Below are 55679 nucleotides of genomic sequence, written 5' to 3'. Positions count from 1 at the left end.
CCAATGAATCGCGCCTGCACGTCACGGCCAACCCGCCCGAGCGCGACACGCGCACCCTAGACCTGTTCGAGGACCAGCAATGAGCGAAAACACAAAGATCGAGTGGACCGATCACAGCTGGAATCCTTGGGAAGGCTGCCAAAAAGTTGGCCCCGGCTGTGACCACTGCTATGCGGAGACCCGCAATGCCCGCTTTGGCGGTGGCCAGGCCCAGAACTGGGGCCCCGGCGCGCCGCGCCGGCGTACCTCCGCCGCCAACTGGCGCAAGCCGTTCCGGTGGAATCTCGCACACGCCGCCTTCGCCGCCGTTCACGGCCGCCGGCAGCGCGTCTTCTGCGCGAGCCTGGCCGATGTGTTCGACAACGAGGTGCCGCTCGAATGGTTCATCGACATGCTGGATGTGTGGCGCCAGACGCCGAACCTCGACAAGCTCGTGCTGACCAAGCGCATTGGCAACGCCATGAAACGGCTGAGCGACGCGTTCAATGCACTGCTGCTGCGCGAGGACTGCGCGGAGAATCCCTTGGTCCCGTGGCTGGCCACTTGGATCGCAGGGAACGCACCGGCGGATGTCTGGTTGGGAGCCACGATCGTCAGTCAGGCCGAGGCGGAGCGCGATATTCCGAAACTGCTGCGAGCCCCCGTAAAGACCCGCTTCCTGTCCATGGAGCCGCTGCTCGGCCACGTCGACGTGTTCTCGACGGTCACAGGCGAGCTTCTCCACACGTCCGGCAACGATTACAACCCTGGATCGATCGACTGGATCATTGCGGGCGGTGAGAGCGGAAGCGACGCGCGCCCGATGCACCCTGCTTGGTCTCGCAGCTTGCGGGACCAGTGCGCAGCGGCAGGCGTGCCCTTTCTCTTCAAGCAATGGGGTGAGTGGCACACCGCTTCCGTGCTCACGACCACCGGAGAACCAGTATTCCGGACGTTCGAAACGTTCGAGCAGTGGGTAAACAAGGCCAGCACCTGGGTCGGCGGCGGGATTTGCCTCGACAAGCACGGTCAGCAGTTGCTGAAGGGGGAGGATTTCATGCGAGCGCGTGACGAAGGCCATTTCCCAGTCACCGTTATGCATCGCGTGGGCAAGAAGGCGGCAGGCCGGCAGCTGGATGGCGTTCTGCATGACGCTTTCCCGGTAACCTCCCTGGACGTGGCCGAGGCGTGCCAGCGCGCCCTGGCTCGTGGAACGGTCTGATGCAACAGCGGATCGCACCCGTCGTGCGGTCGTGCGCACTCTACCCTTCAATGGGCTTCTCACACTCGATAGCAATGCATCACCAAGACAACGAAGACCGAGAGTATCCGGAACCAGAAACTGTCCTCGCCATCCGGGGCGCGATAGCCACCGGCCGGATGGGCGGGCCGATGGACGAGCCCGGCCACTGGCTCAACGAGTTCTGGCAGATCGGCGCGGCCCTGCGCGACCACGCAGAGATGCTCCAGGATTTCCAGGTCACAACCCGAAGAGGCCTGCTGAGCACCACAGCCGACTACCTGGCGGCCAGCGATCCAGCCTCCGAACACGCTGACCGTGCCCAGGCCGCGGGCAGGCATAATTCGGGCATTTTTCAGCACCGGATCTCGCCATGCCCAGCGGCCTCCTTCAATGCGCCCACTGCGACGGCGCGCCCACTTACGTCGCCGGCCGGCTCCAAGCCGTCATCGTCTGCGAGGAATGCGGGATCTCAACCCCGCCGGTCGAGAACGACCCCAAGGATAGGGACGCCGCCTTTCCGCGACTCAGCGCCATCTGGAACAGCCGCGTCGACCTCCGCCCGGCCGACACGGAGGCCATCTCCATGGTGGCCCGGCGTGCCCTGACCTCCTCGGACATACCCTATTTCCTCAGCCTGCTCGCCTCCACAACCGGCGACTGGGAGACCAATGGTCCCAAGTTCGCTGCGATGGCTGCAGCCCTTGCCCAGCCCGGCTACGAGTTCAAGCACGTCGGCCCGCCGGAAACTGTTCTCTCGCAAGCCGCCCGCTACCAGAAGCTGTTGCAGCGCGCGAGGATCATTCATATTGACGGCGCTCCGATGGTGCGCTTTGAGCACGTGCCGGCATTGGCTGCAGAAGTCGCCGAGGAAGCCTTGGCGGATCAGGATTGGCCGCTCCTCGACAAGGAAGAGTTCATTGGGAAGGCCATCGACAGCCTGCCGGATCACTGCCAGCCTTGACTTTGCCCAGCGGCGGGCAAGCTGAAGGCATGTTCACTTCCACGAGGCGTTTGATGACCCGCCCACTTATCGCCGCCGTTGTTCTCGCACTTGCATCCTTCACGGCAAGCGCACGGGACACCGGCCAACCCTGCCCTCACGTCCTGCCTACGGGCCAACCCACTACCCAGTCGGTCGATCGCACACAGCTGCTGTGCTACCGCGCCTACGCCGTTCTCTACTCGAGCCAGACACGCACGGCGCTCTGGTCTGCCGAGCGCCTCACACGGGAGGCCGTCGACGCCGCGCGCAAGCTGCCACGCGACAGCGACTTCTACGAAGAGGACCGACTGCCCGAAGCCGACCGCGCCAGGCTGGCAGACTACCGACGCGGATCCGGCTTCGATCGGGGGCACCTCGCCCCGAGCGGTGACTTCCCTGACAAGGCAGCCCAAGCCGAGAGCTTCAGCCTCGCTAACGTCATCCCCCAGCACAGCGTGTCGAACCGCCGCACCTGGAGCCATATCGAGACGTCAACGCGCAGGCTGGCCCGCCAATACGGCACCATCCAGGTGGTGACCGGCCCCGCATTCGTCGGCGCTCCGAGGACGCTTGGCCGCGTGCGGATTCCCGACTTCATCTGGAAGGCGATTTACGTGCCAGGCGTTGGCGCTGCAGTCTACATCGTCCGCAACGACGCGACACCCGCGTACAGCGTCATTAGCGACGCAGAGTTGCGGCACTTCTCAGGGATCGACCCGTTTCCCGCACTCCCCAAGACCATGGACGGCACGGCGATGGAACTGCCGCCGCCCACGCCGCACCCTGACGAGAAGCCGGCGCGCCGCGTGGCGTTCGCATGGCTTGCATCGGGCGAAGCCGTCGCGGACTCGCCCGCGACGGAGCCTCTCCACTAAGCCATCCGGGACGCAAGTGCAATCCTGTCGCTGGCCCTCGCCTAAGCACGTTAGCCAGCCATCGCGACCGCGGAAGGAACATGTTCCTTCAGAAAAAACGAAAGGCACGCCAAAAGACGTGCCTTTCGCAAGCGAACACCCGTTTCTGAAGCTGATCGCTACTGATTAACCGCTTCCCGGAACCGCTGCCCGGCCTTGAACTTCACGGTCTTGGCAGCTTCCACCTTGATCTCTTCGCCGGTGCGCGGATTGCGCGCCAGACGTTCGCCGCGCTCGCCCTTGCTGAAGGAACCGAAGCCGACCAGGTTCAGGCCTTCGCCCTTGGCGACGGCTTCCATGATCGCGGTCAGCGTCACATTGAGCACTTCCTCGGCCCGTGTCTTGGTCAGCCCATCCACACCCGAGGCGATGGCGTCGATCAATTCAGCTTTCGTCATTCTCTGTTCTCCATGGACATAGATATCAAGATTGGACCACGCTGGCGCAGCATCCATTCTCGGAAAGACGATACAAAATGGTGAACATTCCGGAAATTCTGCAAGAGCTTGCTCAACCTTATGTCATCCCCACCGCTCAATTGCAGTTGGCAGCAGACAAGGGAAGCCCGGACCGGTCGTCAATACTCGAAAGGAACTCCGGCCGCTGGCACACCCGCAACACCTCCGGAACGTTTATCCCACCCAACCACATGCCTAGCAACTGCCCCGCTTCCGCAAGCGCCCCAGTATCGGCAGCCGGGACGAATCCTACCAACTCAAATAGCTGGTTGGTCTCGCCATTGTCCTGCCACTCCAGTTTGCTGTCAGCGAGCAGCGAACTGGCCAAGTCCTCCAGAATAGGGCCAGCGACATCCGACAGAAATAGTCCGACCACCTTGGCGTCCCGGCGCAGATGCTCAAGTTCCAGATATGGGTCCTGATCGAGGTATCCCGCGACCGTGACCATTACCTCCAAGTCCGACCCCGCATCCGAAAACTCGACCACGATGCATCCCCAGGGCGTGCGCAGGCCGCATCGAGGACGAACAGCATTCGCAAGGTCTTCCTGCACATAAGGGTCATCCGGATCCTCAGCGAGCGCGGCGCGCGCGACCATCGCCACTGCCTCCGGCAGTTCGACCCGCGGCCAGAGATTCACCGCTTCGGGTGAGAGGCCCGCCGCGAAGATTTGTGCCAACTCTGCTTGTGTGTATTGCTTGTTCTCATGCATGGGGAAAGCTCCATTTAGACTTGCGCGCCGCTGAGCCGCCGGTAGAGGCTCTGGCGGGTGATGCCCAATTCCTCCGCCGCCTTGCTCTTGTTTCCATTGTGCCGACGCAGCGCCGCTTCGGCTTCCTCCCGTGACACACTGGGCCTGTCCTGTGCTGCCATCGCCGACAACGTCGAAAGGTACGCTCCACTCTTGGTGACCTTACTGTGCCCTGCAGCAAGCACGACAGCCTGAATCGCCTGGCGGTGAGCTTCCAGCTCAGGTGCCGTGCCTCCCTTGATCGGTGCGGGTGAGCCCGAAACCTCTTCGTACAACTGATGCGCCCATCCGTGACGCAAGCCGTGGCTGGTCACTCCCAGCCCCTTCTTGTAGACGCCGTGCTTGCGCAGCACCGAGTTGTAGCGGCTACGCCAGCGCTTCATCGAGTAACTCGCAGGCGTGGTTGAGCCGCTAACCGGATCGATCAGCCGGGCTGCTTCCTCCAGCACCTCCAACTGCAGGCGAACCGGGACTTCCCTCTTACGTCCCCCCTTCGTCCCGTCGACCACCCGGAGCGTGTCCAGGTTCTTTAGTGCCGTAGCGATCTTGAGCGACCAGCTCTCCTCGATCCTCAGTCCGAACGCCGCCTGCAGTTTCAACTGCACCGCCACGTGCTTGTCCGTCTTGGCGATTTCCGCGATCAACATCCCCGGATCAACGCCATTGCCCTCCCATGACTTGTCCGCCGTTGTGACGTAGGAGCGCGCAAGTCCGTGTGCCTCTCTATCTACATACTCGCCGAGCGAGCGGATGAGGTCGTGCTTGCCAAGCCATTGGCAGAACGCCTTCATATGGCTCAGCTTGTTCTCGATCGTGCCGCCGACCTGGCCTTCTGCAACCCACCTTTCGACCAGCGCCTGGATATGCTTGTGGCGAAGAGAATGGGGGCTCTCGATCATGAACCCCTGCTCGCGCAGTTCCACGAATGCGCGACATACCGTGTACATCCGTCGCTCTTGCGTCTTGAGTGACGCGCGCTTGAGACTCACCCGTGTTTGGCTGAGGATCCTCTTCAGGTTGTCAGCCAACACCGCATCCAGTTCCGCCTTCATGCGCGTGGGGAGCTCGTATTTGGCCAACAGCCCGCGTATGTCAAAGACCGCGTCTTGCCGCATCTCCTACCTCGTTTGTCTATCCAGTCCCAACGGTCTGAGCGCCCTGGTGTTCCCCGTAACCACCGATTGCCTCGCGTCCCGTCCATCGTGCCGTTTAGCCATCGGCCATGGTCCTGCTCTTCCGTATCCGTTAGCGATTCCATTGGCTGGTCAGCCCTCACGTGGAAGAAACGTGCATGACTGTCCCGACTGAGTGGCCGCGCTCACGCGCAAACCGGTCCGCCGGGCTACCCGGTTGCTGGAGGAACCGCTCTCCAGCATGAACGCAGCTCGGTGCAAGCACCCCGCTACGCCGCCCGCGTAACTCTTGTTGCGCTGTTTGGTGACGGCCGCGCACGCCGTTCGATAGGTGGTGGATCGTCCGGTTGAGTGGTCTCAACCTACGTCCTGCCCGTCAGGTAGCGACATCTGAACCGCGGTGTATCGGGTTCCAGCGTTCGCCTACCCCGCGTTTCGCAGCTGGGCAAGTGGAATGGATGGAGGCTGCGCAGGTGTCCGGTGTCCGGTCTGCACATGTCCTCATTTTGACCAATTTCCCAAAACCGCCCGCAAAGCCAATTGGTATCGCGGTGTCCGGGGTCCTCAGTGTGGGCCAGTATCTACTTGAGCCGATTGAAAAAAATGCCGCGACATTGTGCGGCTTGGACAGACAGGCACCCAAAGGGTCAATCCTAGGAAGGACTCGGGTGCGGAGTGCCACTCACTGGTGGCGAGGTCGATGCGTCGGGGACGCTGAAGGTATGCCAAGGATAAACGAAAGATCCGAGCCGTCGCAACGAAATCGCCGCCAATTTCGCGACCTTTCGAAAACTTGACTTCGCGTGGCGCGGAGTAGATTCGAAGGGGATCGGAGAGCAAGTGTTAGTTGCGGGAGAGCAGGTCTCATCAGGTGATAGCTGATCACCCCTTGGTGTCACTTGCTTACACCTGGTGACACTAGATCGCCCGTGCTATCAGATATCTGTCAGACATCTAACACCAGCGCGCTCCGACAACGTTCAACACGCCAAGGAGAGCTTCAAATGAGCACCAATACCATTGCGGTCGATGTCGGCTACGGAAACACCAAATTTGCCTTCCCCCTCGGCGCAGACGTGGCTACGCGCATGTTTCCGTCGCTTGCCCCCACGCGCTCGGCATCGAACCTGGCCAGCCACGGTGGCGGCTACTTCAAGGCTCGCGATGTCGTTCATGTGAATGTTTACGGCGCCGAATACGAGGTCGGCCCAGACGTTTCCATCACCTCGGCCTATGGCAACAACGGACGTACGCTTTCAGAAGACTTCGTCACCACACCCGAGTATGCCGCCCTGCTGTTCGGTGCGCTTCATTATGCGCAGGCCAGGGACGTGGGGCAGCTCATTCTTGGGCTTCCCGTCCATGCGCTGCAGAAGTACGCGGGCACCCTGCAGGAGCGATTCACCGGCGCCCATGACTTCGGTGCCGGCGACTTCACGATCAAGCGCGTCGTCGCGCTTCCCCAACCCCTCGGCTCGTTGGTGACCTTCATGCGCCAGTCTGGCAAGGATCTGGACCCCGATGACAATTGCCTGATCGTGGATGTCGGCTACTTCACGACCGACTGGGTCGTCGCCCGCGGCTACATGATGGACGACACCCGAAGCGGTGGCGTACCAGGCGGATCCTCTCGGATCTACAAGCAGGTGGCCATGCTCCTTTCCGCCGATGAAGGCGGCGAGCCGACCGGTGACATCGAGCGCATCGACAAGTCGCTGCGCGAGGGGAAGCTCATGCGCTACTACGAAAAGATGGTTGACCTGCGGCCGTACTTCGAAGTCGCCAAGGCCCAGTGCCAAATGGCTGTGAAGGAGATGCAGACCCGGGTAGGCCGCACGGAAGACATCGCGGCGATCGTCCTCACCGGTGGCGGTAGCGCCCTATACTCTGGCGCCATCCGTGCGGCCTTCCCGCGCTCGCACATCGTCGCCATGGAATCCCCCTGCTACGCCAATGTCCGGGGATTCTTCGACATCGGCAGCGCGCGTCAAGCACGGGGCTGAGAATCCGGCTATGGAGAAGCTCGCGATCAAAGTTGCCCTCAGCCCGCTGACGACACCGCGGCTTTGCGCACAACTCGCCGAGATCAGTGATCCCCGCCTGCGGGCGGAGGTCCTCCGTCGCCTGGCGGAGTTGGGCGCGGAAGCAATCCTTTCGGCAAGTAGCGGTGCAGCTGTGCAACCGCCCGCCGGCGGGATCCTTGCTGCGCTTACCTACCGGCCAGACCGCCATCTGACTCCCACCCCTGCACCTGCCATGGCCTCGGCCCCGGCTCCGGTTCAGGGGCTGGCTCCCCCCCCAGCGGCCCCCGCTCGCTGTGAGACCCCACCCGTGGACACCGTTGCCATCCGCTCGCAAACAGACCTCTCCCAGGCATCGGTCAGCGACAATGTCCCCCGGGAACTCGAAGCCCAAACGGTCCTCCCTGCCAGCAATCTGGATCTGAACGCGGTGAATTCGGCGATGTCCAGGTTCTTCGATTGATACATTGACGAGCCCCGACCTCCCTTGACTCGCTCGAATTCCATGGCAATCTAGACTCAACGAACCAGCGAAAGGAACCATATCCATGCAATTCTTCGACTATCTTTCGACCAACACCGACATCAATCGATTCGTGTTCGCAGTAGTGATCTGCTATTGCGTCATCGAGGCAGTGGTCTCCTGCTATCGCGGTGTCAAGGCACGGAAGGCAGGCTGACCCCGCAGCCGGCGCCTCGCCGTAAACGAAAAAAGCCCAGCAATTGCTGGGCTTTGTCGTTAATGGGAAGGCCGGCTCAGTGCGTCGTCGGCAAGCAGAAATCCATTGCGGACTCCAGAGACAGGCTGCGTTCTACGAACACCATCCGTCCAGATTCGTCACGGCGATAGATATGGAAGAACTGGGCCTCCGACTGACGCGCCTGCACGTCACGGTTCGGCGTGCTGCGCATAGCGCGGATGTGCAGCTTGTTGACGATCACGGTAAAACCCTTCTGCGGCATTGCATTCTCCAGAGAGACCTGCCACGCGGGGACTCCGCTCCTGTGGGGCGGACCCACAGGGCAGAGGTTGAAAGTGATGCCACCAATCGGTAGCGGTAAATCAGGCCGCGACGACAGCCCGTTGCGCCATCTGGCGAAGCTGGTATTCCGTTCGCCATTGATCGCAGAAGTCCGTGCCACGAACCTTCGGGCGATGCAGCACAACGGTGAAGCCTGCGGCACGAAATCGCTTCTGCAGCGTCAGTGCGTCGGCCATCCCGGGTGACTTGCCCGTCTTCACGTCGACCTTGTCGAAGTCCGCAAAGATGTGCACTGTATGGATGCCCAAGCCATCAGGCACCACGAACTTGCTCAACTCCACACGGTTCAGACAGAACCAGGTCGGCACGCGGAACAGCATGTATGCGGCATACGCGCTCTCCAGGCCCTCTGCGACACCGATTTCCCCGTTTCGCGGAGACATCAGGCGAACTGCTCCACCATCGAGCGGCAACGCTGTCAGGTAGTTTCGCTTCGAGGGCAGAATCTCTCCGTCTTTCGAAATGACCGTCGCCTTCTCAGCCTTGTGAGGATCCAACGAGGTCCGGTGGACCGTCGCAATCCTTCCATCTGGTAGCCGATACTCAGCAACGATTGTGGGATACCGCCCTACGATCTCCTTCTCATGCCAGTACTCCTGCGTGGCAAGCCGCAATGCCTGCGGCAGCGGTGCGCATAAGCCAGGAACGCGGGCAGCCAGGTAACGCATGCCATGGTCGCCCGCCGTCAACGGCTTCGAAGAATTGACTTGCTTCATCACGCAGCGCAACAGATCTTCGGGACTCATAGCCTCCTGTCGTGATGGACGCGGCTTATGGGAGACGACCGGAACGGGGTCAATCGACTGGCCGTTCAGCCGGCACTTCAACTCTAAGTAAGACATGCCGGTGTATCGTCGGACAAGCTCAAGACCATCGCCGCCAGCAGGGCTGCCGTCGTTGCACTTGCGGCATACCCAGTCGCCGCGATTCCGCTTGCGGGTGTAGGTAAATCGATCGCGCCCGCCACACATCGGACAAGGTCCAGGACGACCCCGCCAGAAGGCGTCAGTAAGGGCCGATGCCGGCAAGTACTGCTCTACTAGGGCGTCCCATTGATCGGACGACCAGTCTGCAACAATTTCACTAAGGTCTTTCATTTTCATGGGATGGACTCCAGGTGGAGTAGGTTTGTCGATGCCTGGGACAGGCGAAGGAACGCTTGCTCAAAAGACATCCCGGCAGAAGCCAGAAGGTCTTTTCAGCATCACGTTTGCGCAAGGGGATATGGCCGGACGGCCGGGGGAAGGAGACTGCTGCTACCGGTGGATCCGGTAGCAGGCAGTAGAGCGCCGAGCCACGCGTCAGTACAGCGGTGCTTCGTCGTTGTGGAACAGAATTCCCTCCAGCGCCCAAATTAGAACGGGATGCTGTCGTCGTCCATGTCCTCGAAACCGTTCGACGGCGCCTGTGCGGGCTGCCGACGCGCCGGCGGCTGGCGCTGCCCCGTTGGAGCCGAGCGCTGCGCGCTGGCAGGACTATGCTCCGAGTCCGTACCGGGATCGCTATCGCCGTCGTTCGCACCTCCGCGGCTGCCAAGCATTTGCATTTGGTCTGCGACGATCTCGGTGCTGTACTTGTCCTGGCCGGACTGATCCTGCCATTTGCGCGTACGAATGCGGCCCTCGATGTAGACGGACGAACCCTTGCGCAAGTATTGGCCAGCGATTTCTGCCAGCTTTCCGAACATCGAGACGCGGTGCCACTCAGTGGCTTCTTTCATCTCGCCACTCTGCTTGTCCTTGTACCGGTCGGTGGTAGCAATGCGGAGATTGGCCACAGCATCGCCACTGGGCATGTACCGAACTTCCGGGTCAGCGCCGAGGTTGCCTACGAGAATCACCTTGTTTACAGATGCCATGTTGCTTCCTTGTCAATGAATACGGTTCACTTGCCAGACCCAGCGATCCCAAAGCTTCTGTTCGCCGGTAGCTGGGTCCAGAATGGGGCGCCCGGTGCCGTGGTTGAAGGCGGGCACCTTCTCCTTGTGCAAGCGTTTGATGCCTACGCGGTCGCCGATGCTGCAAGCGACGTCAGCAAGGGCGTCTTTCAGACCCTCACCTTGCAGCGTCTTCTCGCCGGCACTGGTGTCCAACTTTACCGCGAAGGATGTGTACGTCGCCTTGCCGCCAGGCTTGCGATTCGGGAATTCCATTTCTCCCCACTCGATCAGCATGCCGACCGTGTAGTTAGACCGGGAGGCATGCCCTTCCTGACGAGCCTCCGCCGACTTGACGGGTGCACGGTGCGGCATCGGATGTTGAGCGTGTCCTGATTGCCGCGACTCGGCCGAGTGCTCCGGAGCTGCACGCGCTGCCACTGGCTGGCGCTCCTTCGCTTGGCGCATGACGCATTCGGCGACGGACTGCGGCGTCACGCCATCGCCCGCATGCCGCCCGAGCTTGTTCCAGCGCGGAACGACTTCCGGCAGGACCTTGTCGCCGTAGGCCGTATGCTGAATCTGGCTATCAAAGACCGCAACGAAGTGAACGACATGGTCGCCTTCATCACGAAACAGGTTCGGTACGCCATTGATCAGGATCTGGTACTCATTGTCCGCGCCGGTGCCCACCGGGACTTCATCCGCGCGCGGCAACGGCGCAGCCGGCTGGCCCATGATGGCGGCAGCGGCTTGCTTGATGACTTGGAACAGTGTCATGGTTTCAAAGAAGAGACCCGCAGCACATGCGCTTCACTCCATCGAGATCGGTTCGCAGGCGGGCATTGTTGAGAATGACGTCTTGCAAGACTTCCGGGCTGACGCCGGAGACTGCACAGACATAGGTATAGGGAAGTGCTCCATCCCAGTATCCGAAGATCCAGCCCAAAGTCATGGAGTACTCCTCCAGTTCCAGTGGCTTGTTCTTGATACGGGCGCGCAGCAGCTCAGCGCAGTCGATCAGCGATTCCGGCATGTTGTCGCCACGGCGACTGTCACAGGCCAGGCTGATCAGGGCATCGACCATCCCTTCTCGTACGGACTCGCTCCAAAGCGAAGGATCCGGTAATGGGTCGACCTTTGGAGGGGGGCGAACGATGGCGGCAGCTTCACCAAAGAAGTCCAGCTGCCATCCCGCTGTCGTTGTTTCCATGATTGTCTCCGGTAAGGCGCCCGGAGACCCACCTGCCGGCGGGTAACGGGTACCCGTGACAGGTGGAATAGGACCGCCCAGGAGATCTGGGCGGCAAGAAGACTAGGAGCGATCGTGCGTTCCCGTACGACGGATTGGCGTCACCACTGCCGAGCGCTCGTACTTCCGCTCGGAAGGTTCCGCAGGTTGGTCATGCGAAGGCTTCGGCGTGGAGTTGTGTTCCGGCATCGAGACCTTCGGCGCGGCCGGCACAGCCCTGCTCCACTGCAGCGCCTTCTCCTTCAAGTAGAAGAACGCGATTGCGGCAACAAACACACCGACGATGAAAGACTGACACGCCAGATACAGCGCCATGCAAAAGGCGAAGAGTTTGAGCGGGCGCTTGATCAGGTTATTGGCAAAGGATTCCATGGTTTCTCACGAGAAACAGTCAAAGGGATTTCCTGGACGGATGCCAGGCGATTATTCGATGCTCGGAAGAGCAAGGAATCCAATGAGACGCGCTTGTACGGCAACGCGCTTGCGACATGCCATGCATGTCGAAAGAACGCTGCTCGCGTGCGGAAAGAAATGTAGTCGGGGCGGACCGCCAAGTGGGCCTGTGTAGCCCAAGCGGAATGTCAGTGCAATCTGGCCGCCAAGTCGATGCGTCGAAGACGCTAGAGGTGTCTGCACTCTACACGGCTAGTCAATGCATGACAAGCAGCGCGCCGTTGCATCGGTCCTTGCCTTCGAATCGCTAGTCAAAATCCCGAGCTTTCGCAATTTGGAAAGGAACATGTTCCTCGCATAACTCCCGACAGAGGGGTCCACTTGTCTATACAACCATCCCCATCTGAAGGGGGTGATACCTTAAATTCGAATGGTGCAAGTCGATAAAAAGCACAGCGAAGCACTACTGATTCGAGCTTGACTTTCGAAAGCTGGCTGTTTTTCCATAGCTTTCGGCTCCGTTAAGTACTCGACATCGGCATATGCTTCCGACCCAAGATCGCTGCATCCGTTGTCTGCTTGACATGTGCTTCTACCGTGTAAGTTGAAGTGGCTGCCGCGATCACCGGGGCCACAACACCATTCCGTAGGGGCAAATAATGAAAAAGAAAGAAGAAGAAAGTCGCGAATTCAATCTGGTCGATCCAAAGTCGCCAAACGCTTTGCGCGAACTGGTGACCCAGCAACTGGGTCACTTTATCGACGCCGGCGCCATCGGGCGCATCGTGCAGGCAGCGCAGGAGATCGAGCTCTCCCGGAAACGCATCCTGGCCGAACACACCGCCATCGGGTCTCGGCTATTCCAGATCTACCATTCCATCCTGACGTGCGTGCAAAAGCGATTGGGCGACACGCCGCGCGCCCGCCAGGAAGCCAATGACAGTCTGTACGCCCTCGCCGTCAGGGGCATGCGCATTTCACGCGCCTCTGTCATCAAGTATCTGCAGGCATTTCATCACTTCTCAGAGAACCACGATGCGTTGACGTTTCTGAACCTTGGCGAACTGACGATCCTCAAACGTTCGGACATCACCAACGAGGAAGTACAGCGATTCATCGACGCACGCAAGAACGATGAATCCTATTCGCGCAAGGAGATCCTGCCTTATATCGAGTGGTCTCGACGCACGCATCAGGACCTCAATCACGTCATGGCCACGCTGGAAGCCGCGGAAGAGCAACTGAACGAGAGTCTGGAGCGCCAGCGCGATCTCGAAGCCCAGATGCGCCACATGCGTGAGCAAATGAACTCTGCAGACGCGCTTAATGCTGCGCAGAAGGAGCAACTGGATCGCACTTCTGGCGCACTCACGTCCCAGCAGCACGCCATGGACAGCCTGCAGCTCTCCATCACCAGATTGAACGAAGAGCGACAAGCCTTGCAGAAGGCATTGGCCGATTCAAAGATCCGAGAGGTAGTGAGGGAGGTGAAGGTCGAAGTCGTTCCCGCTGAATACAAGGACCTATCCGACGCCGTCATCGGTGAAAGCAGCAAGCTCGACGCCACAAAAGCGCAAGTCAAGGAAGCTGAGCGACGACTGGCGGAGGTCAACGCCGAACTTGAGCAACACGAGGCAAAGGAGGCTGACTCAAGAAGCCTGGCGCTGCGCATCGACGGCCTGAAGGCCGACCTCGATGATGCGCTCGCCAAGCTTCGAAGCTCCGTCAAGGCAATCAAGGTAAAGGAACATGGCGCCGCGCTGCTGTCCTTGCGCCGCAGTGCGGAGGCATTCCACAACGAACTGATCGCTATCACCGGAGCTTGACGATGCAAGCCACGCTTACCCGTTCCATCTTTGAGCAGTTTGTTCTCCCGGGCTGGGTGCGAGATCGCGTGCTTTCCGCGAATCTTCGGATCAGCAACTACGTCCTGAACACGGTTTCGGTGCATCCGACGCTGGAGAACGTTTTCAGGGTCTCCAGCGAAAATCTTCGGTCGCTTCGTGAAAATATCGGCCAGTCGTCGAAGGTATTGGGGACGCCATTCCTTGCTTACGCACCGACGCTCACGACCGTGGAAGACTGGCGTTCGTTCATTGAGGGCAGGATGCCGACGGTCACGATGGAACGCCTCAAAGCAATGGTGCCTCACAGCCTATCAGTGGTGGACAGGCTGGCGCTCGAGCACACCAACCGCTCGTACATCAATGCTGTGTACGACCTCCTGAACATGTCGGTATTGGCAGCACCGCTGATCGGCATCTCCAACGAACTGGCGTCGTACCTGCGCTCTGTTCCGCAGCACCAGTTCGACGTGGCCATGACCGAGCGTCTGATACCGCTCTTCCATTGGCGATTTGCAGACGAGATGTTCTGGCTGGAAATCCACACAGGCCGACTCTCGCGGGAGATGATTGCCCACTACCTGATGGAGACCTCGCCGCTCCGCTCGGACCGCTTGCCCCACTCTGGCGTATGGGGCAAGTTCCGCCTGGAGACGTTCGAACGCGATGCTCTGTTCGAAGCGTTTCTGTCCTTTAGCTGTCGGGCCATGAGCGTTTGTTCGCTGTTCAATACCAGCATTGAGCATACGAGGAAGACTTACCAACGCATACACGGGAAGTCCTCGCCATCCGGCCAACCTCCTGCTTCGCTGATGTGGTATCTCGAATCCGCGCAACGCCGCGTTCAGGCGACATTCCAGATCTGGCTGTTTCGGTCCGCTATCGCCTGTGACGTCTCGACGCCGGAAAGCTTCGTCGCAATGCTAGACATCCACCGGGCCTTCTTTGCGGACGATTGCAAGGTCCCGGCCGAGCGTTCCCTGCATCTGGCCCGCTCGATGTCGACGAGCGAGGAACTTGCGGTTTGGCCCTGCCGGAAGTGCGGCACACCCTATCTGGCCTCGAACTCCTCCGCGAGGATCGAGCTTTCGCAGTCGTTCCTTTGCCCGTGCTGCAACGGGTCGTTGACCCCCTCGCGTGGCGGGCGTCGGAACTAGGCCAATGCGAAACTACTTCGTCATCGCAGCGTGCTGCGCGGGCCCGGTTTGGGCAACTGGCAGCGCGCCACCGCCCGTCCAGTTGCCCGAGGCGCCCGCGGCAGCTTCGCTCAGGATGAACGTGGCCGATCCAACCTACTCCGAAGGCTCTGGACAGCTCGCGCTCTTCACGGGCGTCAACACCTTGCGCCAGAAGCTTGGTGTCGGGCTGCTCGCGCAGGACGCCGCGCTCGACACGGCTGCCCAGGCACACGCCGTCTATCTCAGCGCACACAGCGTGGCTCAGCACGATCAAACGGCGGACTCTCAGTATTTCTACGAGGCCACGCCACTGCTGCGCGCGCAGAAGGCCGGAGTCGGGGATTCCCAGTGGGTAGCCGAAGTCGTGGGCGCGGCCAGGGGGCCGAACGACAGAGAGATTGGCCTCGGCTGCGTCGACCAGTGGTATCACACCGTCTATCACCTGCAGTCCCTTGTGACCAACCAGGAATCCATCGGTATTGGGTACAGCAGCACAGGTGCCTTAGGCCTGAACCATTGCGTTCTGGACTTTGGCACGATCACTGCCACGCAGCCAAGCCCTACGCCCAACGGCGTGCCCTATGGAGGTGGCCAGCAGTTTGACGCTGACACTTTCATCACTGTGCCGGCGGACGGCGACATCGGTGTGCAAGGTGGATTCAATTTCGCCGGCGAGTCGCCAAATCCCGCGCCAGACCTGCCTACGCCAGGCCGGCCTCTGATGGTGTACGCCAACGGCGCGCTCGCCGAGGTGCTGTCCGTGACGACCTTCAAGCTTGTGGCCAGCAACGGCGCCGAGGTGCCTGCACGCGTATTGGTGTCCCCAGCCGCGAAGGCGGATGGTTCTGTTGGTGTTGCCGACGAGTACCTACGCAACAACGCGGCCTTCCTTCTACCGCTCTCGCCCCTGGCAGACCGCGAGACCTACACGGCTTCATTCTCGGGCACTCGGGCCGGCAAGCCTGTGAGCATTTCATGGACTTTCAAGACTGCAACGCCCACCACCACAGCCTTCCGATAGCCAGCCCCTCCGAGAATGAAGGGGCTGCTCAGACGCGACAACAGGAGATCTAAGATGGAATGGATAACAATTGCGATCGCTTTCGCATTGCCCGCATACCTGGCGTTCAAGTGGGCGAGTCAGGAGGGACGGTGGGCATGGCCATGGGCGCTCGCCTGCATGGTCTTCTCGTACTTTGGCTTGCTCGCATTCGTGCTGACCCGCAAAGGCCTGCCAACGGTGAGCGAGTATGCGCGCAAGTATCCAGCTTGTGTTACCGAGCGAGGCATGTCGTGCTATCGGTGCGGATCTCGAAGCATCCGCCTCTGGCGCGAACAGCCCTTCATCGCAGTGCACCAATGGCACATCTGCAACAGCTGCGGAACGTCGCTGTACCGTTCGCGGTAGCGCGCCCTGGGCAAAAATCACTCCGAAAATCGAGCCGATAGGTAAGGCACCCCACTTTCTGGGGGTCAAATTCGGCTCCTATTCGCCGTCTTGGTGTTGGTCGCCTTCGTGTATTCTCACGTCCGGCCGGGGATTGCGGGCTCTTGACTTCGCCCGCAGATCGGTACGCTAAAAGTAACGGTCGATCCCCGGCCGGGAAAAGTAAGAGGAACAAAAAACATGCAAAACTCCAAACTCGCTCTTTCGGTGCTGGCCACGGCCATGACGCTCGCTCTTGCAGCATGCGGCGGCGGTGGTGGTGATGACGGTGGCACCAAGAACCCCACCACTCCGCCCACTACCCCGACGACGCCGGTAACTCCGGAGCAACCCACTTCTATTCCTCCGGCGACAAGCGCGCCTTCTCCTACCTACCCAGCCGCCGATGAGCGCCTGGTCGCGTACGACACACTGAACAATGTCCGCCTCGCAATGGGTGTTGGTGTGCTGCGTCAGGATGACAAGCTCGATACCGCGGCCTCCAATCACCTTGACTACATCAAGGCGAATGGCCTGTCGCACACCGAAATTGCGGGCAAGCAAGGCTACACGGGCGATACTCCCTACGATCAAGTTGTCGCGGCTGGTGGCAGCAAGGATCAATGGATCAGTCAAGCTGCACTGTCCGGTTCGCCTACGGGCACCGCTTGCGTGGAGACGTTCAAGAACTCCATCTATCACCTACAAGCCATCACCAGCAATCAAGAAACTGTCGGTATCGCCGTGCGCGACAACCGTTGCGTTCTGAATTTCGGTCTGGTGACAGGCGCGAAGGGTAATGGGTACGGTCTGCCGCAATGGGGTGGTCAGCAGATGGCAAGCAACGCTGTGGCTTATTACCCCACTGACGGCGCGAACGTCCTTGGTAGCTTCACCCCAGCGGCCGAGTCGCCTAATCCGGCTCCCGATCTGACGATGGCCGGCCGTCCAGTTATGTTCCGCGTTGCAGCGCCGGAAGCGACCGACATGCTGACCGTTAGCAGTTTCACGCTGTCCGGCCCCGGTGGTGTCGCCATCCCGGCTCGCGTACTGGTGTCGACGAATGCCAAAGCTGGTTCGATGACGGCTGCGGTTGAAGACCTGAATCTGTGGCGCGGCGTGGTCTTCCTGCTGCCGACGCAGCAACTGCCCGCAGGGACGTACACGGCAACTTTCGCCGGTGCGCGTAACGGTGTGGCAATCAGCAAGACGTGGAGCTTCACGACTTTCTAAGAGGAACCCGTACGAAAAGCAAAAGGCCCCGCTTGTGAACTGACCGCCTAAAGTTGGACGGGTAAGTTAAGTGGCCTTTGGCTGAGTCCTGTATTGCACGGGGCTCAGCACTTTCAATTTGAGCTTGATGCGGTCGTGATTGTAGTACCGGATGTATTCGGCGATGCTGCGGCGCAGTTGATCGACATCGGAGAAGCGGCCAAGCCGGAAGCATTCGGACTTGAGCGTTCCAAAGAAGCTTTCCATCGCCGCATTGTCGAGGCAATTTCCTTTTCGAGACATGCTCTGAGGCAAGCCCCGCAAGGCCAACTTCCGGCAATATGCCGGCATTTGATAGGCCCAGCCCTGATCCGAGTGCAACATTGTGGCTTCCTCTGGGCGTAGCCTCCGCAGAGCCTTGTCGAGCATTCCCCGGACCAACGCGAAGTTAGGCCGCTCGCTGGTTTGCCAGGCAATGATCTCGCCGTTATACAGATCCAGCACGGGCGAGAGATATAGCTTCTTGCCGCCAACGCTGAACTCGGTCACGTCTGTCACCCACTTCTCATTTGGCCTGGTTGCCTTGAACTGGCGCTGTAGCAGGTTGGGCGCCACACGCCCAACCTCCCCGCGATACGAACGGTATCGCTTGGGTCGCACGACTGACTTCAGTTGCAGCACCGCCATCAGCCGCTGCACGGTCTTGTGATTGACCCGGGTTCCGCTCTGGCGCAAGGCTGCCGTAATCCGACGATAGCCATATCGTCCCTTGTGCTGGGCGAAGATGTGGGCAATACGCGCCTTCAGCTCGCCATGGCGATCCTCGGCCTGGCTGGCCCTGAACTGGTAGTAGAACGTGCTGCGTGCCAGACCGGCGACCCTGAGCAGGTCCGACAGACGGTGATGCGCGCGCAAAGTGTTCACGGCTTGCGCTTTTTCTTTGGCATCGATTGCTCCTTGGCCCGGAGCAGGGCATCCAACTTTTTTAGGTACGCGACCTCCGCGCGAAGATACTCGTTTTCCTTGAGCAAATCTTCACGCGAGCGTTCGTCGTGAACTGGCGCGGATGTGGGCTGGCCGTTTGGTCTGGGGCATCTTGGGGACCGGGCCTTTGCGGCGCGGCTGGAGGGCTTCGAAACCACCCTCATGATACTGGCGCTCCCATCGGCTGACACCCTTGGCCTCACGCAGATCGAACAGCGCACTGACCTGCTGATAAGACAACTCGTCGCGCCACATGCGCCGCAGCACCTTCAGTTTGAACTCGGCGCTATACGCTTCATGTTTCTTGCGCAGTCCAGATTCCCCGTGATGCTGCGATGCGCTGACCCAGCGTCGCAGTACCGAACGGCCCATCCCGTACTTCTCGCTTAGCGCTTGGGTTCCGATTCGGCCCGCCAAGTACTCCTGAACCGCTTGACGCTTGAATGCCTCGCTGTACTTCGTCATAAAAAAACACCCCAAAGGTTGGATGTATGTCCAACTTTTGGGGTGCAGTTGACTTGCGGGGGCCTTTCTCTTTGAAGCTGCTAGTCCGTCTCCCTACCGACAGACTTCGTTAATGGAGATTCCCATGTTGTTGCCATTGCCCAGTTCGGTCCCAAGGGATTTGCCGAGGCTATATCCAGTGGTTGCGATGGCGGCACTGGCACGAGCGTTGAGATCGGGCCAAAACCATGTGTCAACCCACATTTCAGCCGCGACAATGGCGCCGCCGTAGTAAATCATGTATCCCGTGCCCTGACAGCCGCCATCTGCTGAACACTGGCCCATATCCCCGATGTAGATGGCAAAGCGCTGAGGGAAATACTGGCACGTAGGGGCCGGCGGTGGCGGAGGAGGAGGGGGTGGCGGCGGCGGCGGCGGAATGTACTCCTGGCAGTAGGCCAAACCGGTATCCGCGCGCTTTTGCCAGGTGTCGGCGCCCCGGCAATCCGCGACGGTCATAGGCGGCGCGGGATACGAAATGAGTTGCGCGGAAGCGGCCCCACCGCAGGTCAACATGCTCACCAGCAATGAAGCCTTGGCGGCACACATGAGTCTTAGTCCTTTTTTGATATTCATGTTGCTATCTGATGAGTTAATACGCGCATCCGGTTGTCACCGTGCCGACGAGCTGGCCCCCGAGGGCGCCGGTATCATTTCCGCTGTACCAAGCGGCCGACGATCTTGCGCTCGCTTGTGCGTACCAGTACGTGCCATAGTCAATCATCGAAAAGTAAACGCCCTGGATCGGCGGCAAAACGTAGCCAGTTATGTTCACCATTTGCTGCTTTGATGTATACAGCGCCCATGCAGTGCCACCAGGACAGTTGTCTTTCCCGAACGTCATGCCATCGGTCACGTTCTCGTACTTCCGAGTGATGGTCATGTTGCCAAGCGCATTGGTGAGTGCGATATAGCGGTTGCCCTTGCAGATGTAGCCGACGTTCGTAGCGCTGGTTGCAATCTGACCATTGTTGCCACACCCAAGCCCTTCATAGACGTTTGCCACTGCGGTTCCGACCGACTGCCAGATGCCGCCAGAGCAGATCACATGACCCGTTCCAGTGGTGCTCCGGCGGGTCGACGTGTCGGCACCACACGCAGTGCCAGGAGCGCCGGTGCTCGTCAGGTAGGTGTCTCCTCCGCTGGTAAGCGCGGTTGTGGCCGTGACACGGCCTGCGCTGTTGACGTCGTTGCCTGCCATATCGATCGACGTCTGCATCCGATTCAGTTCCGGATGGCCCGGAACCTGCACCCGATACAAATAGCCGTTGTTGGCTTGCGCGCCGGTAAAGGCGAGTAACGACGCGAGCCTGCCGCTGCCCGGGTTCGTATAGTTGGCCAGCGGTACCTGCCATGCGCCATACGCCCCATAGGCTCGGGTTGCGACCATCGTCGGATCACCGTTCTGACCTATGTAGGGCACGAAGCCACCCTGGGCGCCGGCCTGCGCCGCGATCTGCACGAGCTGGCGTGTGTCCGTGATGGCACGCCCACCTTGCGAAGTGACAAGCGCCTGCAGGTTATTCGGCGTCGGTTGCAGAACCTGGAGGAGCCACGTCTGGCCAAACACGTTGGTCGCCGAGAATCCGGCAGGCAGATAGCCGCCATTAATCAGCATCGCCGGCGTAACGTTGACGGGCACGCTTGGCGTCGCCTGTGCGACCAGTGTCGCGGCTTCATCCTGCACGAACTGCAGGGCGGCCTTGTCGAACACAAGCATCTGGCTCGCCGCGGCCGCGGTCTGCACGTTCGTGACACCCGCCTTCGCCCAGGTCACGAAGCCAGCAAAGCTCAGTGTCGAGAGCATCAGTGCGATGAGATATCCGAGTATGGCTTCCATGCGATTCGATTCTCAGGTGTTCAGCTGGACCCAATGAACCAGCGCCCCAACGGGAATGGTCGAAGGCACGCTGTATGCGGTGCCGGTGGAGATGTTGATGGCCATACCCTGGCTACGGACCCGGAACCACGCGAGACTGCCTTGCGTGCTCCCAAGCAGCGCGGCCCCGGCACCAGACGAAACGCGCACGTAGCCGTACACGTCGCGCCCGCCGCCCGGGTTGGCTACGGCCATGCATCCCGCACCAGTCGGCGCCACCATCCCGGATGGCAGCGCCGGGATCAGGCTCGCGCCAACTAGGCCAGGCGTTGAGTCGGCAGTCGACACGCATGCCGCCCCATAGGCCTGCGCCTGCTGCGCGGTGACCGTTGCGACGTTTTCCATGCGGCCGGGAATGCCCGCCCCCGGCGCTGCTTGTGACAGTTGCCAGCTTTGCGCCACGATGCCAAGGCTGAACAGGACCGTCGCGATCGGCAACATGAGATAGCCCATATCCTGCTCCTCAGATAGTGGCGACAGCGAGTGGCGACAGCGCCAGCTTCCTTACTGGAAAGTGAGGGTAAAGGTCGCCGTGGCGCTACAGGCCGCCCCCGCAGTGGCCTGGTCGGGCAGGTTGGTCTGGTTGAACGTCGTCGATCCGACCACCAGCGTCACGTAATCCTTGAGGCCGAGGGCCGTGCTGACGCACTGCTTCGCCGTCTGGGCATTACCGCCGCCGAAGGTGATCACTCCCTGCGATCCGCTGTTGGCCGACGCAAGCGTGACTGCATTGCCCCAAGAGTCGATCAGCGTGGTGCCGCGCACCATGTCGGAGGGGAACATCCCGCCGGTGATCATTGCTGGGATGTTTGCGGTAGTGAAGTTGGTGTAGCCGTTGTTGCCCTGTGAGAATCCGGCGCGAGCGTTCGTGATCAGCTGCGCGATGTTCGTCGCCACCACACTGGCCTTGTGATTCTGAAAGCCGTTATAGCCCGCATAGGCAATCCCAGCCAGTGCGAGAAGTCCCAAGACGATGGCGACGATGCGCCCAAGAATGCCATCCATGTAAAGCTCCTAAAGTGTATGAATACGACGGTTGTTAGAACTGACCCATCGAGGACGTGAGGATCGATGAGAGTGAGTTGGAGCCCAGCTGCAGCACCACGAAAGCAAGGAACATCAAGCCGGTGAAGATCGCTGACATCACCATCCCTTTGGCAAGCAACTGGCGTTCGATGACTTCAGCGTTCTGCCGCACGGCCACCGTGATCTTTTCGGTGAAGTCATCAAAGCCCGCATACGCGCCGACTTCGTCGATCAGGTCCAGCGACGGAAAGCCGTTCCCGGTCTGCCGCATGGCTTCCGCGAGGTCCAGGCCATCAGCCAGTCCGAGGCGAATCGGTCTCAGACGAGAGGCCAACCATGGCGATGCCGAGCCGATCTGTCCCTCCAGCGCGGCGATATCCGGGACCTTCGCTCGCAGCAGCGCGACGAAAGACATCGCCCAGGTGAAGCCGGTGATTTCGCGGTACGCCGTGAACGGGAATACGTGCTGGTCGCAGAACCGCCTGCCAGGCCCGCTCCACCGCGGCAGTGCCCACCAGCTCCAGACGGCATATACGCCGAGACTCCCGAAGATCACCGGTGCCGGCCATCCCACGGCCAACTGGCCCATCCAGTACATGGCGTAGGCCCAGTCGGTCCATTTCTCGATCGGCAGGATGTCGAGGAATTGCGGCACGATGTAGCCGCCGATCACCAGCAGGACGGCATACAGGCAGGCCAGATACACCGTTGGCGCAAAGAAGCTGGCTTGCAGCTTCTGGCGCAGCCGCGTGGTCAGCTCGCGCACGTCCAGCACCAGCCGCATGGCGTCCGGCAACTGTCCAGCCTTCTCCCCGGCGTCCAGAACGCTGCGCTCCAGATCGCTGAGGCTCGCCCCCATCGCCGCCATCAGCGTCTTGCCATCACGCACCTGCCGCCCGACCTCGTGCGCGGCCTCGGCTGCGCGCTTGCGGCCTCGCCTGTCCTGCCGCTCCCGGAAGTCCTCAATGACTTGCGCGAGGGTCAGCCCGTTTTCCAGCTGGCTCGATGCCTGTTGATACAGGCGCCGGCGCATTGCCCAAGACAATCCGCTCATAGGTCCTCCCGCACCGGAATCGCGTCAACGCTGCGCTCGGCATCGACCGGGCTCAGACGGCCGGCCAGAACGAGATCCATGGCGTGCGCGATCATGGGCTTGTCCGAACCCTTCCGGGCCCGATGATTGCGCCGCGCCTCCAACACCCCGTCGTTGATGAAGTCCTGCATCAGCTTCTCGCTGGTCACGACAACCTCAGCAACCGCCTGTTGACCAATGATGGCTTCACCGTGGCAGTGATCGCATCCGCTCCCGCGAACGCGCACCTCGGACAAGTCCCCCCACGAGCGCATCGCCTGCAGCATGTAGTCCGGCAGCGGCTCAGGCGCCCTGTCCAGGGTGACCGAGCATTTCGGGCAGAGCAACGGCACGATCCGCTGTGCAATCAGGCCGATGATCTGCGTGTGATTGGCGATCACCTCCATCGCCAGGCGAACATGGTCCAGCATCACCAGACGGGAGAACGTCTCGAACGGATCGGTCACGTGGAGCGTCGTGAGCACCTGGTGCCCGGTCGCCGCGGCCTGCAGCGTCGCGATCGCCTCCTCGACGCCCCGGATTTCGCCCAGCAGCACCGCATCCGGATCCATCCGCAGGGTCATGCGCAACATTTCCGGGAAGCGCTCGCTCTCCGTGGTGAGCTGGATCGCCCAATCCATCGGGTACTCGGTCGGATTCTCGATCGTGATGAGCCGCTTTTCCGGGAAGAGGCGGGCTTGGTGCCGCGTGCACTCAAATAGGGTTGTGGTCTTGCCGCTCCCGGTCGGGCCGGTCACAACGATGACGCCCATGGGGCGGCGCAGCAGCTGCGAGATAAGTTCCACCTGCAGCGGCGTGTAACCCATCTGGCCAAGCTTGAATTCGCCGCCCGGCGCTTTCGGCGTGCGCAGATCGAGCCGTTTGGCTGCATGGACAGCATCCGCCTTCAGTGCGCCTTCGTGGTGCTCGCGGTATTGCAGCCGCGCAACGAGGAAGCCGCCGCCGCTCTCCACCGGGTAGGCCGGCCCGCGCACGATCCGCACACTCGACAGCCCCGTGCCCGGTAGTGCATCGCCCGCGATCTGGGCGTCCTGCACGTCCAGCGGGTTGTAGGTGGCCGCCTTCACCGTGGCGAGGCCGGTGTACATGGCGCGGATCAGGCGTTCCCCCTCCTCGCGGCGCATCGACAGCGCCGACACTGTGCGCAGGTCGCCCTTGATCCGTACCTGAATCTCAGTGTGGTGCTCACGGACCAGGATGTGAATGTCCGAGGCGATCAGCACAGCGCAATCCGCGATTAGCCGGCGCGCGAGAGTCAGGGTCTGCAGGTCGGTGTCCTGCTGCTGGCCGGAGCCACGCTGCTGACGCAGCACGGCAAGCTCCTGCGCGGAGACCTTGCGCAGTTGGGGCGCCGCACCGCTGCGCCGCAGCTTGGCTTCCCAGGACAGAAGCCGCGGCGTGCCGAAATGCCGGGCGTCCACGTAGATGTCGCAGCCGTGCACCGCCAGCACTTGCTGCACGTTGTCATCGGTCAGGCCCAGCTCCTTGGCGACATCCTCCACGTGCAGCCCGCTTTCCGCGACGCGTTGACGAAGCGCCGCCGCTTGGTCAGCCGTCAGATGGTCGAGGTTGTAGGCAACACGGTCGAAGGTGGCCGGCAGGTTGCGGGGATAGAGGATATGAGGCTCAAGCACCTCCGGAGGCTTCGGCAACGCGAGCGCATCGGACTTCACCGACGGCTCGGCCCGGGTTGCAAATGCGGTGCTTCGTGCCGACTCACTGCGTGGACTGCGCCACAGACGAGAGATCGTCGCGATCATTGTTGTTGACTCCCAGCAGGAGGCGGCACTGCGCCATCCCGCATTGCATATAGCCTTCCGGTTCCTTTCCATGCCTGGGCGGCCGCGTCGTAGCTGACTTCCGTCAGTCGCAGACCCGCTACCGCGTCCAACCCCTCGCCCAAGCCCAACCACGGCGGTGCACCGAAGCCGAAGTCCGCCGTCATTGCGAGCCACGGATCAACCGGCGTGTTGCCATCGGCCGGAAGCAGCGGCGGCGGCGAGGTCAGCTGCAAGCCCACGCCGGTACCCTGTGCATACGTCCACATCGAACGCTGCGCTTCGGCAGGCCGACTCACCGCGCGCGACGAAGGCAGGAAAGCCGCCGGCGCATTTCCGGTCACCGTCGCTTGATTTCCGTCGGCGGAAAGCGCGCCTGGCGCGTTGGCCGCCAAACCGCCCTCCCGCTTCCAGGTAGTTTCGATCGTCAGGGCCGTCGACGTGGCAGGCTTGCAGCGCCAGCTGGAGAGCGTCCAGCCCGCGTCCGCGAGGGCCTGGCGGTCCCACGCGCGGCGGCACGCCTGCAGGAAGGCGGTCGGCGTAGCTTCATCAACCCAAGGTACCGCCCGTTGCCGAGCAGCCTCATTGGCACGCTGCGCTGCAGCGATCGCGCGCTGGCGCATCAATTGCGCCTCGCGCTCAGCTTCCTGCTGCTGGTCGTACCAGTACCACCCGCCCACGAAAAGGGCCGCCACGCCAGCCGCCGCAGCGACGGTATAGGAAGTCGACTTCCAAGGGCCGGTCAGGACGTCTCGCATGGCTGACACGCCCTTCGACGCCCGCGCCATGTTCGCGAGATCCCGAACCGTTCCCTCAACCTCCATCCATTCGCCCAGGGCGCGATGCCGCTCGCGGACCGGTGCCAGTTCCTCGAGCGTGCCAACCCGGTCGCCACCGGCGATGACGGCGTGGCCCTGACGGACGGCGATGTACCAGTAGAGGCTGCCCTGCAGATGAAAAAGCCCCCTCCACGGCTGGCGGTGCTGGCCCGCCACGATCGCCGCGAGCGGCTTCAGCCCGGCCGGCTTCGCGCCGGCGATCGCTTCGCAGAAACCAGTCTGGATGGCGCCTTCCGCGCTTTCATGCACGACGCCCCAGCGGACATTGCGGCCAAGTTCCAGCGCCCTCGCGCGCAGGACGCTCTTGCTCGGCTGCTTTTCCTCGTGATGCCAGGTCAGCCCGATGGCAAAGCCACCTTTCAGTCCGGGGAATGACAGGATCTCCGCCATCGCTCACGGCCTCAGCGTGCGCACGCGCTTGCCGTTGGCAACCTTTACCCCGCCGTCGTCGATGCTCACGACCTTCCAGCCACCGTCTAGCGAGTCGCCAGCCTGGACCGGCACCGTGCGGCCGCTGACATCCACTACGGCGTTGTAGTGACCATCGAATGCGCGCAACGACACCAGCCGGGGCGCTTCCGGCGCGAGCCGCGGTGCTCGCTCTGCGACGCCGCCCGTCGGCATTGGGCCGCCCAGCGAAACCGACGGCACGCCGGCTCCCGGCGGCGCCCCAGCAGGAGCTGCCACCATGGAATCCTCGGCACGCTTCACTTCTGCCTTGAACTTGGCGATCTCGGCGCGTGCCTTCCACAAGGCCAGTTGGGACTGCAACGCAGCGAGTTCGGGCGCGTCAGTGGTGCGCGACGGTTGTGCCGTCTCCACCGGGGGCGCGGCAGCCGCTGTGGGTGTCCCATTGGCCGCCGCTGGGGTGCCAGCCACCGGCTGCGCCGCCGAGCCGGTCCCCGCTTGCGACGTCACTGAGCCGCCCCCCGCCGATGCGATCGCCGCTGCAACAGGGTTCGACATCGTCGACGCCCCATGGGCAGGGACGGTCACCGAGAGGCCGACGGTAGCGGCAATGGCCAGCGCGGCCGGGGTCCAACGAATATTGAATGAGCGATTCTGCATGGAATGGTCTCTCTGTTACAGCAAGCGGGCCGAGATCATGATGGCGATGACCGTGTCTCCCTTGAGGGCACCAACCCCGCCGCCGAGCGCAGCCATCCACGGCTCACCCACGCCGTTGTTGGTCGTGGAGGCCTTCTGGTTGCGCAGGCCGGTGAGTACCAGCGATTCGCCGGGCTTCAGCGTGATCGACTGCGTGAACCGGTTGGTCGGCATGGTGCGCAGCTGCACGCTGGTCTGGTTCGCATCGCCGCCCGAGTTGAATCGCTGCAGTGGCAGCAGGTCCGACAGCGTCATGTCGAAATTCATCAGGATGCGGCCATCGACAACCTTCGGCAGGAAGTTGCTGGTGAAGCCGTAGGTCACCGTTCCGGTCTGTATGGAACTGGTGGAACCCACGTTGGCAGCCAGCGTCGTTTGCGACTGCGCGACATAGTCCTGCAGCGTGGCGGTCTGCAGAGCCAGCACCTTGCCGTTCTGCGTCACGCCCGAGCGCGATACCACCTGTGACACATTGCCGAGCGTCGAAAGCGCTTGCACCACGGCCTTGCTGCCGGCGAAAGGACCACTCATGATCGTCGCGCCAAGATTCATGGGGGTGGCGCTCCCTGAAATCGTGGGCGTGCTGACGGAACTGAACGAGACGTCGGGCTTACCGCTAGAGCTCTGATAGGCAAGCGACAGGTTCAGGCCAAAATTGTCCTCGCGCGTGACGCGCACCTCGTAGACCTGTACGTCGATGGCGACCTGCTTGCCATACATCGCCACGAGGCTCTTGACGAACTGCTCAATGCGGTCGCACTGCACGGGGTCGCCGGTGACCGTCAGGGTGCCGAGATTCTTGTCGACCACGACGTCGGCGCTCGCGCCAGCGACTGCCTTAGCGGTCGCCTGCAGCGTCTCCCAGGGCTTCATCTCGGTCGACATCGTCATGGACTGACCGCTTCTTCCCGCCCCGCTTCCACCAGACCCGCCATTGCCTCCGGCGCCGGCCGTGCCGCCGGAACTGCTGTCCGACGTCGTGATCGAGCCATTCATGGAGGACGAATCCGCGAGGCTCGGCAGCATGAAGGTCCGCGTTTCCGTCCTGAAGAACGAAACCGTGCCGTCGTTGTAGCGGGACCAGACCCCGAAATGTGCCTCGACGGCATCCAGGAAGCCCTTGAAGCTGCCTTCGTACCTAAGGGTCAAGGGCACAGACAGCGCCATGCCAGCACCCTGGCCCGACGCAGACGTGCCGGCCAGCGAGGAGGCCAGGTCCACGCGCGGCGTTCCACCCATCGGGATCGGGCCGGTCGGCCGTGCCGCGGCGGTCGGCTGGGTCGGCGCCGTACCGGACACAGCGGTTGCGACGGCGGATGCGTCTACCGTCGCACGCACGCCGATACTCTGTGCGATCCAGCTCGCGGCTTCGGTCAACGAGCCCAGCGTGCCCCTGAACACCACATGCTTGTTGTAGATGTCCGGCTGCGGCTTGCTGGCTCGGATCTTCTCTCCCATCAGCCAGGCGCCTTCATGCACCCGGAACACCGGGCGGCTGCGTGGTGCATCGGCGTAAGCCGCGTGCGCGTCGCTGCCGATGGTGTTTTGCAAGTTGCGCGTCTCCATCACACCGCATCCGGACAGCAGTGTTGCAGCCGCCACGGTAGCCGCCGTGTAGCGCGCCGTATTCCTCTTCATTTGCATCATCACTGAACCATCCCGTTTTGGCTGATAATCACCGTGCGATTGCCGCGCCAGCTATCGCCCACCACGTCCGCACCGTTGTTGGCCAGCTCTTCGACCACGCGCTTGACGGCGCTTTCGAAGTCACTGCCGTAGTCCTTGTCGCCGGGCACAATCCAGCCGTCCGGGACATTCCATGCGACGGTCCAACCGGCCCGATTCGCCCAGTTCTGAAGCTGCTGTTGCAGCGCCTCCCCTTTGACTAGCCGGAACACCGCACCGACCGTTGGTGCGCCACTCGCCGGCGTGCTCGCCTTGTTGGGTGCCGCGGCGACCACGGAGGGAGTATTCGCGGCCAGCATGGTCGGGTTGACGGCAGCCTTGGGGGCACGAAGCGGCTGCAGGTGTTGCCAGCCGTCGTTCGAGAGTTGCGAGGCGTGCACCGATGGCACAAGGATCAGGCCGCTCAGCAACGACGCTGCGGCGACAGCAATGCGGGTGGTTCGGTTGGATTGGCACATAGCTATGCGTTCGATTGAGGTGAGGAACTACCGCAAGGCGGCGCGCTGCAGCGCCTGCCACCGCGCATGAATCTGGTTGGCGTAGCGCAACTGCTTGTAGGGTGAGGAGGCGTTGTAAGCCCCGACTGCTTTCCACGTCGGCCCGAAGCGCTGGATGTTCTCGCGCAGGATCCACGCGCCGACGTAGGCATTGATGCATCCATCAAACAGGTGGGCTCGCGTGATGCCGTACCGGCCCAGCCGCGGCAGGTGGATCGAGTTGATCTGCATGAGGCCGATATCCTCCGAACCGTTGGCATTGCGATTCGTGACCCATGGGCGCATGCCAGACTCCTGCATGGCGATGCTTCGCAGCAGCGAAGGGCTCACGCCGTGAAACACCGCAGCATCGTCCAGGCAGTCGGCATGGGCAGCGCCGGTCAGCAAGGCCATGCACACGAACCCGATCGCTCCGATCCTCACAGCGCCACCTTTCCAGGCTGCTCTTGGAACCGGACCTGCGGCACGCGATCCACGTAGACCACGCTCCCATCCGCGATCACGGTCAAGCGTGCTGCAATGCCGTTGAATTTGTAGTAACGGTCCTGGTGCTCGCCGTTGCGCTGGTGCTCATCGCCGAACACCGACACGCTCACGAGCGACTTGGCAAAGCTCAGGTACGTGGCGCCGTCCTTCTCGAAAACCATTTCCAGGCCAGCGCTGTTCCCATTCGGGAACTCGTAGTCGATCTCCGGCGCGCGCGTCACTTCCACGGACTTGCCGTCCGCGCTCGCCGTGAACCGGTCGACTGTCGCAAAGGACAGTACGCGCTGGGTCTCGTCCCACCTCGTCCAGATCTTGCTGTTTGAAGCGTCCCGCAAGACCAAGTCCTTGGGCTCCTGCTCGAACCGGATCTCGATTCGGCCCTGCTTCGTGTCGCGGATCGCCATGGCGCCGAATGCCGATGCCAGCGTCGGGCCGTCAGGCAGCAGTGTCCCGGCTACCGGCGTTACCGCATCGGCAGGGGCTGCAGGCAACGTTGCCGGGGAAGCAGGCAACGTGTTAGCTGTCGTGGCAGTGGCCTGAAGCTTCCCATCAGGGGTTGCGGCTGCGACGTCACCCTCGACCACGGCGAAGCTCTTCGGTGGGCCGGCGCGCAGCGCGATATTTCGACGGCTGAAATCCACCTCACCGTAGAGGTTGCGCTGCTCGAGCACGCGGGCAAGCGCCTGCAGCCAGTTCTCCCCGCCGCGCGTTTCGAGGATCACTTCTTCGGTCAAGGGGATGTCTTTCTGCGCGGTGCCGCTCCATCCTGCCGGCGCGATCGACTTCACCAGCTGCGCGAGCGGCAGGTTGGACCGGCCAGCGCGCACCAAAGGCTGGCTGGCGTAGCTGCCGATCAGTGCCAGTCGCCCGGAGATTGCGGCGGGGCTACGCGCGATTTCGCCCACCGGATTTGCCGGCTCAGACGTGAAACCGTTCGCACGCTTCCACCGGGCGACAACGGGCTGCCCGCTGACCGAGTAGCGAATGACGTCGGGCACCCCCTCGATCACCCAGTAAGGGCCACTCTGGATGGCGCCATCTGCCTGCACAGCCTGGCCATGCCGCGGCTGGATGTAGGTCGACAGGCCATCGTTGAACACCATCGCGGGGCGCTCCGCGGCACGCGCGACGACCTGATAGTCAAAGTCCAGTGGGTCGGTGTCGGCCGCCATGGCATGCGTCGCCACCAGAGCAAGTGCGGAAAGGATAAGCGGCCTGATCATTGGAATTGCGCGACGTGTTTCATGAATCGGGAGAAGTACGGCCCACCGCGCTCCGGGTTCGCGCTGTGGTACCACGCCACCGCCTTCATGGCGGAGCCGCTGCGTTGCAGGTTCTCGGTCAGAATGTCTTCTGCCACGCGGATGTTCGTCGCCGGGGCAAGCGCATCCCATGGCGAAGCGAACCGCTTGCCGTGGTAGCACCAGTTCACCTGCATCAGCCCGACATCGAAATCGCAGCGTTGATTGGCAAGCAATCGGTTGATGGCGCCGTAGGCTTCCTCGCGCGTCGAAAAGAACATGCCGCGGCCGGCCACATTGAGCGTCCACGGCCAGGGTCGGCCTCGGTAGGACGACTCATTCATGGCAATGCCCGCTGTGATCTTGGGATCCACGCGGCTTCCCATCTGTCCGAACGGTTCTGTCTTGGGGGCACACGCCCAGCCGCCGCGCCGCTCGGCCAGCGCTTCCTGTGCGGCATCATTCAGTGCGGGCGGACGCAGCCAACCCTCGCGCACGAACAAGGCGGCGATCGGTACAGGTTTGCCGGCAAGCGTGACAACTGGGCCAGCCTCCGCACCGGGATCGATCTGTGCACCAAGCAGGCGCGCCGACCATCCGAGGAATGCTTCGAGTCCGCAATACAGGACCGGATTCCCTTCGAGGGTGTGAACACGCGCCCGACCATCGACTTTCACCACAATGGCGTTCGGGCTAATGACCGCGTCGATCGTTGCAGCTTGCGTGGCAAGCGATGCGACGCCACATACGACGAATGCTGCGAGCCGCTTAGTCACGATAGGCCTCCAGCACGATGTCATGCTTGACCTGGACCATCACCTTTTGTCCCGGCTCGGTCGTGATGGTCGGACGGATATTCTGGTTGCGGTTCAGGATGGTCTGCGCGGTCTGCGTGGCGATTTGCCCCGCGGCGTTTCCATAGGCGACCAGACCGGCCGGCCCGACGGTGGTCGTCGTCGGGTTGTCGTTGAAACGAAGCGAGAGCGCACCGATCACCAGCGCACCGCTGAAGATTCTCAAAAAGTGGTTATTGACGTCACCGCTGTTGCCGGCGGTCCCATCTGGATCGGCACCCTGCATCCCCAGGAGCGGCACGGTTTTGCCGTTGGGCAGTTGCATGCGCACGAACGCTGTGAGAAGGCGCTCCTGCCCGACAGCAATGTCCGCGCTATACATACCGACCAGCGTGCTGCCGGCAGGGATTACCTTGCAGGTACCCTGCACGGTGTCGTAGATGTCCTGGGACACGGTGGCGCGGAACTCGCCGGGCTTGTCCGAGTTGAGGCCCCCGGCAAACACTGCCGGGATGACGAAGCCTCGGCTGACTGTGCATTTTGGCAACTTGCCATCGAAGCCGGTTCGCAAGGTGCTCACGCTCCCGGCGTCACGCAGGAACTGCCGGTCACCGGAGACTGGCTGTGGCGTCGCGTTGTCCTGTGCGAGCGCGGCCGCATTCGCAGCGCCCTGGCGTGCGGCCACCGCTTGCTGGATCGCGCGCATTTGCGCAGGGTCCGAGACATCCGCGATCCCGGCTGGCAGTCGCCCCTGATTCAGTTGAGACTTGCGCACGCCAGACTTGAACACCGGTGCCGTGAAGAGATCATCCTCCTCGTTCTTCTTGGCATCCACCGTGGGCGTCGCTTTCGGGCCGCCGTTCAGATCGGCAGCGGTCAGCACCGGCTTCTTGGAGTCCGGCGTAATGGCTTCCTTGCGCTGCTTGTCGGCTTCCTCGCGAGCCTTGTCCGCCTGTGCGCGAATCGCCGCCTCAAGGCTTTGCCCATTGTCAGCATTGCCCGCGCGCTGCTTGATCTGATCCGCCCGTGCCTGCTCGGCCTTCGCCTCAAGCTGTTCGTCCGTGACGGTCTGGAAGTAGTAGCCCAGAACGCCCACGATCAACGCCGAAATGCCGCCGAGTGCGAACATCACGTTGCGGGGAAGCTTCCCCTTCACCGTACGGACTTGCGCATCGCTCACGGAAGCTGCGTTTGGATCCATCTTCGAGGCGCGCATCAGAACAGCCCCAGGACGCGACGGCGCCCACGCTCGATCTTGATCTCATCGTCACCGGAGCGCAGGACGATGGTATCGGCGAGGCGCTGCACCACCAGATAGCCGCCGCGACGAAGCTGATTGACCACAACAAAGTCGCTGCCGTCCTTCACCAGCGCGACCGGCCAGCTCTGCAACGCAGCGGCAGGCAGTCGTAGCCAGAGCGCCTTGCCATCGTCGAACGCGGTCTCCGGCTTGAAGCTGGCGGTGCCGGAAATGGAATACTCGAAGTTCAACTGGTCCGGCGACACCGCGACGGCGTCAGGGTTGCGCGCATCGGCCCCGGCTGACCTGGCATCCTCCCCTTGCTCGCCGCGCGCATCGTTGCGCGCCTTTAGCTTGGCCGAGATGGAGGTCGGAATGCGGAAGCGCACTTTCTGGTAGAAGATGCCGCCCAGCGGCGAGGACACCAGCGTGAACTCGTAGCTGCGCTTATTCGTGTTCACCGACAAGGTATTGACGAGACCCGCCGCCTGCGGCTTCACGTAGAGATGGTTGGCGCCATCCGTGTCGTAGTCCCAGCGCACGTTCTCGCCCCAGGCCGGGTCGCCAACGATCTGCTCATCGTCCGGGAACTCGATCGTTGTGACTTTCAGTGGCGCGCTCAGCACGCGGAAGATCTGGTCGCGGCTGTAAGTGAATACGACCAGGCGTGAATCACCCGGCAACGCGATAGGGTCGACACCGCCGTTGAACGGGTTTCCCGGGTTCATGGCGTCGCTCAGGTCGCCGATACCAAGACCGGCGACGCCTGCGCCGAGGCGGCGCCCATTCTTTTCCGCCGCGTTGCCATCGGGGATGGAGAGCAACAGTGCCAGGCCAAGGGCGATGGCCAGCGGGAGAAGTCGGGAGGGGGTGCGCGCTTCCATGGGCATTTGCACGGCTCAGGCCGCAGATTTCTGGATGGAGAAGAAGATGGGGAAGACACCAAAGGGGTTCGTCCCGAGCATGGCTTCCTTGTCCGCCGGCTTGACCTGATAGCGGAACGTGATCGCGTACCGCTGCTTGCGCGGCTTGTACCCATCCTCGGTGGTCGTGGTCACGAATTCCACCACCACGGTGCTATCGGGCAGGCTGGCAATATTGGTGAACTTCGGTTCCCGGGTGAGCGTCGGCGCGGACATCACCTGCCGGAACGGCTCGTCTTCATCGACCCATGCCTTGAACTGCTCCTTGGCCGAGCCCAGCATCTGCTCTCGCACCGACCGCAGATTCGCCGCCATGCGCGACGACTCAATCTTTGGCGTCAGAATGGGCTCGATCGTGAACCACCGCTGCACGAGGTCCTTGAGCGCGGCCTGCACCTGTCGTTCATCCGGATGGAATGCGTCCAGTTCACGCGTGATCGGCTTGCCGGTCGCATCCGCCGAAACGCCAACGACCTTCACCACCGACGGCGGCAGCTCGCGGGTCAGAATCGCCGCGAGTGCGACGCACGCGGCGCCGACCGTTGCGAGCTTCCAGTGATTGCGGTCCACGGTGATGCGCGTGGTCCGATCGAAAATGACTTGTTCCGGACGCTCTTCGCCAAACATACCTGGCGCAACGGTCAGGGGCTTGGCTTTGTCGGTGGATCTGCGTAGGAATCGCATGATGCGGCGGGCTTTTGGGATGCCGCTAATTGAATCAGCGAAATGGCATGCACCTGCCCTCGAAAGCTGTGCCAATTTGCTGAGCTTTCCAATTTTCCTCTCGCTTCACCTCAATTTGATGCCTTCACAGCCGTCGGGATGGCTCGCCCAGCGCCAGCCGCTATGCCGCCACCCGATTTCCCGCGGCGAAGGGCGCCAGCGAGGTGTCTACCTTCGAAAGCTCAGGATTTGACCGCGTCATTCGCTATCTTGAGAAGGAACATGTTCCTCTTGCTACGCCTTGAGCGGACCGGCGCCCCACGACTTCGTCAAAAGCTCTTGAAAATCGCCTAGCTTTCAGTCGACTACAGGACCGTTTGCCCGCCAACAATAGCGGGCATGGAATCAGCGTCCACCAACCACCCTCTTCTGCAGCTCACGCAGCTTGCCGACAGCTCCGTGTCGATGTTCTTCGAATCGCTGGCGCCGTTGCACGATGTCCTTCATGCGGATGACGTAGCGGAGGTCATGATCAATCGCCACAACAGCATCTGGGTCGAGCGACGCGGCATCATGACCCGACTCGATATCGAGATCGATCCGTTCAAGATCGAGGGGGCAATCCGTTCCTTGGCGTCGTCGGTAGAAAAGTCTGCGGTGCGCGGCACGGCCCAGGGCATCATCAACGCCGGTCACAAGGGCCTGCGGATCGCCGCCGTGATGCAGCCAACGTCGATCGACGGCCACGCACTGAGCATCCGGCGGCATCGCGAGAAGAACATGCGCCTGTCGGACTATGTGAAGGCCGGCGCGTTCTCATCCCGGCATGCGCGCACGGAAATCGAGACGCCCATCTTCTGCGGCCCTGTCGAGGACGACGCACTCGCCCAGGCGCTCGGCGAGCTAGTCCGCCAGCGCAAGAACATCCTGGTGGCAGGCGGTACGTCTTCAGGCAAGACCACGCTACTCAATGCCATGGTCGGCGAGATTCCGCCGGAGGAGCGGGTCATCACCATCGAGGACACGACGGAGCTCAAGCCCAGCGTGCCGAACGTCGTGCGGCTGCTTTCCAACGCCGACAAGGGCGTGACCACACAGCATCTCGTTGCCCTTTCCCTGCGCTTCCGGCCAGATCGGATTCTTGTGGGCGAAGTCCGTGGCGGCGAAGCGTACGACATGCTCCAGGCCTTTAACACCGGCCACGACGGCGGCATGGGGTCTTTGCACGCACCGAGTCCCCGCATGGCCTTGTCTCGTCTTGAAAGCATGGCGCTGCTCGGTATTCCGCCCGGCTCGGGCTGGAAAGTCGAAGACATGCGTCGGCTCATTGCCGACTGCATTCACTACGTTGTGCATATGAAGCGCTCAGGCGACATGCGCGTGCTCTCCGAGATCATCGAGATCAAGGGCTTTCGCAACAACGACTACGAGTTCCAACGCGTTTTCTAAACCTCAGGAGTCTTTCCGCATGACCTCTCCGTTCTCACAGCGCGCCCGCGCGACAGCTCGCAAGTACGCCCCGTCCGCCTTGCTGCTCGTCGGCATGATGGCCGTTGCCACCTCCGCCGTCGCGGCGGACGATTCGTTCCTCGGCAATCTTGGCAACTTCATCTGCGGCATCGCCACCTTCATCAACACGAAGTATCTGTTCGTCATCGGCCTGATTGTCATCGTGCTCGGCGCCTATGCCTATGCCAATGCTGAATCGAGCCTGTCCAAGTTCATCTCCGGCGCTTGTGTTGGCGTCGGCCTGGCCGCGGCCGCGCCGTCGATCCTGAAGACGCTGAATATTGTGGCCGCCTGCACCGGCTTCTGAGATGAGAAAGCACCATGTGAGCATCGGCCTGTCGATGCCTCGCCTGATCGCAGGCGCGGTACGTGGCCTCGCCATCGCCAACGGCACCATCGTCGCGCTGTTGATCTATGTCACCTACCGCAGCGGCTGGGAGATCCCGGTGTCGATCTTCGTCATCGGCCTTTGCACCCATGCGCTGTTGGCGTGGCTGACGAGCCGAGATCCGTGGTGGAACCAGATTCTCAACGTCTACAACATGTACGGCGACCTGTACGAGTCGGTGCCCTGGCACGGCAAGTCCGACGCGGTGTTCCGTCGGCCGTACGGCTTTGACAGTGACTTGCCATGCTGAAACTCAAACGCCGGCCGCTGGCTGAGATCGTGCCGTGGCTCACGTCCCTTACCCCTGAGCTAATCCTGAACAAGGACGGCTCCCTTCTTGCGACCTACGAGTTCCGCGGCGTCGATGCGGATAGCGCCGATGCCAGTGACATTACATCGGCCCGTGACCAGCTCGATCAAGCGTGCCGATCCTTCGACAACCGGATCACAGCCTGGTGGCGCCTGTCCCATCGCCGAACCACCGGCTTCATTGACGGCGAATTCAGTAACGCTGCGGACGCCCGCCTCAATGCGCTCAACCGCACGCACATGACTACGGGCCGATACTTCCGCAACACACACTCGCTCAGCATCGCCTATACACCCGAATCGGGCATCGCCAAGTTCTTTGAAAAGATTGGCTACCACATGACGGTGGGGGGGCGCTCCGTCTACGGCGCCATCGTTGAAGCCGCCAAAGACACGGTCCTGTCTCGCAGTGCATTTGCCTTCGATCTCGAGAAGATGCGCGCCGATACTCGTCGCTTCGAGGCCATGCTCGACGCGTTTTCCGGCGGCATCCCGCGCATCAAGCCCACCCGGCTCACGATGCAAGACAGCTATGCGGCGCTGCATCAGGTTGCCAACCCCAGCGTGCCGCCGCGTCGCATTCGGTATCCGGTCACATTGCTCGACACCCACCTGACGGAATCCGAGGTCACGGTGGGAGCCGAGCGACTGCTGTTCGAATCCGCCCACGGCAAGCGCTATGCGGCGGTGGTCGCGGTGAAGGAATGGATGAGCTTTCAGGAAGCGGCACTAGACAGTCTCCTGCAGGTGGATGCCGAGCTGGACATCTGCATCATGTACCGCTTCCTGGACACCGCGCGCGCCACCGCCTACATCGAGAAGGTTCGCCGCTTTTACAAGATGGCCGCGGTGAACCTGCGCTCCATGATGAAGCAGTATGTCTCGAAGGAGGAAAGCGAGAACGACGAAGGCCGCGAGGAGCTCGCCAAGGAAGCCGGTCACGCCCTCAAACGGCTCACCGCCGAGGGGGTGCAGCATGGCTTCGCCAACATCTCGGTGATTATCTACGCGGATTCGGAAAGTGAATGCGAGGACGCCGTCAGCGAGGTGGTCGGCGCATTGACCAACGCCGGCTTCGGGGCGATCCGCGAGAAGGCCAATCTAATGCCTGCCTGGAACAGCACCCTGCCCGGTCGCTGGGACAAGCAACGGCGACTTCAGTTCGTCGAAACGCCTGCCGTGTCCGACATCGCGCCCGTCCGTTCTGTCCTGGAAGGTCCTACATTCAACGCATGGCTGAGCGAGAAGACCGGCGCCGAGGTTCCCCCCCTCACTTGCCTGCCAACCCGCCACCGAACCATCCAGCGCGTCGACATGCACCAGCGGGGTGGCAATGGTCATTTGTTCGTGATCGGTCCAATTGGTGCCGGCAAATCCGTGTTGCTGAACTTCCTGGTGTCGCAGGGCGACAGGCACAAGGCGCGTCGGATTCGCTTCGACAAGGATAGGTCTACCCGCATTCCCACGCTGCTCAGTGGCGGCACGTTCATCGACGTGACGGGCAAGTTCCAGACCAGCACGCCGGTCAATCCCTTGTCGCTGCTGGCCGATCCCGCGAACTTCACCTACGTCACGGAATGGCTGACGCTCGCCCTCGAAGACGATGACTTCACGCTGTCGCCGCAGCAGGTCCAGGACCTCTTCGAGGCCGTGAAGCTAGTCGCGGGATACCCCTGCGAACGCTGGACCCTCAGTTCGCTCTCCACGATGCTGCATGCCGACCTGCGCACGCGGCTTCAAATCTGGCTCAAGGGCGGTCAGTACGGTCACTTCTTCGATCACGCCGAAGACGCATTCGCCGTCAGTGACAACCTGTGCATCGAGATGGGCGAGCTGTTCCAGAAGTATGAACGCGCAGCGGTACTGTTCACCGACTACGCCTTCTACCGCATCAGCCAGTCGATGGACGGCATCCGCTACACGATCATCGAGGTGGAGGAATGCGGCTTCTTCTTCCAGAACGAACGCTTCTATAGGCGCTACGAGGATTGGATTACCACCATCCGCAAGCTCAACGGTTCCATCTGGTCCGCGACGCAGTCTCTTCGCCAGATTGCACGCGTCGCGAACTTCGAAATCCTCAAGGAAAACATCGCCAACTGGGTCTACCTGCCTAACGGCCAGGCCAAGACCAGCCCGGAGCTCTACAAGGACAAGTTTGGCCTGACCGATGATCAGGTTCAGCTGATCTCTGACGCGGTGCCAAACCGCGACTACCTCCTGATCACGAACACCCAGACCCGGATGCTGCAGACGGCATTTTCCGACGAGATGGTAGCCATGCTGCGCTCGGACGGTGTCGCACAGTCCATCTGCGACAAGCACCATGCATCGGGCGAACCCGACTGGCAAGACCGCTACGTGCGCGAAATTCTCGCGCGCGCAGCATAACTTTGGAGAATCATCGTGAAGAAGTGGATCGCCAACATCGCCATCGCCACCTCGGTCTTCGGGGCTTCTTCGGCCCATGCCGCGCTGCCCGTCACCGACTGGGTGGGACTCATTCAGACCACCATGACAGCAATGCAATCGCTGAAAACGGAGGTTTACGAGAATACCAACATCGCCTACCAGTACAAGATGATGGCCAACCAGCTTCTGCAGTCCACGGGCCTGGACGCCGCCGCCCTGACGGAGCAGCTGGACGCGATCAAGGATGACATCGGCAAGTACGAAGTCTACGGCACCTCGCTTAAGGACTTGTATGGCACGGTCTCCGACAACGCCGACTATTTGAAGAAGATCCAGAGCATGGTCGTGGCCTCGGGCAAGACCAAGGAACAATGGTTCCAGGACCAGCGCCAGCTGCTGAGCAACGGCGACAAGACGGCCAAGAACCTGTTTAGTCTGGGCGAGCAAATCTTCAAGAACACTCAATCTGTCGCGCAGCGCCGCCAGAAGATTCAGGCACAGGTCAAGCTCTCGCCCACTGCTCAGGCGGCAGCGCAAACCACCAATCAGATGCTGGACGTGCTTGCCAGCCAGAACTCGGATTTGCTGCAGCTCATGAGCGTGCGCGCCCAAGCGGACGCGGATAAGGACCAACAGAGCGTCGCAAGGGAAACGCAAAGCGCTGAGGCTATGCGCGCGATCACGACTGCGCAGGATGAGGAACTCCGGCAGTTGCGTGCCCGGGTGTTCTCTCGCAAGCTGCAAGCCGACTGAGCGGGTGCCAGGAAGCCATGCTATTGCGTCTATTGATTCTACTGGTCACTGCTGCGCTATTGCACGCAAACGTGGCTTTCGCTCAGACCGAGATTCCCCCCTTGATGATTGGGTCCCAGGCGGAAGAATCCACCAAGACCCCGCCGTCATTCTCCGGACCGAAAGGGACCATTGCAGAATCTCTCAAAAATTGGGTCGGCCAGTTCGAGTCGTTTCGCAGCGGCCTGATCGCAAGCGCTACACCGCTGAGTCAGACCATCCGATCGGAGACGGACAAGGTTGCCTATGGCTTGGCACTCATCACGCTGACTCTGGCCGGCATCCGATTCGCTGCAACGAACGATCCGACCACGGCGTGGACGGACATTTTTGAGGCGTTAATGCTATTGGGGATCTTCGCAGGGATCTATTTGGGGTACGACAAGTTCGCACCGGGAATTTTCGACTGGTTCAAAATGCTCGGCGACAAGATCGCCGGTACTCGCTCCAGCAATCCGGCCTTGACGCTCATCTCGGTAGGCGCCGGCTTCCTGGACACCTACAACAAGGCTATGGACGCGGCAAGCGGTCTCTCCATACTTAGCGTAGCCCTTTCCGGGATCGTCCTCATCATTACATTTGTGGTCTGTGCGGTTGCAGCGCTGCTCTACAGCTTCTTCATCGCTTTAGGGGAGGTGCAGGCCGCCGTCGGCATCGTCGTGGGCCCTCTCGCTGTAGCGCTCGCATTCTCGGATTACTCGCGCCGATTCTTCTTCTCCTGGCTCGATTTCATGATTAGCGCCTCGATGTACACGGTCGTTGCCTCTGTCATGGCGCGACTCGTCTCCAGCGCTTTCACTTCCACCATGGTCGATCAGACTGACATCGGCACCCAGTCCCTTGCGGGCGCTGCCTATGCGCTCGGCGTCGCGATTTTCATGCTGCTTGTCGCGCTGGAGATCCCCAAGATGGCGGGCGCAATCTTCGGGTCCGGTGGCGGGCTGAGCGGGGGTGCTGCCGGGCGTCTGGGCATGAAAGCCGCTAGCGGCATCGGCGGGTTCCTGGCCAAGAAGGGCAAGTGATGACGGTCCATCACCACCTAACTCCACCGGCTTTGCTGGCATCCCACGACAGCCGCCTTGCGTTGGTTCGACAGTATGCCAACGAATCGAATGAGGGCGACTTCCGTACCAAGTGGCTCAGCGTTCTAGATCGCTGCGCCGCGTGGTTCTCCAGCATGCCACTTCGGCCGACCGAGCACGCCGAGCCGGGGGGCGCGTTCCGCGCGACGGTCGAAGCCGCGTACTTCGCCATGCGGCTGTCCGGCGCCCAAAAATTCGCCGCAGACCAAACCTCCGAGCGACGCCGGCGGCTTGAGCCTCAGTACCTGTATGCGCTGTTCCTCGCAGCGTGCTGTTCGCGGCTCGACGAGCCTTGCCGCCACTTCCAGTTTCACCGGCAGCGCGACGGAGCGGAATGGGTTCCTGCCGCCCACGGCGCCTTTGGCATCTGGCTTGGCGATGACACCTACCGGGTCACCCGTCGTGAGGCACCTCTGCCGAGCGAGCGGATGCGCACGGCACTGCTAGCACGGGAAATCCTGGGGGCTGAGCGCTTGGGCGCAATTGACAGCCAGGTGCTGACCGATCTGTTCGGCGCCATCAACCCAGATCCACGGCCAGCCGGCCTGGAGACGCTGCTGCACAAGGTGGTGCGTCAGGCCATCGAGACCGTCACCCAGTTCGAGTTAAAGGCCCGTCGGGCGGCCTTTTCCCCGGACACAACGCCTGCCCCGCCAGCGCAGACGCTGGCTGCTGATGCCATCACCTGCGCGTCGACGCCGCCCGCGCAGGCGAGTGCGGACGCGGTGCCGGTTCCGGCATCGGCGGCGGCGGCTACGGCCGAAGTGGAGCAGCCGATGGTAACGGCTGAAGCGGATTCAACCTCCCAAGCCGGAAACCATCTGGCAGGCAGCGATGCAAGCGGGCAGCACCGTGCGTCGCCTAACGCCGTACAACTCGACGGTGCCCGATCCTTGCGCAAAGAACCACCGGCCGAGGATCCGTTCAAGGCAATTGCAGGCACCTCGAACCTCATGCGCGAATTCTTCAAGGCGCTCTCCCAGGACGCGGCCGCCGGCAAGACGAAAGTAACCCGCGTTGAGGGAAAGGTTGCCATCAGCAAGCGCTCGCTGGGCAACTACGGCATTGCCTCCGAGACGCTCATCGAAAATCTGCGCAAGTTCAAGCATCTCTACAAGATCGTGGGGCAAGACATCCTGCTGGTCAACGAGGTTGGAAACCTGATCTTGCCTGCCTCCGAGGCCGCATGAACCAGTACATTAATCACTTTCGCCCCATCTACGAGTTCCGCGCAGTCGTCGGTTGGGCGTTGGCTGTCTTGCTGCTTCTGGTGAGTGGCATGCCCAACAGTGGCTACTTTGCGCTGGGTGGCCTGGCATTCCTTCTCTTTCGCTCCAGCCAGGTGTGGCGCGCGCTCAGGTTTCGTCTTTCCATCTCCACGAAATGGCTGACCCTCATCGGGATCGATGATCTCCTGACACAGAGCCGCAAGTTGCGCTCGGATGACAAGGACGACGACGCCATGTATTTGGGTACCGGATACGAATGGTCGCAGAAGCATTGTCAGATCGCCCACGACATCCTGCGCATGCCATCGAGCGACATCCCGGGCCTGCCCAAATGGCTGCCAAAGGAAACGGTCAAGGCTATCGAGAAGCTGTTCGCCCCAGAGAACAGCATCGTCGACCGATCGCCGCAGGGAAAATCCTGGATCGGTGGTATGGAATCGCAGCGCATCCCCATCCCCTTCCACTACAAGGCGATGGGCGGCCACACATCAATCAGCGGTACGACCGGTTCAGGTAAGACACGGACATTCGAACTCATCTCGACACAGGTCATTCACAATTCAAATGACATTTTGATCGCGATTGATCCCAAGAATGATCCTGACTGGGGCGCTAGGTGCAAGCGCGAATGCGAGCGGACCGGCCGCAAGTTCCTGTACTGGAAACAGGCCGCACCATCGCAGTCTATCCGGTTGAATCCGCTGGAAAACTGGTCGCAGCCATCGGAAATCCCAACGCGTATCGCCCAACTGATGGAGGAAGGCCCTTTCCGCCAGTTCGCCTTTCTGTTCATCGACCGCGCCGTGAAGGGCGAGCTCTATGTCGGCGACAAGCCGAACCTGCGATCGATCCTGCAGTACGCACAGAACGGCATCAACAATCTTCTCGAGCGCGGGCTGGAGCGCTTCTTCCCTGAAGCCGGGAAGCTCGATTGGGAAGAGGAAGCCACGGGGTACATGCAGAAGGTTGCGCAGAAGGCGGGCGGCACCCGCCTGGACGCCATGGTCAGCCTGTACATCGACCGATTCTCCAAGCTCGGCAACGGGCATGAAGCGATCGACGGCCTCATCTCGACCTATCAACACGACCGCGACCACTATGGCCGGATCATTGCATCCGCCCTGCCCCTGCTGCAGATGCTCGCCACGGGCGAGACAGGTCTAATGCTGGCACCAAAGGCCGACGACTTTGAGGACGACCGCGAGATCTGGGATATCGACAAGGTCATCAAGCAGAAGGCGGTTCTCTACGTTGGGGCGGACTCCCTTTCCAATTCGATGGTGGCACAGGCTGTCATGTCGATGCTGCTGGCAGACATCGCTTCTGTCGCGGGCGCGATTTACAACTTCTACGCCAAGCCGCCCGAGATCGTCCTGGTGGTCGACGAAGCCGCCGAGGCCATCAACGAGCAATTGCTCCAGCTGCTGAACAAGGGCCGCGGTGCCGGCTTCAAGGCTTTCGTTGCCTACCAGACCCGCTCGGACTTCACGGCCAAGCTTGGAAACGTGGCCAAAATGCAGCAGGTTTTGGGCAATTTGAACAACCAGATCGTCTTACGATTGGAAGACATCGACACGGCGCAATGGTTCTCCGAAAAGGCCGGTACCACCGCTATCCGCAACCTGGTCGTGTCGAGCAGCACCAGCACCGGAACAGAGGCCCACATCGGCGAGTTCAGCGGGTCGGTGTCCCGTTCGGCCCAGCTTGAGAAGGTACCACTGATTCCGCACGACCTTGTCATGCAACTGCCGAACCTGCAGTACTTTCTGCGAATCTCTGGGGGCGCTGTCTACCAGGGCCGAATTCCCATCATCAAAGACTAAACACCAATGCGCAGCAGCCTGTTCCGTCAAATCGTCAAGGATTACAAGCTCTCGGCGAAGCTTTCGCCGGTGTTCTCCCTTTCGCCGGACCTCGATGACATTTGCACGCGTGTGGTCGACTACATCGGCGTCAATTTCCGCGTCCGCGAGGAGCCCCTCGTCAAGGAAATGCTGGCCGACGGCATCACCGCCTGGCGTGCCGCGCGCAAGCATGGCGACCCTAATGTGGCGTTCATGAAGGGCCTGTTCTCCCGCGCGCATGAACTCTATGGCAAGCGGTACGCGGCATTCAAAGGCGAGAAATACAATGTCTGGTATCCGTTTCACGAGTCCATTCCGGCGTTCGAGCAGCGCCAGCCCGAAGGCTATGTCTGCCGGGTCGTCGACGAGCCGGCGCCAGGCGCAATCACCCAACGCTGCGCTGCGTTTCAGCTCGCCGCCCGCGTGCTGACGGGCTACACCTTTACCCGCTACTTCGAGAACTACGATGTCGCTGGCAACTTTGCACAATGACGCACGCCGCCTTGCGATCCGCCTCAAGCAGGCTCCGGCGCGCATGGCTGCCAAGCTTTGCGGTGTCGACCCGGCGCTTGCCCTGCACATGCATGAATGGCTGACGGCTCCGCCTCCGGGCGCGCCGGCAATGCCGCTAGCCTTCACCACTGGAGCGGCGGCAGCGTGCTTTGCGCTCATCAAGATCTCCGTGGTGAAGCCGGCTGTCTTCTGGGGCGCGTTGGTCGCTTTCCTGAGCCTACCGGTATTGCTCGCCCTGCGATGGAGCTGACATGGCAAATAGCCGATTCGCGTCGCACGTCCGCCTGTGGCTGATCTTTTCGCCGCTGATGATCTGCACGCTCGCTCCGTTCATCCAGGACGAAAGCGCCTTCGAAATCAGTGAGGCGGAACAGGCCTCGGTTGAGCGCGTGCTAGGCCGGGAAAAGGCCGACGTCGCCGTGACACTGTCCAACGCCCGCTTTCACCAATGGTTCATCGAGAGCGGCGTCGTCAAGTCGTCGTTCTCTGGCTCTGACGCCCAGACCGGCTTTTCCGATGGCGGCGCGTCTGCCTTCGGTAGAAGCTGGATGCAGCACTTCTGGCTAACGATCTACCGCGCACTGTATCGCGCAGCTGTCGGCCATTATTGGCTCGTTGGCGCAATCGTGCTGTTCCTTGCGCTGTTCAATGATGGAACCGTGTCGCGGAAGATCCGCGCCGCGGGCGCCGGCTTTGCCAATCCGGTGTCCTTCCATGTGGCGGCACACGGCTTGATGCTCTGCTTTGGCTTCGGCGCGTCCGCCCTGCTCTTACCTCTTCCCATGCTGGCGACCTGGTGGACCTTCGGGGTCTGCCTGGTCGGCTTGCTCTGCTGGCGCCTTGCAGCGTCATTCCACGTCGGCAAGTAGCCGACTCCGCAGCGACTAACAAGGCCGGGTGTCCGGCCTCCCAAAGGAGAAATTATGACCACGACCGATCTGACCCCTGCAGATGCGCCGCTTCAGGAAGTTGGTCCGACCGACGCCGTTGCACTGCTCGCCGAAGCGCCCACCACGCTTGGCTCGATCGATAGCTCCGGCGATGTCGAGACAGAGCTCGCGGAGATGGAGCAGTCCGCAGATGTACTGCGCAACGAGGGTCTGATCTCGACAGCGGACCATGAGGAGCGCAAGGCCCAAGTGGAACGTACTCGCAAGTTGTTCCGTGACCTGACGCCCGAGGACCGCCAGGCGATCGTTCGCCGTCGTCGTGAACTCGGCCTGCTGATCCTTAATCGCGAGCTCGCCGGCGCGGCAGTTGTTCCTGTGGCGCTCAAGCTCAATCACACGCGCCTGCGCCCGCTCTTCGAGCAATGGTGGCCGTACATGAACCGCATGTCGCTGAATCTGCAGCGTTTCGGCGCTGCCACCTTCTCGCGCAGCGAACTGTCGACGCTCGAGAACTACCTCGAACGTGAGCTCTCGAAGATCGAGGATTATGTGGACGAGCAGCTGCGTGTGGCGAAAGCCTACCGCGAGCAACGGGAACAGGAAATGCGGGCAAAGGACGAGATCGTGTTCGTGCCGACGATCCAGCGCCCCTCCCTTGCTCTCGAGGTCCAGGCGTACTCGCGCTTCTCGGTGCGCGCCCTGCAGGTTCTGATCAAGTTCGATCAGACCATGGACCAGTTCGACTTTATGGTCTGGAACGGCATCCGTGATCAGAGCGACGTCAACGACGAAGTAACTCGCTTCCTGCGCAAATTCCAGCCGCTGGGCCTGCGCAGCTACACGACCCACTTGAAGCTCATGACGACTGTCCGTGGCATCTGAAGCCAGTCTCATCTGTTGCGTCTTGATAAGGGCTACAGGCAGATGCGGCGCCCCAGTGCCGGCATCTGCCTCCAAGTGACACGGCGTGCCAATTCCTTCGGCTGATCCGCAGTCAAAGCGAATTGGTTCACGTGGCATCTCCTGCCACATGGTGTCTCTTTCGGCGTCCTTCTACCAGCAAGTCCGTCCACGATCGCCAAAGTGGCATTCGGTGGCACTTTGCAAATACTCGAGCTGTGTTGGGCCATGTCTCTAGCTGAAGTACTCGAAAGACTCAATCCGTCCCAACGGGAAGTCGTGGACTGCCGGGAGCACTGTGTTGCTGTGGCTGTTCCCGGTGCCGGCAAGACCGCAACCATCGCGGCGAAGGCCGCGGTGCTTCTGGGCGACCCAAAATTGACCGTGGGCGCTGTGACGTTCAGCAAGGACGCGGCGGTCGAGTTGAGGGACCGAATTCTCTCGCTAGCGGGGCCAGGTGCGAAGAAGCGATTGATTGCCGGGACTTTTCATTCGCTTGCATACAAGCAGCTTACTTCGGCGGCAGGCAAGCGGCTAGATATCGCTTCAGACGGAGACCGTGCCGCCCTGATTGCGCAAGTTCTCCAGGAGAGCGGCTTCGATTGGAAGCTCGACGAAGCTATCGCGGTGGTCGAACGCCTAAAGACTGAGTTGAGTATGCCTGCGATGGACGGCCTCGAAGGTCAGCTTCTTGCTGCGTATCAGGAGGCCTTGGAACGCAATGGCCGACTGGACTTTCAGGACCTGATGCGGCATGCCGTTGATGGTATGCAGCGCGGAGCCATCAAGCCATACGGTGTCGATGTGCTTCTCGTCGACGAGTACCAAGATTGCGATTCGTTGCAAGCGTTGTGGACGGCCATCCATGCGCGAGCTGGCGCAACGACCACGCTTGTCTCTGACGACGATCAGACGATTTTTGGCTTTAGAGCTGCTCTCGGATTTAGAGGAATGGAAGCCTTCGCAAGAGAGTTTAACGCTCGCCAAATTGTCCTAGGCATCAACTACCGATCCCATTCCGAGATCCTATCCGTCGCCGACAAGGTGATTCGGAACAACCGTGAGCGGATCACGAAAGAACTCATTTCTCACAAAGGGCCCGGTGGTACTGTCGACTTCCAGCGCTACGATGATGAGTACAAGGAAGGCGTTGCCGCAGTTGAAGCGATGACCGCCGCGATTCGCTCAGGAAAATCGGCGGCAATCCTAGCTCGCACCAATCGAATTCTTGATCCCATAGAAGCTGTCTGCCGTTCGCATGGAGTCAAGTACCACCGTGCTGCGGGACGATCGATTCTCGACCGCCCCGAATCAGCGCTAATGGGAAACCTGCTCGAACTGATTCAACAGACCAAAGCCAGCGGGCTTGACTCCCTTCTAGGCTTCTCCGGTATTGGTGCGACAGATCTCCAGGCGCTCCATAGGAAACTCTCGTCTGGCAAGGACGCTGAGGGAGCGAAGAAGAAGGATCTTGTAGCGGCTGGCGTCGCTGAGGATGCCGCTGAGAAGTATTTGGAGTTGAATAAGAAGATGGCAGAATGGCGCGCGCTCTGCGTGCGCCAGTTCCATGCACTTGTTCTTGATGGTGTGCATGAATGGATGCTGAAGTGTGCCAAGTCTGACCAGGGCAAGCGCTCCATCAACACCACCTACGATGTTCTTTCCAGATTGAATGGTCCATTCTCAGACCGTCTCGATTTTCTACGGCGCAGCAACAACGAGCCAGCAGACGACGCCGTGGTTCTAACCACCTTTCATTCCAGCAAGGGCCTGGAATGGGACCATACAGCCCTGATTCGGCTCGAGGAGAGCGTCATTCCCGATGACGGAAGCACCGAGGCAGAAGAGCGACGGCTCTTTTATGTCGGGATTACGCGTGCCCGTCGCACCATGGTCCTTTCAACAGCAAAGAAGAATCCGACATCACGCTTCGTCATCGAGGCCGGGCTGGCATAGCTAAAGATTTTCGTCGCCTTGCCGTCAGAACTTGACTTCGCCCTATCAGAGCTAGCTTTTCAGGTGTATGCAACACCTCCTTCAACGACAATGAGACTCGCACCACGACCCCATCAGCACGAAGCCATCATTGATGTGCTGCAGGGATTCAAGGACCACGACCGCGGCCAGCTTATTATGGCCTGCGGAACCGGCAAGACGCTTACGGCTCTGTGGATAGCCGAGGCGTTGAAAGCGAGACTAACTGTAGTCTTCCTGCCCTCAATTTCCCTCGTGGAGCAGTTTGCGCTCTCTTGGCGCGAGAACGTTGCCGACTCCAGTGGTCTTGACGCCCTGTGCGTCTGTTCCGACGAGAACATATCTCGCGGTGAGCAAACCGATGACATCAGCGTTGATTCTCTTCAAAGGTGTGGGCTGGCGGTAACCACAGAAAGCAATGAAGTCAGCCGATTTATTGGGCTTTCCGGACCTCGGGTTGTGTTTTCGACCTACCACTCGGCACGGGTGATAGCTGCTGCGCAGGCACTGGCTGGCGCTCCGGACTTCGATCTGATGGTATGCGACGAGGCGCACCGTTGTGCTGGAGATGCACGATCGCCATTCGCTGTCGTCCTAGATGGCAACCGCATTCGCGCACGCAAACGACTCTTCGTCACAGCCACCCCTCGGGTGCGCGGAAACGCAACTCATGATGGCGCGAAAGCATCGGGCATTGTCGATATGGACAATGAAACCGTATTCGGGCCGCGCTTCCATACGCTTCCCTTTCGGCGTGCGATTGACCTTGGCTTGCTGTGCGACTATCAAGTCGTCGTCGTTCTGTCAAACAGTGAAGACCTTCGGACGGTCGTTGAACAGGACGGAAGACAAAGGCCTGCGGCCGAATCGGACAAGCTTTTGGAGGCCGGCCTAGTTGGCGTGGTTAAGGCTCTAGGAGAATTCGGACTGAGGAAGGTAATCACATTTCATCATTCCTTGAGTAAGGCAGCTCGCTTCCAGCGAGACATTGGCGCCGTTGCTGACGCTATGCGGTCCATCGGAAAGTCCCAGGTTAGGGTGCATGCGTCTTTCGTCTCCGGCAAGATGAAGGCGCATCAGCGCCGGGCGATTCTGTCTCAATTGGCTTCGGCTCCTCATTCCGAGCATCGGCTCATCACGAATGCTCGGTGTCTGACTGAGGGCGTTGACGTTCCAAGCGTCGACGGCATTGTGTTCGTCGACCCTCGAACAAGCGAGATCGACATCGCGCAGGCGCTAGGTCGGGCCTTGCGTGTGAGTTCTGGCAAGTCCGTGGGCACTGTCGTGTTGCCGATCCTCGTTGGGGAAGGCGAGTCGCCGGAGGAAGTTGCCAAAAGCACCGATTTTCGTTCCATTTGGCGCGTCCTCGCCGCGTTGAGAGCGCATGACGAAGAATTTGCCGCGGGACTGAACATTGCGAAAGCGTCGTCGCTCGCTGGCAAGGCCGGCGGTGCTTTTGATCCACTGGCCAAGGTGGCTATCGTTGGTGGCAAGCACACGAGAGAGATTGCTGACATTCTGCGCCCCCTTCTGGTCCATGATCTTTCTGACTCCTGGGAGGCTGTGTTCGAACTTGCGCGGCAGCGCTTTGAGCGGTGTGGTGACTGTAATGCTGCTGGACATGAACTCTGGCCGCAGAGTTCGACCAGTGGCTTCCCGCTGGGTCGCTGGATTGCAGGTCAGCGTGACTATCGAAATAAAGGTCGCATGTCCATGGAGCGTGCGAAGCGTCTGGAGTCCATCGGCATCGATTGGAAGCCGACTGACACCAAATGGCATTCGACTTGCGATGCGGTTATCCGTTGGATCGATGCCAACGACAACGGTGTAGTTCCGGTTGGGGCGACTTCGGATGACGAGCAGCTAACGATCGATCTTGGGCTATGGGCGACCGTACAGCGGCGGCACCGCCGGAGTGGCCGTCTTGCGGCCGACAAGGTAGCGAAGCTGACCAACGCCGGCTTCTCATGGGATCCGTTGGGCGATGCATTTGAGAAAGGCTTTCTCGCGGCTGCCTCCTGGGCCGAGGAGCACGGTCATTGCAATGCTCCGCAGAGAACGATTCTCTCGAATGGATACCCGTTGGGCGCCTGGATTTCATCCCTTCGATTGGCGCAAGCTAAGGGCACGCTTCCCATCGAGAGGCAGCTGCGCCTCGACAGTATTGGCATGCAGTGGAATTATCGAGATTCCCAGTGGGAAGAAGGCTTCGCCGCTGCCAAGGCATGGGCCAGCTTTCACGGCGATTGCAACGCCCCAAAGCATTCTACCTTGCCCCGCGACGGTGCGAGGGACTACAAGCTAGGCAATTGGATAGGCACCCAGCGAAAGCTCTACGGGAAGGGAGAGTTGGACGCCGCGAAGGTGAAGCGCCTTGAGGGTATTGGCATGCGCTGGGACGTGAGGAAAGAGCGGCACGATGCTGCGTGGCTCAAGGCCCTAGAGCGTCTACATGCCTACCAGCAGGCTCACCGAGGCCTGTTGCCTCCTATGGCTTTTTCAAGCGATGACGGGTTCGCACTCGGAATGTGGCTGCACGTGCAGCGAGACAGGTGGAGGAAAGGCACGCTGGAAAAGAATCGCGTGGAACTCCTCGCCGCTGCCGGAGCGTCGCCGGAGGTCAATGTGCGTGGCCCGCGCACGAGGACCAAGCGGACTGTCGAGAAACTGCCGGCTGACCATAACTCTCCACGTGGGATCGCGCCTGTGGCCGAAATCGTATCCGCGGCCATTGTCGTGGGCGCCACCAGTTCCGGGCCGGTGATCTGGGCACCTGCTCCTGAGAATCGCTATGTATGCGCGTCGGAAACCTCGTTCTCTGACGCTCGGCCAGATCTGTGGATTGGTCGCCGGTCCCGGCGCAATCTTCTGCGAAAAGCCGTGGCCCTTGGAGAATGAGCGTCGCGGCCATCGTCGGAGGTGGGCTGTCCCCGTTCCGGCAGACTTGCTCATTCTTGCTCACACTTGAACGAAGCTGACTTTCAGCTTCACCGAGGGGCCGGTTTCGCCGCCGTCTTGCGACGGCGGCCAGAGCCTTCCTCTCCACAGACTGACACCGTGGAACTCACGGCCATAACCTCTAGGTTCACTGCGGCGTTCCCGTCGCGGTCGTGGGTCGTACCGCACGCCGGGCACGTCCACTCACGCACCGACAACGGCAATTCATCGACCTTGAGTCGACAGCAACGGATTCAGAAGAAGGAGCGCGCCCGCCAGCGCTGGCAACTCAAGATGGCGCGCCGGGTAAGAGGCTCGTCGGGCTGGCGCAAAGCCAAACACAGGACTTCGCGCATCAGACGAGTTACCGCCTGGTGACATAAGACGGGATTCCAGTGATTCCCCGGGCATTCTGCCGCCGTAATACAGCAGCAGAGATACCTACTATGGGGCCAGGCAACGCGAGGCGCCCGCACGTCCTTTTGATAGTTCGCCTATGGCCTGCCCTGGTCAGAATGCGGGAGTATCTGAATAACAGGCTGGGTGTCCCGTTAGGTCACCCCTCGCGATCCACACGAACCGAACCGAAATCTCGGCTTGTGGCCGTCGCCAAAGCCTCGATGTGGCCGGCGGAGGCAGCTACCGGCCGCGAGCGTGGCGTTCACAGTGAGTCGCCGACTTAAGTCAAGTCAAATTCTGGAACCGCCCTGTTGCAGAACCTCATGCGAGTGGTGTGGCAGAAGCGCGGCCTGCAACCGCCCTACTCCGACCCATCCCATTGGCGAATTACCATAGGTTCGACCGCGGAGTTCACCGTTGGTGAACCATCAAGTCGCTCGTCAGCAAGCATCGGTGAACTATCAAGCTTTCCAGCATTTTCATTGGTCAACTATCAAACCTGATGCCGAAACAATGCTGCATGCGTCACTTTTTGCGGACTAACGGAAAGCTCAGGCGGCTCGTCCGTTGAAAGCTCACGTTTTCAGCGCGTCTTTTGATATTAGACCGATGCGTTGATGGTAGATGTCCTCAAAGAGGCTTTGCTAGAAATGCATCTAGCGAAAGTGAACGCTCACGTAATTGCATCGATGAGAGCATTGAACATCTCGCATAATGCCGGCGCGAAAGCCGGCGCAAGGCACGTAAATGCCGTTCCCGCCCCGACAGGATGTGGATAACTCACAGCATGGGTGAACTATCAATAGCAAATCGGCGAGTCGCCAATGGTCAATCGCCGATCCACCAATAGCGACATAGGCGAACTATCAATAGCAACTCAGCTATGTTGCTATTGGTTATTCGCCAACTATCCACAGACCTAACTATCTGTTTTTTAAGGACAAATCGGCGTCCCTAATCAAGATCTTAATGTATACCTTTAATCATATGGCAGACAAGCCGCCCTGGCTTCCAGATAGGCGTGAGTGGCGGCTACGCCGCAATGATAGATTTTCTTCCAAACCGTTGGTGAACTATCAAGGATCATTGGTGAATTACCAATAGTCCTTCCTTGACAGCGGTATACACCTCCCCATAATGCACATCAGACATTGCAGCGGGGAACTAATGGAGCACCCTTCACAACCGGACGAGCACGAGTTCGAGCTGGTCGCCGAGACAGGCGACGAACAGAGCACAGGCCGTTCAGCACGTTCTGCGCGAGCAGCTGGTGCAGGAAAGCGGGTCTCCTCCCCTTCGGGCTTGCTAGACGCGACAGCAAAGCTGTTGTCCACTGCAGCGACCCGACGCGCGAAAGGAGTCGTCAGCGCCCATATACCCTTGGAGCTGCCGTTTTGGAACGAGGAAAAGCGAGGTCTCCCCAACCCGCTTGCCCGCGGAGCACTGTTCACTGCTGCCAAAGACAACAACCGCGAGTATTACAAGGGCACGAAGGTAACGACGCTCGCAAACATCGACATCATCTACAAAGGCGAAGAATTGCGCCAGGACGACATGAGTGTCCTCCTCACAATCTTCCACCTTGCACGGCAACGGCCACTATCCAAGGATGAGCCTGTCGAGTTCACGGCCTACAGTTTCCTGAAGGAGGTCGGCTGGACTATCAACGGACAGGAATATAAACACTTGCAGGAATGCTTCGACCGTTTGTCTGCGAACCAGGTGAAGGTCCTGGCTGACGGTGGTAAAGCAGGCTATGCGGGGTCTCTTGTGCGCTCCTTCGAATGGCGCGATTCCAACGGCAAGTCGCTCAGCAAGTGGAAGGTTTGGCTCGAACCGAAAATCGCCGGCCTGTTCACTCAGGATTCCTTCACGCTCATGGAGTGGGCCGATCGCAAGAAGATTGGTCAGCGCTCTCCCCTTGCGCTTTGGCTGCACACCTTTCTCTCGACACACCGCGAGCCTATTCCCCTGTCGGTCGAGAAGTATCGCGAGCTGAGCGGGGCAAAAGAGAAGTCCCTGCCTGGCTTTCGACTACGGCTCAAAGCGGCGCTCAATCGCCTCAAAGAAAGCGGACTTATTGAGAGCTTTGAGCTGAAGAACGACTTCGTCTATGTCACCAGGTCGCGTCCGAGATTGCCGAAGATCTGAGAAGCTTGTATGGTCGTCCCGAGAGATACGCTATTTGAAGCGAGGATGCTTGTCTCGGATCGCTTCGGCGGGTTCCTACTCCACACACTGTGTCTGACTCCACCGGCTCTCCACGGGTCACAATGTCGCGTCCTCTGGGACAGAATATTGACTGTGCCGACCACATCGGCGTTTAACTCCCCTTTTTGAGCCTAGGCACACTGCAAACTCTCACCTTGCTCGCCCTAATGGCCCGATTCGGGCGCCTAGCTCGCGTGCAGCGCGCGCAATAAGAAAGCCGCATCGCTACGGCCTGCCACCTCAGACCGGCTTTACGGGGAAAACACGCCCCACGATGTCTTCGACGTCGGGAACGTCCAGGAACTCGCGGCCTTCCAGACGCGCCTCGACGATCTTGGTCTTGTGCTGCTCTGCCTCGTGCTGGGCGTACTGGTAGGCGAGCACGCCCGCCTGAATCACGGTGCGAGGCAGCGAGTCACGCCCCATCGGTTGCAAGCGCGTGCCGCCCGCATTGGTACAGTCCAAATCCACGTCCCCGACCAGGACGCGGTTGGCGTCCGGCTGTGGCTTGAGCATGGTGCGCACGCGCAGCCCGTTGGCGAGGATAAAGTCGATGGTCTGCAGGGGCTGCAGGGTAGTGTCGGGATAGACGTTGTTGGCCATGTGTAGGCCTCCTTGAAAAGCCGTCGATCCTACCCGATCAATGACCATGACGCGAATTGCCGTTGACGTAAGTAAACTCGGGCGCTGAACGATCGGCATTGCACTTTGCCTTCGTGCCGGTTACCGCCGCAGTTTCCTGCTGTGCCCACGACGCTCGCAGCCCCCGCTTCTTCCAGTCCGAAATGGCGCTTGAGGGCTGCCGGCGCTGCTTCCGATTGATATCCCCACTCCTTCCGGTCGGCGTTTGCCATGAGATCCGCCCAGCGAGCTGCCCCCCTAGCGGCCGTTTTCCCGGTGGTGGCAGGGATATTTTGGATGCGAATGCAGGAGGCTTTGAGATCGCGTTTAGCTAGTAGCTATCAGCTATCCTTTCTTGGCATATAACGAGCTTCCAAAGCTTCAACAGCCCGCTCCAAGAGCGCGCCCGCTGGAATATCCAGCGAATCGGCCAGCGCATAGAAACGCGCGATGGTGTCGGCGGTCGCTTTGATATTCAGCTGCTGGTTTCGCCCCGTCGTATAACGACGCTGCTTCCGCACAGGTCGACTTTCTGCCGCGGCCTCTGCTGACTCCAAGCGCCGTGAATCGCGGCTTACAAAGCCGTTCGCTTTTGCCAGTTGTTCAATCTCGGCCCGCGCGGGCCTGGGCTTCTCTTCGCTTGGTTTGACGTCGAAGTCCTCAAGGGCGTCAAGTGGATTGGCTCGGGTCATTCTGCAACCTCCTTACGCGTTTCGCTCTTGGATGCGCGCAGTAATTCGACCATCTCCCCAGCGAACGCTGCAGCGTTTTCAATGGCTTTGTCGACGTTTGAAACTTCCGAGCGGCTGAGACCAGAGAGCGTTTGACGGTACGAGAACATCGCCTTGTATGCGGCTCGCTCATTCAGCTCGGTCTTAAAGACCGGGATGTTTGCCTCGGCGAACGTGCGCCGGATATGGGCTGTATCTCGACTCTGGATCGCTACCGACGTGCGCGTGAAGAGGACCGCGTACGGTAGGTTGTAATCGGGCTTGTGTTTCTGGATACCGCGTTCATGCGCGCGAATCAGGCGAAATGCTCTGCCCGCCTGCTCAGCATCCAACTGGGAGCCCTGGGTCGGTACAACGACAAAGTCTGCCTCGCTGATTGCATGGGCAACGATTGTTGCTGCAGTTCCCTCTAGGTCTACGATCACAAACGCGGACTTCTTTGCGGCTTCGTCGATCTTCTCGGCAATGTCCTCTTCGGTGACGTCCGAGACGA

Annotated in this window: 56 protein-coding genes and 1 pseudogene (2 of these 57 only partly in view); 26 read left to right on the top strand and 31 right to left on the bottom strand. The window is 60.9% G+C overall.

Going from position 1 to position 55679, the window contains the following annotated elements; translation table 11 throughout:
- A protein-coding gene (locus AC1Q6V_RS30505; protein ID WP_439673106.1) for a hypothetical protein crosses the window boundary here: on the top strand, window positions 1-83 show its final stretch. The gene continues 121 nt to the left of window position 1, outside the view; only the last 83 of its 204 coding nucleotides appear in the window; its start codon lies off the left edge, out of view; it ends in the stop codon at window positions 81-83.
- Window positions 80-1201 (top strand): phage Gp37/Gp68 family protein, encoded by a 1122-nt coding sequence (locus tag AC1Q6V_RS30500; protein WP_492344702.1) that lies wholly within the window; start codon window positions 80-82, stop codon window positions 1199-1201. Before AC1Q6V_RS30505 ends, AC1Q6V_RS30500 begins: the two co-directional genes overlap by 4 nt.
- Before the next feature lie 59 nt (window positions 1202-1260).
- Here AC1Q6V_RS30500 and AC1Q6V_RS30495 read toward each other — a convergent pair whose 3' ends face one another.
- Complete coding sequence (locus AC1Q6V_RS30495) at window positions 1261-1581, bottom strand: hypothetical protein (protein WP_492344701.1); 321 nt, start codon at window positions 1579-1581, stop codon at window positions 1261-1263.
- Between the two features lie 11 nt (window positions 1582-1592).
- On the opposite strand from AC1Q6V_RS30495, the gene AC1Q6V_RS30490 reads away from it, so the two are divergent.
- The gene (locus AC1Q6V_RS30490) at window positions 1593-2183 is read left to right on the top strand and encodes a hypothetical protein (protein ID WP_492344700.1); all 591 of its coding nucleotides are present in this window, start codon (window positions 1593-1595) and stop codon (window positions 2181-2183) included.
- 53 nt (window positions 2184-2236) lie between these two features.
- On the top strand, window positions 2237-3079 hold the full coding sequence (locus AC1Q6V_RS30485; RefSeq protein WP_492344699.1) for a DNA/RNA non-specific endonuclease: 843 nt from the start codon (window positions 2237-2239) through the stop codon (window positions 3077-3079).
- Window positions 3080-3237: 158 nt separating this feature from the next.
- On the opposite strand, the gene AC1Q6V_RS30480 is transcribed toward AC1Q6V_RS30485, so the two are convergent.
- From AC1Q6V_RS30480 to AC1Q6V_RS30470, 3 genes are all read right to left on the bottom strand, one after another.
- On the bottom strand, window positions 3238-3516 hold the full coding sequence (locus AC1Q6V_RS30480; protein WP_492344698.1) for an HU family DNA-binding protein: 279 nt from the start codon (window positions 3514-3516) through the stop codon (window positions 3238-3240).
- 136 nt (window positions 3517-3652) lie between these two features.
- Window positions 3653-4288, bottom strand: coding sequence for a hypothetical protein (locus AC1Q6V_RS30475; RefSeq protein ID WP_492344697.1), 636 nt, complete (start codon window positions 4286-4288; stop codon window positions 3653-3655).
- Between the two features lie 14 nt (window positions 4289-4302).
- Window positions 4303-5442, bottom strand: a complete 1140-nt coding sequence (locus tag AC1Q6V_RS30470; protein WP_492344696.1) for an integrase domain-containing protein — start codon at window positions 5440-5442, stop codon at window positions 4303-4305.
- A 1022-nt stretch (window positions 5443-6464) separates the two neighbouring features.
- Here AC1Q6V_RS30470 and AC1Q6V_RS30465 point away from each other — a divergent pair.
- From AC1Q6V_RS30465 to AC1Q6V_RS30455, 3 genes are all read left to right on the top strand, one after another.
- Window positions 6465-7463, top strand: coding sequence for a PRTRC system protein D (locus AC1Q6V_RS30465; protein WP_492344695.1), 999 nt, complete (start codon window positions 6465-6467; stop codon window positions 7461-7463).
- A gap of 328 nt (window positions 7464-7791) precedes the next feature.
- Window positions 7792-7944, top strand: a complete 153-nt coding sequence (locus AC1Q6V_RS30460; RefSeq protein WP_492344694.1) for a hypothetical protein — start codon at window positions 7792-7794, stop codon at window positions 7942-7944.
- An 85-nt stretch (window positions 7945-8029) separates the two neighbouring features.
- Entirely contained in the window at window positions 8030-8161 is a 132-nt protein-coding gene (locus AC1Q6V_RS30455) for a hypothetical protein (RefSeq protein WP_492344693.1), read from the top strand.
- Window positions 8162-8237: 76 nt separating this feature from the next.
- Here the strand turns inward: AC1Q6V_RS30455 and AC1Q6V_RS30450 are convergent, their stop codons facing one another.
- The 6 genes from AC1Q6V_RS30450 to AC1Q6V_RS30425 all read right to left on the bottom strand — a co-directional run bounded on the left by AC1Q6V_RS30450 (window position 8238) and on the right by AC1Q6V_RS30425 (window position 12024).
- A complete protein-coding gene (locus AC1Q6V_RS30450; protein ID WP_492344692.1) occupies window positions 8238-8444 on the bottom strand; it encodes a hypothetical protein in 207 nt (68 codons plus the stop codon).
- Between the two features lie 100 nt (window positions 8445-8544).
- Entirely contained in the window at window positions 8545-9621 is a 1077-nt protein-coding gene (locus AC1Q6V_RS30445; RefSeq protein WP_492344712.1) for a primase-helicase zinc-binding domain-containing protein, read from the bottom strand.
- A 257-nt stretch (window positions 9622-9878) separates the two neighbouring features.
- The gene (locus tag AC1Q6V_RS30440; RefSeq protein ID WP_492344691.1) at window positions 9879-10382 is read right to left on the bottom strand and encodes a single-stranded DNA-binding protein; all 504 of its coding nucleotides are present in this window, start codon (window positions 10380-10382) and stop codon (window positions 9879-9881) included.
- A 12-nt stretch (window positions 10383-10394) separates the two neighbouring features.
- A complete protein-coding gene (locus AC1Q6V_RS30435; protein WP_492344690.1) occupies window positions 10395-11180 on the bottom strand; it encodes a hypothetical protein in 786 nt (261 codons plus the stop codon).
- A 4-nt stretch (window positions 11181-11184) separates the two neighbouring features.
- Window positions 11185-11613, bottom strand: a complete 429-nt coding sequence (locus tag AC1Q6V_RS30430; protein WP_492344689.1) for a hypothetical protein — start codon at window positions 11611-11613, stop codon at window positions 11185-11187.
- 102 nt (window positions 11614-11715) lie between these two features.
- Window positions 11716-12024 carry a hypothetical protein gene (locus AC1Q6V_RS30425; RefSeq protein ID WP_492344688.1) on the bottom strand — a complete coding sequence of 103 codons (309 nt, stop codon included), beginning with the start codon at window positions 12022-12024 and terminating at the stop codon, window positions 11716-11718.
- 680 nt (window positions 12025-12704) lie between these two features.
- Between AC1Q6V_RS30425 and AC1Q6V_RS30420 the strand changes: the two genes are divergently transcribed.
- The 4 genes from AC1Q6V_RS30420 to AC1Q6V_RS30405 all read left to right on the top strand — a co-directional run bounded on the left by AC1Q6V_RS30420 (window position 12705) and on the right by AC1Q6V_RS30405 (window position 17726).
- Window positions 12705-13871 carry a hypothetical protein gene (locus AC1Q6V_RS30420; RefSeq protein WP_492344687.1) on the top strand — a complete coding sequence of 389 codons (1167 nt, stop codon included), beginning with the start codon at window positions 12705-12707 and terminating at the stop codon, window positions 13869-13871.
- Between the two features lie 2 nt (window positions 13872-13873).
- Window positions 13874-15046, top strand: coding sequence for a FlhC family transcriptional regulator (locus AC1Q6V_RS30415; RefSeq protein WP_492344686.1), 1173 nt, complete (start codon window positions 13874-13876; stop codon window positions 15044-15046).
- A gap of 4 nt (window positions 15047-15050) precedes the next feature.
- Entirely contained in the window at window positions 15051-16088 is a 1038-nt protein-coding gene (locus AC1Q6V_RS30410) for a CAP domain-containing protein (RefSeq protein ID WP_492344685.1), read from the top strand.
- A gap of 606 nt (window positions 16089-16694) precedes the next feature.
- A complete protein-coding gene (locus AC1Q6V_RS30405) occupies window positions 16695-17726 on the top strand; it encodes a CAP domain-containing protein (protein ID WP_492344684.1) in 1032 nt (343 codons plus the stop codon).
- 66 nt (window positions 17727-17792) lie between these two features.
- Here AC1Q6V_RS30405 and AC1Q6V_RS30400 read toward each other — a convergent pair.
- The 17 genes and pseudogenes from AC1Q6V_RS30400 to AC1Q6V_RS30320 all read right to left on the bottom strand — a co-directional run bounded on the left by AC1Q6V_RS30400 (window position 17793) and on the right by AC1Q6V_RS30320 (window position 34466).
- Window positions 17793-19154: pseudogene (locus tag AC1Q6V_RS30400) on the bottom strand (IS3 family transposase).
- 93 nt (window positions 19155-19247) lie between these two features.
- Entirely contained in the window at window positions 19248-19769 is a 522-nt protein-coding gene (locus AC1Q6V_RS30395) for a hypothetical protein (RefSeq protein ID WP_492344683.1), read from the bottom strand.
- Window positions 19770-19785: 16 nt separating this feature from the next.
- Window positions 19786-21033: a shufflon system plasmid conjugative transfer pilus tip adhesin PilV gene (gene pilV, locus AC1Q6V_RS30390; RefSeq protein WP_492344682.1), complete on the bottom strand. Its 1248-nt coding sequence runs from the start codon at window positions 21031-21033 to the stop codon at window positions 19786-19788.
- Window positions 21034-21045: 12 nt separating this feature from the next.
- Window positions 21046-21525: a hypothetical protein gene (locus tag AC1Q6V_RS30385; RefSeq protein ID WP_492344681.1), complete on the bottom strand. Its 480-nt coding sequence runs from the start codon at window positions 21523-21525 to the stop codon at window positions 21046-21048.
- Between the two features lie 51 nt (window positions 21526-21576).
- A complete protein-coding gene (locus AC1Q6V_RS30380; protein WP_135707504.1) occupies window positions 21577-22077 on the bottom strand; it encodes a type 4 pilus major pilin in 501 nt (166 codons plus the stop codon).
- Window positions 22078-22111: 34 nt separating this feature from the next.
- Window positions 22112-23152 carry a type II secretion system F family protein gene (locus AC1Q6V_RS30375; protein WP_492344680.1) on the bottom strand — a complete coding sequence of 347 codons (1041 nt, stop codon included), beginning with the start codon at window positions 23150-23152 and terminating at the stop codon, window positions 22112-22114.
- Entirely contained in the window at window positions 23149-24951 is a 1803-nt protein-coding gene (locus AC1Q6V_RS30370; RefSeq protein WP_492344679.1) for a GspE/PulE family protein, read from the bottom strand. The genes AC1Q6V_RS30375 and AC1Q6V_RS30370 overlap by 4 nt, the downstream gene beginning before the upstream one ends.
- The gene (gene pilO2 / locus AC1Q6V_RS30365) at window positions 24948-26198 is read right to left on the bottom strand and encodes a type 4b pilus protein PilO2 (protein ID WP_492344678.1); all 1251 of its coding nucleotides are present in this window, start codon (window positions 26196-26198) and stop codon (window positions 24948-24950) included. The genes AC1Q6V_RS30370 and pilO2 overlap by 4 nt, the downstream gene beginning before the upstream one ends.
- A 3-nt stretch (window positions 26199-26201) precedes the next feature.
- Window positions 26202-26876, bottom strand: a complete 675-nt coding sequence (gene pilP / locus AC1Q6V_RS30360) for a type IV pilus biogenesis protein PilP (RefSeq protein ID WP_492344677.1) — start codon at window positions 26874-26876, stop codon at window positions 26202-26204.
- A 15-nt stretch (window positions 26877-26891) separates the two neighbouring features.
- Window positions 26892-28562, bottom strand: a complete 1671-nt coding sequence (locus AC1Q6V_RS30355; protein WP_492344676.1) for a type II secretion system protein GspD — start codon at window positions 28560-28562, stop codon at window positions 26892-26894.
- The gene (locus AC1Q6V_RS30350; protein WP_492344675.1) at window positions 28562-29059 is read right to left on the bottom strand and encodes a toxin co-regulated pilus biosynthesis Q family protein; all 498 of its coding nucleotides are present in this window, start codon (window positions 29057-29059) and stop codon (window positions 28562-28564) included. The genes AC1Q6V_RS30355 and AC1Q6V_RS30350 overlap by 1 nt, the downstream gene beginning before the upstream one ends.
- Before the next feature lie 27 nt (window positions 29060-29086).
- Window positions 29087-29491, bottom strand: coding sequence for a lytic transglycosylase domain-containing protein (locus AC1Q6V_RS30345; protein WP_492344674.1), 405 nt, complete (start codon window positions 29489-29491; stop codon window positions 29087-29089).
- 26 nt (window positions 29492-29517) lie between these two features.
- Entirely contained in the window at window positions 29518-30807 is a 1290-nt protein-coding gene (locus tag AC1Q6V_RS30340; protein WP_492344673.1) for a TrbG/VirB9 family P-type conjugative transfer protein, read from the bottom strand.
- Window positions 30804-31601 carry a lysozyme family protein gene (locus AC1Q6V_RS30335; protein WP_492344672.1) on the bottom strand — a complete coding sequence of 266 codons (798 nt, stop codon included), beginning with the start codon at window positions 31599-31601 and terminating at the stop codon, window positions 30804-30806. Before AC1Q6V_RS30335 ends, AC1Q6V_RS30340 begins: the two co-directional genes overlap by 4 nt.
- Window positions 31594-32820 (bottom strand): TraB/TrbI/VirB10 family type IV secretion system protein, encoded by a 1227-nt coding sequence (locus AC1Q6V_RS30330; RefSeq protein WP_492344711.1) that lies wholly within the window; start codon window positions 32818-32820, stop codon window positions 31594-31596. The genes AC1Q6V_RS30335 and AC1Q6V_RS30330 overlap by 8 nt, the downstream gene beginning before the upstream one ends.
- Window positions 32821-32834: 14 nt before the next feature.
- A complete protein-coding gene (locus AC1Q6V_RS30325; protein ID WP_492344671.1) occupies window positions 32835-33743 on the bottom strand; it encodes a TrbG/VirB9 family P-type conjugative transfer protein in 909 nt (302 codons plus the stop codon).
- Between the two features lie 15 nt (window positions 33744-33758).
- Window positions 33759-34466 (bottom strand): VirB8 family type IV secretion system protein, encoded by a 708-nt coding sequence (locus AC1Q6V_RS30320; protein WP_492344710.1) that lies wholly within the window; start codon window positions 34464-34466, stop codon window positions 33759-33761.
- Between the two features lie 378 nt (window positions 34467-34844).
- Here AC1Q6V_RS30320 and AC1Q6V_RS30315 point away from each other — a divergent pair, with 378 nt between their 5' ends.
- The 14 genes from AC1Q6V_RS30315 (at window position 34845) to AC1Q6V_RS30250 (ending at window position 51185) form a co-directional block, all read left to right on the top strand.
- Window positions 34845-35894, top strand: a complete 1050-nt coding sequence (locus AC1Q6V_RS30315) for a TadA family conjugal transfer-associated ATPase (protein WP_492344670.1) — start codon at window positions 34845-34847, stop codon at window positions 35892-35894.
- Between the two features lie 19 nt (window positions 35895-35913).
- On the top strand, window positions 35914-36261 hold the full coding sequence (locus AC1Q6V_RS30310) for a TrbC/VirB2 family protein (RefSeq protein ID WP_011154272.1): 348 nt from the start codon (window positions 35914-35916) through the stop codon (window positions 36259-36261).
- Between the two features lies 1 nt (window position 36262).
- The gene (locus tag AC1Q6V_RS30305; protein WP_041688752.1) at window positions 36263-36592 is read left to right on the top strand and encodes a conjugal transfer protein; all 330 of its coding nucleotides are present in this window, start codon (window positions 36263-36265) and stop codon (window positions 36590-36592) included.
- Window positions 36586-39042 (top strand): VirB4 family type IV secretion system protein, encoded by a 2457-nt coding sequence (locus AC1Q6V_RS30300; RefSeq protein WP_492344669.1) that lies wholly within the window; start codon window positions 36586-36588, stop codon window positions 39040-39042. Before AC1Q6V_RS30305 ends, AC1Q6V_RS30300 begins: the two co-directional genes overlap by 7 nt.
- A gap of 15 nt (window positions 39043-39057) precedes the next feature.
- Window positions 39058-39816, top strand: coding sequence for a TrbJ/VirB5 family protein (locus tag AC1Q6V_RS30295; protein WP_492344668.1), 759 nt, complete (start codon window positions 39058-39060; stop codon window positions 39814-39816).
- 17 nt (window positions 39817-39833) lie between these two features.
- Entirely contained in the window at window positions 39834-40877 is a 1044-nt protein-coding gene (locus tag AC1Q6V_RS30290; protein ID WP_492344667.1) for a TrbL/VirB6 family protein, read from the top strand.
- The gene (locus AC1Q6V_RS30285; RefSeq protein ID WP_492344666.1) at window positions 40877-42127 is read left to right on the top strand and encodes a TraI domain-containing protein; all 1251 of its coding nucleotides are present in this window, start codon (window positions 40877-40879) and stop codon (window positions 42125-42127) included. Before AC1Q6V_RS30290 ends, AC1Q6V_RS30285 begins: the two co-directional genes overlap by 1 nt.
- Window positions 42124-43989: a conjugative transfer system coupling protein TraD gene (gene traD / locus AC1Q6V_RS30280; RefSeq protein WP_492344665.1), complete on the top strand. Its 1866-nt coding sequence runs from the start codon at window positions 42124-42126 to the stop codon at window positions 43987-43989. Before AC1Q6V_RS30285 ends, traD begins: the two co-directional genes overlap by 4 nt.
- A 6-nt stretch (window positions 43990-43995) precedes the next feature.
- Window positions 43996-44502 carry a hypothetical protein gene (locus AC1Q6V_RS30275; protein WP_439672793.1) on the top strand — a complete coding sequence of 169 codons (507 nt, stop codon included), beginning with the start codon at window positions 43996-43998 and terminating at the stop codon, window positions 44500-44502.
- Entirely contained in the window at window positions 44477-44773 is a 297-nt protein-coding gene (locus AC1Q6V_RS30270; protein ID WP_492344664.1) for a hypothetical protein, read from the top strand. Before AC1Q6V_RS30275 ends, AC1Q6V_RS30270 begins: the two co-directional genes overlap by 26 nt.
- A 1-nt stretch (window position 44774) precedes the next feature.
- Window positions 44775-45392 carry an IncC plasmid conjugative DNA transfer DtrJ family protein gene (locus tag AC1Q6V_RS30265; protein WP_492344663.1) on the top strand — a complete coding sequence of 206 codons (618 nt, stop codon included), beginning with the start codon at window positions 44775-44777 and terminating at the stop codon, window positions 45390-45392.
- Between the two features lie 54 nt (window positions 45393-45446).
- Entirely contained in the window at window positions 45447-46295 is an 849-nt protein-coding gene (locus tag AC1Q6V_RS30260) for an ATPase (RefSeq protein WP_492344662.1), read from the top strand.
- 246 nt (window positions 46296-46541) lie between these two features.
- A complete protein-coding gene (locus tag AC1Q6V_RS30255; RefSeq protein ID WP_492344661.1) occupies window positions 46542-48269 on the top strand; it encodes an ATP-dependent helicase in 1728 nt (575 codons plus the stop codon).
- Between the two features lie 18 nt (window positions 48270-48287).
- Window positions 48288-51185 (top strand): helicase associated domain-containing protein, encoded by a 2898-nt coding sequence (locus tag AC1Q6V_RS30250; protein ID WP_492344660.1) that lies wholly within the window; start codon window positions 48288-48290, stop codon window positions 51183-51185.
- An 89-nt stretch (window positions 51186-51274) separates the two neighbouring features.
- Here AC1Q6V_RS30250 and AC1Q6V_RS30245 read toward each other — a convergent pair whose 3' ends face one another.
- Window positions 51275-51436, bottom strand: coding sequence for a zinc ribbon domain-containing protein (locus AC1Q6V_RS30245; RefSeq protein WP_492344709.1), 162 nt, complete (start codon window positions 51434-51436; stop codon window positions 51275-51277).
- A gap of 1354 nt (window positions 51437-52790) precedes the next feature.
- Between AC1Q6V_RS30245 and trfA the strand changes: the two genes are divergently transcribed.
- Entirely contained in the window at window positions 52791-53774 is a 984-nt protein-coding gene (gene trfA / locus AC1Q6V_RS30240) for a plasmid replication initiator TrfA (protein WP_492344659.1), read from the top strand.
- A 300-nt stretch (window positions 53775-54074) separates the two neighbouring features.
- On the opposite strand, the gene AC1Q6V_RS30235 is transcribed toward trfA, so the two are convergent.
- The 3 genes from AC1Q6V_RS30235 to AC1Q6V_RS30225 all read right to left on the bottom strand — a co-directional run.
- Window positions 54075-54437 carry a hypothetical protein gene (locus AC1Q6V_RS30235; protein WP_492344658.1) on the bottom strand — a complete coding sequence of 121 codons (363 nt, stop codon included), beginning with the start codon at window positions 54435-54437 and terminating at the stop codon, window positions 54075-54077.
- A gap of 359 nt (window positions 54438-54796) precedes the next feature.
- Complete coding sequence (locus tag AC1Q6V_RS30230; protein WP_492344657.1) at window positions 54797-55147, bottom strand: hypothetical protein; 351 nt, start codon at window positions 55145-55147, stop codon at window positions 54797-54799.
- A protein-coding gene (locus AC1Q6V_RS30225; protein WP_439673233.1) for an AAA family ATPase crosses the window boundary here: on the bottom strand, window positions 55144-55679 show its 3' portion. It continues 175 nt past the right edge of the window; 536 of the gene's 711 nt are visible here — the last part of the coding sequence; its start codon lies off the right edge, out of view — the gene reads right to left on this strand; the stop codon is at window positions 55144-55146. The genes AC1Q6V_RS30230 and AC1Q6V_RS30225 overlap by 4 nt, the downstream gene beginning before the upstream one ends.

The sequence above is a fragment of the Cupriavidus sp. GW823-FHT07B10 genome (assembly GCF_058794355.1).
Note: the sequence above shows the minus strand (reverse complement) of the source record. Positions and strands in the feature narration are given on the sequence as shown.

What these genes read in the sequence shown, in the direction of transcription:
- AC1Q6V_RS30500 (WP_492344702.1), top strand. Translation starts at nt 80, where the DNA reads ATGAGCGAAAACACAAAGATCGAGTGGACCGATCACAGCTGGAATCCT.
- AC1Q6V_RS30490 (WP_492344700.1), top strand. Translation starts at nt 1,593, where the DNA reads ATGCCCAGCGGCCTCCTTCAATGCGCCCACTGCGACGGCGCGCCCACT.
- AC1Q6V_RS30485 (WP_492344699.1), top strand. Translation starts at nt 2,237, where the DNA reads ATGACCCGCCCACTTATCGCCGCCGTTGTTCTCGCACTTGCATCCTTC.
- AC1Q6V_RS30480 (WP_492344698.1), bottom strand. Translation starts at nt 3,516, where the DNA reads ATGACGAAAGCTGAATTGATCGACGCCATCGCCTCGGGTGTGGATGGG.
- AC1Q6V_RS30475 (WP_492344697.1), bottom strand. Translation starts at nt 4,288, where the DNA reads ATGCATGAGAACAAGCAATACACACAAGCAGAGTTGGCACAAATCTTC.
- AC1Q6V_RS30470 (WP_492344696.1), bottom strand. Translation starts at nt 5,442, where the DNA reads ATGCGGCAAGACGCGGTCTTTGACATACGCGGGCTGTTGGCCAAATAC.
- AC1Q6V_RS30465 (WP_492344695.1), top strand. Translation starts at nt 6,465, where the DNA reads ATGAGCACCAATACCATTGCGGTCGATGTCGGCTACGGAAACACCAAA.
- AC1Q6V_RS30455 (WP_492344693.1), top strand. Translation starts at nt 8,030, where the DNA reads ATGCAATTCTTCGACTATCTTTCGACCAACACCGACATCAATCGATTC.
- AC1Q6V_RS30450 (WP_492344692.1), bottom strand. Translation starts at nt 8,444, where the DNA reads ATGCCGCAGAAGGGTTTTACCGTGATCGTCAACAAGCTGCACATCCGC.
- AC1Q6V_RS30445 (WP_492344712.1), bottom strand. Translation starts at nt 9,621, where the DNA reads ATGAAAGACCTTAGTGAAATTGTTGCAGACTGGTCGTCCGATCAATGG.
- AC1Q6V_RS30440 (WP_492344691.1), bottom strand. Translation starts at nt 10,382, where the DNA reads ATGGCATCTGTAAACAAGGTGATTCTCGTAGGCAACCTCGGCGCTGAC.
- AC1Q6V_RS30435 (WP_492344690.1), bottom strand. Translation starts at nt 11,180, where the DNA reads ATGACACTGTTCCAAGTCATCAAGCAAGCCGCTGCCGCCATCATGGGC.
- AC1Q6V_RS30430 (WP_492344689.1), bottom strand. Translation starts at nt 11,613, where the DNA reads ATGGAAACAACGACAGCGGGATGGCAGCTGGACTTCTTTGGTGAAGCT.
- AC1Q6V_RS30425 (WP_492344688.1), bottom strand. Translation starts at nt 12,024, where the DNA reads ATGGAATCCTTTGCCAATAACCTGATCAAGCGCCCGCTCAAACTCTTC.
- AC1Q6V_RS30420 (WP_492344687.1), top strand. Translation starts at nt 12,705, where the DNA reads ATGAAAAAGAAAGAAGAAGAAAGTCGCGAATTCAATCTGGTCGATCCA.
- AC1Q6V_RS30415 (WP_492344686.1), top strand. Translation starts at nt 13,874, where the DNA reads ATGCAAGCCACGCTTACCCGTTCCATCTTTGAGCAGTTTGTTCTCCCG.
- AC1Q6V_RS30410 (WP_492344685.1), top strand. Translation starts at nt 15,051, where the DNA reads ATGCGAAACTACTTCGTCATCGCAGCGTGCTGCGCGGGCCCGGTTTGG.
- AC1Q6V_RS30405 (WP_492344684.1), top strand. Translation starts at nt 16,695, where the DNA reads ATGCAAAACTCCAAACTCGCTCTTTCGGTGCTGGCCACGGCCATGACG.
- AC1Q6V_RS30395 (WP_492344683.1), bottom strand. Translation starts at nt 19,769, where the DNA reads ATGAATATCAAAAAAGGACTAAGACTCATGTGTGCCGCCAAGGCTTCA.
- pilV (WP_492344682.1), bottom strand. Translation starts at nt 21,033, where the DNA reads ATGGAAGCCATACTCGGATATCTCATCGCACTGATGCTCTCGACACTG.
- AC1Q6V_RS30385 (WP_492344681.1), bottom strand. Translation starts at nt 21,525, where the DNA reads ATGGGCTATCTCATGTTGCCGATCGCGACGGTCCTGTTCAGCCTTGGC.
- AC1Q6V_RS30380 (WP_135707504.1), bottom strand. Translation starts at nt 22,077, where the DNA reads ATGGATGGCATTCTTGGGCGCATCGTCGCCATCGTCTTGGGACTTCTC.
- AC1Q6V_RS30375 (WP_492344680.1), bottom strand. Translation starts at nt 23,152, where the DNA reads ATGAGCGGATTGTCTTGGGCAATGCGCCGGCGCCTGTATCAACAGGCA.
- AC1Q6V_RS30370 (WP_492344679.1), bottom strand. Translation starts at nt 24,951, where the DNA reads ATGATCGCGACGATCTCTCGTCTGTGGCGCAGTCCACGCAGTGAGTCG.
- pilO2 (WP_492344678.1), bottom strand. Translation starts at nt 26,198, where the DNA reads ATGGCGGAGATCCTGTCATTCCCCGGACTGAAAGGTGGCTTTGCCATC.
- pilP (WP_492344677.1), bottom strand. Translation starts at nt 26,876, where the DNA reads ATGCAGAATCGCTCATTCAATATTCGTTGGACCCCGGCCGCGCTGGCC.
- AC1Q6V_RS30355 (WP_492344676.1), bottom strand. Translation starts at nt 28,562, where the DNA reads ATGATGCAAATGAAGAGGAATACGGCGCGCTACACGGCGGCTACCGTG.
- AC1Q6V_RS30350 (WP_492344675.1), bottom strand. Translation starts at nt 29,059, where the DNA reads ATGTGCCAATCCAACCGAACCACCCGCATTGCTGTCGCCGCAGCGTCG.
- AC1Q6V_RS30345 (WP_492344674.1), bottom strand. Translation starts at nt 29,491, where the DNA reads ATGGCCTTGCTGACCGGCGCTGCCCATGCCGACTGCCTGGACGATGCT.
- AC1Q6V_RS30340 (WP_492344673.1), bottom strand. Translation starts at nt 30,807, where the DNA reads ATGATCAGGCCGCTTATCCTTTCCGCACTTGCTCTGGTGGCGACGCAT.
- AC1Q6V_RS30330 (WP_492344711.1), bottom strand. Translation starts at nt 32,820, where the DNA reads ATGGATCCAAACGCAGCTTCCGTGAGCGATGCGCAAGTCCGTACGGTG.
- AC1Q6V_RS30325 (WP_492344671.1), bottom strand. Translation starts at nt 33,743, where the DNA reads ATGGAAGCGCGCACCCCCTCCCGACTTCTCCCGCTGGCCATCGCCCTT.
- AC1Q6V_RS30320 (WP_492344710.1), bottom strand. Translation starts at nt 34,466, where the DNA reads ATGCGATTCCTACGCAGATCCACCGACAAAGCCAAGCCCCTGACCGTT.
- AC1Q6V_RS30315 (WP_492344670.1), top strand. Translation starts at nt 34,845, where the DNA reads ATGGAATCAGCGTCCACCAACCACCCTCTTCTGCAGCTCACGCAGCTT.
- AC1Q6V_RS30310 (WP_011154272.1), top strand. Translation starts at nt 35,914, where the DNA reads ATGACCTCTCCGTTCTCACAGCGCGCCCGCGCGACAGCTCGCAAGTAC.
- AC1Q6V_RS30305 (WP_041688752.1), top strand. Translation starts at nt 36,263, where the DNA reads ATGAGAAAGCACCATGTGAGCATCGGCCTGTCGATGCCTCGCCTGATC.
- AC1Q6V_RS30300 (WP_492344669.1), top strand. Translation starts at nt 36,586, where the DNA reads ATGCTGAAACTCAAACGCCGGCCGCTGGCTGAGATCGTGCCGTGGCTC.
- AC1Q6V_RS30290 (WP_492344667.1), top strand. Translation starts at nt 39,834, where the DNA reads ATGCTATTGCGTCTATTGATTCTACTGGTCACTGCTGCGCTATTGCAC.
- AC1Q6V_RS30285 (WP_492344666.1), top strand. Translation starts at nt 40,877, where the DNA reads ATGACGGTCCATCACCACCTAACTCCACCGGCTTTGCTGGCATCCCAC.
- traD (WP_492344665.1), top strand. Translation starts at nt 42,124, where the DNA reads ATGAACCAGTACATTAATCACTTTCGCCCCATCTACGAGTTCCGCGCA.
- AC1Q6V_RS30275 (WP_439672793.1), top strand. Translation starts at nt 43,996, where the DNA reads ATGCGCAGCAGCCTGTTCCGTCAAATCGTCAAGGATTACAAGCTCTCG.
- AC1Q6V_RS30270 (WP_492344664.1), top strand. Translation starts at nt 44,477, where the DNA reads ATGTCGCTGGCAACTTTGCACAATGACGCACGCCGCCTTGCGATCCGC.
- AC1Q6V_RS30265 (WP_492344663.1), top strand. Translation starts at nt 44,775, where the DNA reads ATGGCAAATAGCCGATTCGCGTCGCACGTCCGCCTGTGGCTGATCTTT.
- AC1Q6V_RS30260 (WP_492344662.1), top strand. Translation starts at nt 45,447, where the DNA reads ATGACCACGACCGATCTGACCCCTGCAGATGCGCCGCTTCAGGAAGTT.
- AC1Q6V_RS30255 (WP_492344661.1), top strand. Translation starts at nt 46,542, where the DNA reads ATGTCTCTAGCTGAAGTACTCGAAAGACTCAATCCGTCCCAACGGGAA.
- trfA (WP_492344659.1), top strand. Translation starts at nt 52,791, where the DNA reads ATGGAGCACCCTTCACAACCGGACGAGCACGAGTTCGAGCTGGTCGCC.
- AC1Q6V_RS30235 (WP_492344658.1), bottom strand. Translation starts at nt 54,437, where the DNA reads ATGGCCAACAACGTCTATCCCGACACTACCCTGCAGCCCCTGCAGACC.
- AC1Q6V_RS30230 (WP_492344657.1), bottom strand. Translation starts at nt 55,147, where the DNA reads ATGACCCGAGCCAATCCACTTGACGCCCTTGAGGACTTCGACGTCAAA.